The following is a 54583-nucleotide window of genomic DNA, read 5'->3' on the forward strand; positions in this document are numbered from 1 at the left end:
CCTGCTCGCGCAGGATCCCGATGATCTGCTCTTCCGTAAATCTCGATCGCTTCATTCTGTCCGTCCTTTCGAGGGGCGGACTCTAGCTATTCCTGGAGGAGTTTCAGGGGGTCACGTCAGTATTTTATGCCTTCCTTCTCGACGACGAGATCCGTGGAGACACTGGAATCGTCATCGTCAGCCGCGTCCATCTCTTCCTCGGCTGTGGCCAGAAGCGGGATGTGCTTCGAAAGCTTAAGCTTTTCGGGCGACTGGTTTACTAATGCTGCGGCGAAGGCCTCAAAGAATGTGCCCGGCGAATTACGGCTTCCTCTTTGCCACAAGTCGATGCAAGCAGCGAACGCCATCACTCCAGTGTAGACAATCATATTCAGATGGTCTTTGTCAGCCTGATCCCATTCACTAGGTTTCTTCTTGAAAACCTCTTGTGCCAACCCAATAGCTTCAGGCCACAAATCGGGGTCATCTAGAAAAAGATTGGACCTGATAGGACGAGATAGCGATACGCCATCGTCGAACACACTGTAAGAGACTCCCTTCGAAAACTCCCAATATTCCCTTAGTTCCGCCTTGGAATGCAGCAGCTCAAGGCAGGCGACAATGAGTTCATTGCAGTTTGTGAGATGAGGTTTTCCGCTATTGTAAGCGACTGAGGCGGCTTTAAAGAGCGCTTTGACTTTGTCCACGGTACCCTCACAACGGAAGAGTTGTGGCTACTTGTCCCAACCGCAGCGCGCAATGGACTTGTATGTCACCCGTGGTGCTAGCGCCCGTGGGTTCGTCAGATCGAGCCCCCCCTAACGGACCGCAAGCGCCCCCACTCCCCTCCCTCCGCAGCCTGTGTCAGTCTCCGACGATGTCCGGTCCTGCCCCTCACCCCTGATGTGTAACCGCTTCGTCCCGCCCCCGACGCTCGGCACGATCGATGACGAGATCCGCCAGCTGGGGCTGGTTCTGGCGTTTCCGGCCGGGCGGCCGAACCTGCCGCCCGAATACGCCATCGGCGACAGTCCGCCCGTGGTCCTGCGCGCCGGGGAGGGCCTGAGCCTCGCGCCCATGACCTGGGCGTGGAAGGGGCCGGGCGGGAAGCCGGTGTTCAACTTCCGCTCCGACGGGCGGACCTTCGGGTCGTCGGAACGCTGCCTGATCCCCGCCGCGGGCTTCTTCGAATTCACCGACGCCGAGCCGGGCCACAAGCGGAAGACCAAATGGCGGTTCGACCTGGTCGACGCGCCGTGGATGTGGATGGCGGGGGTGGTCAGACAGGGCGCCTTCGCCATCCTGACCACCGGGCCGGGGCCGGACATCGCGCCCTATCACGACCGGCAGGTCTGTGTTCTGGCGCCCGGTCAGGCGCTGGAGTGGCTGGACCTGACCCAGGCAGAGGGGGCGCTGTTGCGGCCCCTGCCGGCCGGGTCGCTTTCGGTGCGCAAGGTCTGTCCTGAACGGGCCTGATCCCGGGGGTCAGCCCCGTTCGCCGGGTTCCTGACGGTAGGTGTAGCCGTCGCCGGTGTCGCCGGGAGGCAGGTCGCCGTAATAGCCTTGCGGCGGCTGCACATAGACCGGGGCTGGCTGATAGACCTGCGGCGGGGCGTAGCCCTGGTCGTATCCGGCCTGATAGCCGCTGGAATAGCCGCCGCCGTAGCGGCTGCTTTCGCTGTAGCTTTCGCGCACGCTGTAGGACGCGCCGCCCCGGCCGCCGGAATAGCCCTGCTCATAGCCATGGCCGCCGTGACCCTGGCCGTGGCCGTCCCGGCAGTCGCAGGCCGGGGGCGGAGGGGGAGGCGGCGGAGGAGGCGGAGGAGGGGGCGAATAGCCGCCGCCGCAGTTGTCGTAGCAGGGCGCCGGGCGCAGGCCGCAGCAGCGGTCGGTGGTCACGTAACGGCGACCGAACCCCTGGGCGACATAGCCGAAGGGCCGGCTAGGACCATATCCGGGCCCGCGAACCACCACCGCATATCCGGCGCCGCCGTAGCCGTAACCGTAGTCGCCGCCATAGCCCCCGCCCGTCGAGATCACGCCGCCATGACCGCCGCGCCCGCTGATTGCGCCGACGTCATAGGCCCGGGCGTTGATGTAGGCGCCGGCTCCCGCGCCGGCGTAGGCGCTCGCATTGGCGTTGGCGTTGACGTTCACATTGATGTTGCCGCCGCCGTGGCCGCCGCCCCCGCAACCTCCGCCGCATCCGCCCCCATGGCCGCCCCCGTGGCCCCCGCCATAGCCGCCACCCCCGCCGTGCTGGCCGCCGCCGCCGCCTTCACTCGCCAGCGCCGGCGCGGCGCCGAGCAGCAGGAGGGCGGTGAGGATCGAGACAAGCGTTTTCACTGGGCGGCTCCGCGACGTTCGAGGCCACCCTAGGTCTTCTCGCGCGGAAGGGTTCCGGATGCTCCCCGGGCGGGAGCAATTCGTTCAAGACGGGGTTAAATCTCGCTCTTCTGGCGTGAAGCCGGCGTCTTCAGCCCGTCAGCGGTCGCTTCCTTTCTTTCGTCATCCTCCGGCAAGCCGCCTCCTGGCGGCGCAGACCGGGGGACCCAGCGGCGCCGAAGGCGATCTGTTCAGGCGCGATATCGAAAGCGGCGTGCCTGGCTACAGGTTCGCGCTCTCGCGCGCCGCTGGGTCCTCCGGTCTCCGCTGCGCTTCGCCGGAGGATGACGAACCGGGGAGGCCTCAGAAATCGACCGCGAGACCCTTCTTCTCCCAGTCGCCGTAGCGGGTCGGTTCGGGGCCGGTCGGGCCGCCGTGCTCGGTCGCCGGCGCCAGCGCCCCGGCCTTCGCGCGACGTTCGGCGGCCTCGGCCAGGGCGCGTTTGGCGGGCTCGCTGAGGACCCGTTCGGGCGGGACTTCGGACGGGGTTTCAGGCGTGTCGGTCATGCAGACGGACATAATGCGCGGCGACGCGATGCGATAGGCCGGCGTCCGCCACAGTCTCGCCCTTGCATCGCGGGGCGTCAGGCCGTTTAAGCGCCGCCAAATCCTCCCACGCCGTTCTGCGAAAGAGCCCTCATGGCCAAAGCCTCCGACAAGCCCGTCAAGAAGGTCGTCCTGGCCTATTCCGGCGGCCTGGACACCTCGATCATCCTCAAGTGGCTGCAGACGGAATACGGCGCCGAGGTCGTGACCTTCACCGCCGACCTCGGTCAGGGCGAAGAGCTCGCCCCCGCCCGCGAGAAGGCCCTGAAGATGGGCATCAAGCCCGAGAACATCTTCATCGACGACCTGCGCGAGGAGTTCGTGCGCGATTTCGTCTTCCCGATGTTCCGCGCCAACGCCCAGTACGAGGGCGACTATCTGCTCGGCACCTCGATCGCGCGGCCGCTGATCGCCAAGCGCCAGATCGAGATCGCCCGCATGGTCGGCGCCGACGCCGTCTGTCACGGCGCCACCGGCAAGGGCAACGACCAGGTCCGCTTCGAGCTGGGCTACTATGCGCTGGAGCCCGACATCCGGGTCATCGCTCCGTGGCGCGAGTGGGAGTACCGCAGCCGCGAGGCCCTGCTGGACTTCGCCGAGAAGAACCAGATCCCGATCGCCAAGGACAAGCGCGGCGAGGCCCCGTTCTCGGTCGACGCCAACCTTCTGCACTCCTCGTCGGAAGGCAAGGTCCTCGAGGACCCGGCCGTCGAGGCGCCCGAGTTCGTCCACCAGCGCACGATCAGCCCTGAGGACGCGCCCGACAAGGCGACCGTGATCACCATTGGCTTCGAAAAGGGCGACGCCGTCTCCATCGACGGCGTGGCCATGTCGCCGGCCACGATCCTGACCAGGCTGAACGAACTGGGCCACGACAACGGCATCGGCCGCCTCGACCTGGTCGAGAACCGCTATGTCGGCATGAAGTCGCGCGGTGTCTACGAGACGCCCGGCGGCACGATCCTGATCGCCGCCCACCGCGGCATCGAGTCGATCACCCTCGACGGGGGCGCCATGCACCTGAAGGACCAGCTGATGCCGAAATACGCGGAGCTGATCTACAACGGCTTCTGGTTCTCGCCCGAGCGCGAGATGCTGCAGGCCGCCATCGACCTGTCGCAGGCGAAGGTCTCGGGCACGGTTCGGATGAAGCTCTACAAGGGCAATGTCGCCGTCATCGGCCGCGAGAGCGCCAACAGCCTGTACGATCAGGATCTTGTGACCTTCGAAGAGGGCGTCCAGGCCTACGACCACAATGACGCGGCCGGCTTCATCAAGCTGAACGCCCTGCGTCTGCGGGTCCTGGCCAAGCGCGACCGCCGCACCTGAAACCCCGGAGGCGTCTGACGAAAGGCGCCTCTTGGGCCCGTTCAGCGAACGCGGTCTTGCGCAATGAAGGGTTAGGGGACATCGTCCGCCTGCCTTTCAGGGAGGGTCCCATGCGCAAGTTCGTGTTCCTGGCGGTCGCCGCCGTCCTCGTCGCCGCCACGTCTTCGCTGGCGCAGACCGCCATTCCGGCCGTGATCCCGGTGGCGTCGGCGTGGGTGGACATCCCCGCCCTCGCCCCGGCGGTCACCGACCGCGACACTCGCGTTCTGATGAACCAGGAGATCGTCCAGGCCATCATCCAGGCCGACGGCGATCAGGATCAGGCCCGCCGCGCCATCTCGGCCATCGTCGCCCGCTACCAGGAAAACGCCCAGGCCCAGGGCGCACGGACCCGGCCGAGCCCGAAGTAGGACGGCTTCACGCAATTTCGACTTGAGCCGGAGACGATTTCGCGACACGGGACGACGGTTGAACCCGAGAGAGTCTGAATGTCCTTCTTGTCCCTCCCCCTGTTCCTGCTGATCGGCGTCCTTTCATCTTCGCCCCAGACCGAAGCGACTGCCGTGAGCGCCCAGACGGCTCCTGCGACGCCGGGTGAGGCGGCGTTCGAGGCGACCGCCGAGGCCTTCGGAGTAAAGGTAGAGGCCATGCAGGCGGAGATGCAGACGGCCGTCGCCGAGGCGGACGCCACACGACGGGCCGCGTCGCTGGACGCCATCGAAGCGCGTTATCAGCCCGACGCCGACGCCTTCGCCACGGCGTTCGACACCTTCATGAATCAACAGATGGCTGCGGCGCCCGAGACCGAGCGCGCGGGCATGCTCGCAGGCCTGACCCAGGCCCTGCCGCAGCTGCGTTCGGTCCCGCGTCTGGTTCGGACCCAGATCGAACAGGCGGCGACGGCGGCCCCGGCGCCCTGAGCCCGCCTTACCGCGATTTCACTTGAGCTGACCGGCGGTCGGGCGGACCCTGAGTGCGAACTCAAGGAGCTGCCCGCCATGATCCGCGCCCTCTCGCTGTCCGCCGCCCTCGCCGTTCTGCCGCTGTCCGCCGCGCTCGCCGCCGAAGACCCTCAGACGGCGTCGGAAGCCGCCATCGAAGCCGCCGCCGGGGCCTTCGAAGCGCGGATGCAGGCGTTCGGCGAACGCGCCGAAGCGATCTCCGAGGATAAAAGTCTGACTGAGGCCCAGCGCGAGGCGCGGATCGCGGCCATCTGGACCGAATACCAGCCGGAGATCGCGGCCTTCACCGCCGAGGTCAGCCGCCACGCCGGCCAGATCGCCCAGGAAGCCCTGGCCAATATCGACGTCGAGGCGTTGGTCGCCGATGCGATGAACGACCCCGAGGTGCAGGAAGCGCTGCGTACCGCCCCGGTTCTCGCCCAGGGCCTGGTCACGAACGGCGCCTGGGCCGCGAACGACCCGGAACAGATGGTCACCTATGGCCTGATCGCCCAGTACGCCCTGGACCAGGCCTCCGACGTCGTGGTGGCCGAGGAAGCCGATGCCGCTGACGACAAGGCGAACGACGAAGCGGGCGAGGACTGACAGCCGCGCCTCCTCCCTGTCGCGTAGCGATGGGGAGGTGGATTCGTAGCGGAGCGAAGGAGACGGAGGGGTCTTGCCGCCTCCAGAGCCCCTCCGTCAGCTCGCTAGGGCTCGCCGCCACCTCCCCATTCGCCAGGAGGCGACCAGGGAGGAGACTTTGAAGCCCTACCGCAGCGCCGCGTTGTCGAGGTTCAGGGCCGAGATCGGGATGACCTCGACGTTGGGGTGTTTCGCGCGCAGGGCGTCGATGAACCGGGCCGCGTCGCCGACGATGACCAGGCTGGCCCGGTCGACCGGCAGGTGTGCGGCGAAGGCCTCCTGGACCGCCGCGCCGTCGATGGCCTCGACCTTGCCGACATAGGCCGCCAGCTCGCTCATCGGCAGGTCGTAGAGCGCCAGGTTGGCGACGAGGCCGCCCAGGCCATCCACGGTTTCCAGCGAGTCGCCGAAGGCGCCGGTCAGGATGGCCTGACGCGTGGTCAGTTCCGAGGTCGTCGGCCGGGTGGTCGACAGGCGGGTGATCTCGGCCAGGATCAGGTCGGACACCTCCACAGCCGCATCGTTGCGCGTCTGGGCGCTGGCGGTGAACAGGCCGTCCTCGCGGCGCACGCCCAGCGAAGAGCGTGTGCCGTAGCTGAGGCCGCGCTTGATGCGGATTTCCTGGTTCAGGCGCGAGGTAAAGCTGCCGCCCAGCAGGGTGTTGCCTAGCGTCAGGGGGAAGTAGTCGGCGTCGGTGCGGGAGACGCCGCGCAGGGCGACCGTCACCGCCGCCTGGCCGGCGCCGGGCTGGTCGATGACGACGACGCGGGGCGGCAGGGGTTGGCCGAGCGGGGCGACGCGCGCCTCGGCGGTGCTGTTCGTGTCGCGCCAGTCGCCGAAGGCCGATTGCGCCAGGGCGCGGGCGTCGGTCTCCGAGATCGCACCCGAGAACACCAGGGTCGCCTCCGAGGGGCGATAGCGGTGCCGGTGGAAGGCGGCCACGTCCTCTCGGGTGATGGCGGGGATGCTGGTCAGGGTGCCGGAGCCGGGGGCGCCGTAGGCCGCGTCGCCATAGATCACACGGGCGGCGGCCTGGGAGGCGACCGGACCGGGCGTGGCGAGGGCGACGCGCAGATTGTCCAGCGTCTGGTCCCGCTGGCGATCCAGTTCTTCCTGCGCGAAGGCCGGATTGCGCACCAGATCGGCCATCAGGGCGACCGTCTGAGGGAAGACATTGGCCGGGGCGTTGGCGTAGACGTTGGAGAAATCGGGACCCGAGCCGGCCCCGATGCTGGCCCCGAGCTGTTCGATCTCGGTGGCGATCTCGGGTGCACTGCGGGTGGCCGTTCCCTGGGTCAGCAGGGCGGCGGTCAGGGCGGCGACCCCGGCCTTGCCGGCCGCCTCGTCGCTGGAACCGGCGTCGAAGTTCAGTCGGGCGGAGACCAGCGGCAGGCCGTCCTTCTCCACGACCAGGACGCGCAGACCGTTGTCGAGGCGGAAGTCCGCGACGGGCGGGGTCGTCGGGGCGACCGGATCGGTCGTCGCCGGAAGGGCCGCGCGCTCGGCTTCCGGCAGCAGGGTGAAGACCTGACCCACGGGGGCGAGGTCGGCCAGGGTCACCGGGGCGGTGATCCCGGTCTGCTGCGCCGTCACCGGATTGGTCTCGTCGGCGTTGAGGTAGCGCAGGGTCACAGCCCGCTGGTCGGTCAGATAGCGGCGGGCGACGCGCTGGACCTCGGCGGCGGTGACGGCCTGGATCTCGGCGATCTCGCGGTCGGCGGTCGCCGCGTCATTGGTGTTGATCAGGGCCCAGCCGAGGGCGCTGGCGCGATCGTCGATGGTCTCGCGACCACGCAGGGCGTCGGCGACCAGCTCGTTCTTGGCCTCGTTCAGCTCGGCGTCGGTGACCGGCTGGTCGCGGAATTTCGTGATTTCGGCGTCAATGGCGGCGAGGCCCTCGTCGACCGTATGGCCGTCCGACATGATGACCTGGGCCATCAGATATCCGGCCTGCTGCGAGAAGTCGGGCGAGGACCCGGCCTGGGCGGCAATCTGCTGCTCATAGACCAGCGAGCGATACATCCGCGAGCTCTCGCCCGTGGACAGGATGCCGTCGAGCACGGTCAGGGCGGCGCGATCCGGGTGGCCGTAAGGCACGGTCGGCCAGGCGCGCACCACAGCGGGCAGCGGCACGTTCGGAGCGTGGACGGTCATCTCGCGCGGGCCGGCCGGCTCCGGCTCGGAGGCGTCGGTGACCTCCAGCGGCCGGTCCGGATTGGTGATCGGCGCCATATAGCGGTCGATCCAGCCGTCCAGCTCGGCCTGGTCGAAATTGCCGGCCACGATCAGGACGGCGTTGTCGGGGCGATAATAGGTGGCGTGGAAACGGCGCACGTCCTCGATGGTCGCGGCGTCGAGGTTCTCGATCGAGCCGATGGTCGAGCGGCGATAGGGGCTCTGCTGGAAGATCAGCATGGGCAGGAACAGGCGCATCCGGCCGTAGGGGTTGGCCAGCACGCCCTGGCGGTACTCTTCCTTGACCACGTCGCGCTCGCTCGCGAACACGCTCTCATCGACGACCAGCGAGCCCAGACGGCTGGCCTCGGCGAAGAGCAGACGCTCCAGGTGATTGGCCGGGATGGTCTCGTGATAGGCGGTGACATCGTCACTGGTGAAGGCGTTGTTGTTGCCCCCCACGTCCTCGGTCAGGCGGTCGAAGGTCTCGTCCGGGAAATCCTTGGTCGCCTTGAACATCAGGTGTTCGAACAGGTGGGCGAAACCGGAGCGGTCCTGCGGGTCGTCCTTGGAGCCGACCCGGTACCAGACCTGGACCGTGACGTTCGACGTCGTCGTGTCGCGCGCGGTGTAGACGTCCATGCCGTTCGGCAGTGTGCGTTTCACAAAGCCCAGCGGCGGCACCACGATGGCGGCGGACGGCGCCCCCGCAGCGTCCTGGGCCAGGACCGGCGAGAAGGTCCCGAGAGCGGTGACGAGGGCGAGGGCGGCGACGGCCGACTTCAGGCGGGATTTCATGAACGGACTCCGGAGTTGCGGAGCGACCGTATCAGGCTGGAACACCGGCGTAAGTTACGGCGCTGTAATGTGGGGCGTGCGTTTTCCCTCCCCCGAGGGGGAGGGAGAACGCCCGCGCTACTTCCCGAACACCTCGACCCCGACCTCGCCGTCCGGGGTCAGCCAGGCGCGCTTCATGCCCTGGGAGTTGAAGGGATCGGCGCGGTGGCCCAGCGCGTCGAGCGCGATCAGGCCGCCGTCGCCGCCCATCGCGCCGATGCCGGCGATGACCGCCTGTCCGGCCTCGATGATCGAGGCGCCCGCCTCGACCCGCCAGTCCATCTGGGCGGCAGCGGCGGTGCGGATGAAATACTCGCCCTGGCCCGTGCAGGAGACCGCGACCCGGTCCGTGGCCCAGACGCCCGCCGCCGGGATCGGCGTGTCGCCCACCCGCCCCGGCAGCTTGCCGAACACGCCGCCGGTCGAGGTGGCGGCCGCCAGACGACCCTGGGTGTCCAGCACGCAGCAGCCGACCGTCCCGTGGCTCAGCGCCGGTCCCACACCCGGACTTTGGCCCGGCGGATGGTTGTCCTCGCCCTGGCCGGCGCGGGTGAACCAGGCTTCGGGATCGTCGATCGGCTCCAGGCCGTGTTCGCCCGCGAACCGGGCCGCCCCCGACCCGGCCAGCAGCACGTGCGGGCTGTGATCCATCACGGCGCGGGCCGCGCGGATCGGGTTGCGATAGCCCTGGAACGCGGCGACGGCGCCCGCACGGCGGCTCGGCCCGTCCATCAGGCTGGCGTCCAGCTCGTATTCGCCGGCCAGATTGGGCGAGGCCCCGCGACCCGCGACATAGAGGCCGGAATCCTCCAGCAGGACCAGGGTCTCTACCGCCACGTCGAGCGCCGGGGCGCCGGCCTCCAGCCGCACCCGCATGGCCTCGACCACCTCGCGCATATGGGCGATCTCGGCGGTGTAGTCGCGGCTGCGACGCGCGCCGGCGCCGCCGTGCAGGATGAGGGCGGGTCGGGTCATGGCGTTTCTCCTTGGGCCGCTCGTCCGCCCTTCCATGGAGCGGTTCGACTGGCTAGCGTCGGGGGGCGATGACACGGGGCCCATCCTGTGACAACCGTCGCCGCACGACAGGCTGACCACAGGGCGACAAGACGTGGCGAAGATCGATCCGGAGCTGAAGGGGCGCGACATCCGCGCGGCGTTCAAATCGTTCAACCGCGTCCATATCCCGGGCTTCCTGACGCCGGACAGCGCCGCGACGCTGTACGAGACCCTGGTCCGCGAAAACCTGTGGGTCTGTTCGACGATGAGCGGCGGCAAGTATGCCGACATCCCGGTCGAGCAACTGGAGGCCCTGACGGCCGAACAGCACCGCGAGTTCATGGCCGTCGCGCACTCGGAGGCGACCCGGGGGCTGCACTTCATGTTCGACACGGTGCGCATCTCGACCGACATCGAGAACGGCAAGCCGGTGCGGCCCGCCTATCGCGCCCTTCACGACACGCTGAACTCCGAGGCCTTCCTCGGCTTCGTGCGAGAGGCCACCGGCGACGACCGGCCGCTCTATGTCGACAGCCGCGCGACCCGGTATCAGCCTGGCCACTATCTGAACCAGCACAACGACGACCACGACAAGCGCGAGCGGCTCTATGCCTATGTGCTGAGCCTGACGCCGGACTGGCGGGCGGACTGGGGCGGCCTCCTGGCCTTCATCGACGACGACGGCCATGTGCCCGAGGCCTATACGCCCAGGTTCAACGCCCTGAACCTGTTCACCGTCCCCTACGAACACGCCGTGACCTATGTAGCCCCGTTCGCCGGCGGCAACCGCCTGTCGGTCACCGGCTGGATCCGCCAGGACAAACCTGTTTCCGCGGCCTGAGCCGCTCTCTCCCCATCACCCCTGAAAGGCATTTCATGCGCGCAGTCCTGTCCAAGACCGTCGGCGGCCCCGACAGCCTCGTCGTCGAGGAGGTGCTGGATCCCACCCCCAAGGCGGGCGAGGTCATCATCGAGGTCAAGGCCGTGGGGGTGAACTTCCCCGACACCCTGATCATTGAGGACAGATACCAGTTCAAACCCCAGCGTCCCTTCTCGCCGGGCGGCGAGGTCTCCGGCGTGGTCGAGGCTGTGGGCGAGGGGGTCAAGGGCGTCTTCAAAGGCGACCGCGTCATCGCCATGCCCGGCTGGGGCGGCATGGTCGAGCGGCTGGCGGTGCGGGCCGAGGCCCTGATCAAGATGCCGGACGCCATGTCGTTCGAGGAGGCCGCCGCCCTGATCATGACCTACGGCACCTCCTACTATGCCCTCAAGGACCGGGCCCAGCTGAAGGCCGGCGAACGGCTGCTGGTGTTGGGCGCCGCGGGCGGGGTCGGCGCCGCCGCCGTCGAACTGGGCAAGGCCATGGGCGCCCTGGTCACCGCCGCCGCCTCGACCAATGACAAGGTCCAGTTCGCGCTCGAGCTTGGGGCCGACAACGGCCTGATCTATCCGTCGGGGCCGATGGACAAGGCGGCCCAGAAGGAGCTCTCGGGCGAGTTCAAGCTGGCCTCGGGGCGCGACGGCCCTGACGTGGTCTATGACGGCGTCGGCGGCGACTATGCCGAACCGGCCCTGCGCTCGATGGACTGGAACGGCCGCTATCTGGTGGTCGGCTTCCCGGCCGGCATCCCGGCCTTTCCGCTGAACCTGACGCTGCTGAAGTCGGTGTCGGTGGTCGGGGTCTTCTGGGGCGCCGCCGCCGCGCGCGATCCCGAGGGGCACAGGGCCAATGTCGCCGACCTGATGAAGTTCTGGGCCGAGGGCAAGATCAAGCCGCGCGTCAGCCGCACCTTCCCGCTGGAACGCGCCCACGAGGCTATCCAGGCCCTGTCCGACCGCACGGTCATGGGCAAGGTCGTGGTGACCGTCGAGAGCTAGAAATCCTCCCCCGATGGGGGAGGTGGCGCGGCGCGGCTTCGCGACGTGACGGAGGGGGCCACCCGCACACTGGGTGTCTGGGGCGGGCCCCCTCTACCGCGAAGACGCGGTCCCCCTCCCCCGGTGGGGGAGGATCAGCGCAGCTTGTCGAGAGCCTTCTCGGCCGCCTCGCGGTGCTTCTTGCGCACATTGGCCCCGAGCGTCGCGATGACCGCCGTGATCACCGCCGCGTCGTCGGTGAAGCCGATGCCGGCGAGCACGTCCGGGATGGCGTCGAGCGGCATGACGAAATAGGCCAGCGCCCCCAGCATGATCCCCTTGGCCGCCATCGGCGTCTCCGGGTCGCGCGCGGCGTAGTAGACGGCGACGACCTGGTCGGCGAACGGAATGCGCGAGGCGACCCGGCCCAGCTTGGGCCAGAAGCCGGTGCGCACCCGCACCTCGTTGACCTTCTGGACCGAAGGCACGAGCGCCCTGGCCGGATCAATGGCGTCTTCCGGGGTGATCGGCCCCGACGCGCGTTTGGCTTTGGTGGTCATGGCGGCTAAATCCCCGCGGCAATCAGAAGTTCAGATCAGAACATAGGGACGAATTCCATGAAACTCGACGGGTCGATCGCAGCAGTGGTGACAGGCGGGGCTTCGGGCCTGGGCGAGGGGACCGCGCGCGCCATCGCGGCCACAGGCGCCAGGGTCGCCCTGTTCGACCTCAACGCCGAAAAGGGCGAGGCCATCGCCAAAGAGATCGGCGGCATCTTCTGCTCCGTCGACGTCACCGACGACGCCTCGGTCGCCGCCGCCTTCGAAAAGGCCCGCGCCGCACACGGCCAGGAGCGGCTGACGGTCAACTGCGCCGGCATCGCCACCGGCATGAAGACGGCCTCACGCAAGAGGGACACGGGCGAGATCAAGGCCCACGACATGGCCCAGTTCGAACGCACCGTCCGGGTCAACCTGTTCGGCACCTTCCGCGTCCTGAGCCAATCGGCCGCAGGCATGCTCACCCTGGAGCCCGTGGAGGACGGCGAGCGCGGCCTGATCGTCAATACGGCCTCGGTGGCGGCCCAGGACGGTCAGGTCGGTCAGGCGGCCTATGCGGCCTCCAAGGGCGGTGTCTACGCCATGACCCTGCCGGTCGCCCGCGACCTCGCCCAGGAAGGCATCCGCTGCAACACCATCCTGCCCGGCATCATGTGGACCCCGATGATGGCCGGCATGGACCAGAAGATCCAGGACGCCCTGGCCGCCCAGATCCCCTTCCCCAGCCGCCTCGGCAAGCCCTCGGACTACGCCAGCCTCGTGCTGGAGCTGGCCCGCAACGTCTACATCAACGGCGAATGCATAAGGCTTGACGGAGCCATCAGGATGGCGCCCAGGTAATTTTCGAAAAAGGGGCCTTGCGACGGACCGTCCGCGTCCGCTATAGGCCCCGCTCTCGACGAGACGGATCGCCCAGCCGGGCCCCGTTACGGAGTGCGGGCGTAGCTCAGTGGTAGAGCACAACCTTGCCAAGGTTGGGGTCGAGAGTTCGAATCTCTTCGCCCGCTCCAGTCGATTGAAGAGACCCGGTCGCAAGATCGGGTCTTTTTCGTTTTCGCACCGGGCTGCGTGAGTTTGCCAGGATCGACGCCCGGCGCCCTCATCCGGCCTTGGGCGGCAGTTCGAAGAACTTCGCAAAGCGTTCGAACACACCGACGTCGCCGCTGACGCTGACCGTCGCCAGGCCCGCCCCGCCATAGACGATCGCCGCGACCGCCTCCGGCGTGCCGTCGATCTGCACCTGGGCCTGTCCATCGTCCTCGCGCGCTGCCGTCAGGACCCCGTCCCTGACGCGCACCACGAATTGCTCCGACCCGAAGCGGAAGCCCAGCGTCATCGCCGCCGCACCCGCCTTGCGCGCATCGAACATGGTCCGGAACGACAGCATCATCGACGTGGGACTCAGCGGCAGGGTGGGGTCATGCCCGGGCGACCGCGCCGCCCAGCGGCCCAGCGCGCTGATGATCGGCTCGGCCTCGCGGCCCCAGTCGGTCAGGTCATAGACCTGGACCGAGGCCGGCGGCGGCAGTTTGCGCCGCACGACGAGGCCGGCAACCTCCAGTCCCTCCAGCCGTTGAGTCAGCACATTGGCGCTCAAACCCGGCAGACCGGCGCGAAGATCGCCAAACCGCTTGGGCCCGAACATCAGCTCGCGCACGACCAGCAACGCCCACCGCTCGCCGATCAGCTCCAGCCCATGGGCCGTGCCGCACGCGTCGTCATAACGCCGTCCCGTTTTCTCGGTTATGTTTTCTAACTTCATAGTTGACATATATAATCTCATGGACCACAAAGCGCAACATCGGAGCCGGACGATACCCCGGCTCCGAACACCGCCCACCGCCCTCGTCCAGCCCGCCCCCGCGACACAATTTCAGGGCCCATACGCAAGGAAAATACCGATGTCCCGCATGATCTTCATCAATCTGCCCGTCGCCGACCTGAAGGCCTCGACCGCCTTCTACGAGGCCGCAGGCGCGACCCTGAACCCCACGTTCAGCGACGAGACCGCCGCCTGTATGGTGTTCTCGGAGACGATCTTCGTGATGCTGCTGACGCATGAAAAGTTCGCCAGCTTCACCTCGCGTCCGATCGGTGACCGCTCGACCGTCCACGCCCTGCTCTGCCTGTCTTGCGACAGCCGCGCCGACGTCGAGGCCCAGCTGGACGCCGCGGTCCGGGCCGGCGGCCGCCCCGACCCGACCCCGGTTCAGGATCATGGCTTCATGTACGGACGCAGCTTTGAGGACCTCGACGGCCACATCTGGGAAATCATGTGGATGGACCCCGCCGCCACCGGCGCTGACAGCGGTGTGAAAGCCGACGCCGCCTGACGCCCTTGGCCCATTGCCGGGCCGACACGCAAAGGAGACCTCGATGACCGACAAGATCACGCCCTGCCTCTGGTACGACACCGGCCAGGCCCGCGCCGCCGCCGAATTCTACGTCTCGCTGGGTCTGGCCGACAGCCGCATCAATGCGACCCACACCAGCCCCGCCGACAACCCGTCGGCCCCGGCCGGCGCGGAACTGATGGTCGAATTCACCCTCGCGGGCCGCGCCTACCTCGGTCTCAACGGTGGTTCAATCTTCCCCCAGACCGAGGCCGTCTCGTTCGTGATCCAGACCGGGGATCAGGCCGAGACCGACCGCCTCTGGAACGCCATCGTCGGCAACGGCGGCCAGGAGAGCATGTGCGGCTGGTGCAAGGACCGCTGGGGCGTCAGCTGGCAAATCACCCCGCGACGCCTGATGGAATTCTACCGCGATCCGAACCCCGCCGGCACCCGGGCCGCCTTCGAGGCCATGATGACGATGAAGAAGATAGACATCGCCACCCTCGAGGCCGCCGCCGACGCCGCCGGCCAGCCCTGACCCCGTAGGCGAGCGACCGTGTCGCCCGCGTCTGCCCCACCAAAAAGGAGACGTCTCATGCCCTTCCTCGACATCACCGTCATTCCCGTCCCCACCGCCAACAAGGCGGCGTATCTGGAGCATTCGCGCCAGACCACGCCCTTCTTCAAGGAACACGGCGCGACCGCCGTCACCGAGACCTGGGGCGAGGACGTCCCCGAGGGCAAGACCACCGACTTCAGAAAGGCCGTCCAGCTCCAGGACGGCGAGACCGTCGTCGTCGGCTGGATCACCTGGCCCGACAAGGCGACCCGCGCCGCCGCCTGGAAAACGATGATGCAGGACGACCCCATGAAGCACATCGACATGCCCTTCGACGGCAAACGCATGATCTTCGCCGGGTTCGAGGTCGTGCTGGAGGGTTAGCGCCGCTTCCTGAAGGCAGAAGGTGTGGTCGCTGCGGACCGCCCCCTTTTCGTATCGGCCGTCGAGGAAGCTCCTCAGTTTCCGCGACCGGCTCAGGTGCTTCAGCTTCCGCGCCGGCAACGGAAGTTCCCAACTGCCGCGATGAGTCGATTTGCGACCCTGGCCCACGGTCGAAGGGGACCTTCGGCCGCAAGACGGCCCGGCCGCCCTTGGCCGAATGGCGCGGAGATAGAATTTATTCCTATAACGTCCTTGTGCATGGGCGTATGGGCGCCCATGTCGTTGCCAGGGTCTTTGACACTACCAGGACGCGCCGCTCGCCGGCATTTCGCATAATCCCGCCACCGGACGAAGGCGGGCGGGTCAGGTGATTGATTTCATGAGGTCCGCGTGCGGTCTCGTCCGTTTCGTCAGGGTGTTTTCTGCGGACGAAGCCGGACCAGACCGCCGAAGGGAACGGTCGCCTTCAGTCCTCGTTCGCCGCGTTCGGGTCGATCGCCTCGTCCACCAGCCTTCGCCAGTGGGGATCGGTGTCGTCGACCAGGTCGACGTCATCCAGCAGGGCCACCACCGCGTCGCCGTCGGGCAGGATGAGGCCCAGGACTTCCATGGGTTCGCCGAAGGCGCCGGCATGGACCTCCGCCTGGACCGCGACCGCCCCCTGTTCGCCGTCGTCGTCCCACCAGATGACGGGCTGGGGCAGGTCCATGTCGATGACCTGCGGGTCTTCCGAGTCGCCCAGGGCGAAGACCGCGCGCCGCGCCTGGACGTCGTCGAGGGTGGCGACACGGCCGGTGAAGGGCTTCAGCCGCGACCAGTCGTCGGCGTCGAAGCCGCCCCCGTCTTCGCCAGGGCCTTCGGGCGAATCGTCGGTGTTGTGGTCGTCGGTCATCCGGCCAGACTAGCGACCGGACAGCCCCCGGATCAATCGAGGCCGAGCGCGGCCTTGATCACGCGCCAGTCGATGTATTTGAAGTTCTGGGTGCCGACGTCGTTGACGTCGTCCTGCACGACCACGACGCCCTCGGGGAAGCCGCCGACCGCCCCGCCCATGGCCGCCAGACCGTCGGTGCCGGTGACGCCGTCCACGACCCCGCCCTCGACCACGAACCGGCCCTTGTACTCGGGCGCGGCGCCGTCGATGCGCCAGACCGGGAAGGCGCTGTCGCCCTGGCTGGAGCCGATCAGATATCGGGCCGCGCCGTCGGCCAGGAGGGTCAGGCCCTCGGCATCCGCGACCAGTCTGTCGGTCTCGATGCCCTGGATCAGGGTGCGGGTGTCGCCCGAGGCCGGGTCGAGGCCGTAACGCCAGACGCCGACATTCTCCTCGGCCAGATACAGGGCGTTCGTCGCCTCGTCGGCGGCGCAGCCCTCGGAGATCGAGCCGATCTCGAAGCGACGGACCTCGCGTGACAGCGGCCGGCCGGCGGCGTCGGCGGTCAGGACGAACTGGCGCACCTCGCCCTCGTGGCCGACCAGGACCGCGTGGATCTCGCCGCCACGATGCGCGAAGCAGAAGCCGTAGGGCTCGACCACGTCGGTGCGGATGGCACCCCAGGGACGGACGCCGTTCTGGCCCGTCCCGGCGGGATCGAACAGATAGAGGGACACCCCCTCCCTGCCCGGTGTCCGGTCGCTGGCGCCCAGCACGACCTGAGGCCGGCCGGCCACGGTCAGGCCGTCGACGACGTCGACGTTGTTCAGCAGCCCCTCGGGCATGAACTGAAGCACGGCGCCGTCGAAGCCGTAGATGTAGAGGCCGGCCTTCTTGTCGGTGCCGGCGACGAAGCCGGGCGTGGTGGTTCCCATGACCTTGACCGGCTGCTGACCGACCCAGATGGCGGGATCGTCGGCCGCATCCTCGCCGCCGCCGGTGCCGACCGACGGCGTCTCCAGCGTCGCCTGGACGCGGACGCCGGCGCCGACCAGACCTTCGCCCTCGCCCTGATAGTCGACCTCGTGGGTGGCGCAACCGGCGAGGAGCAGTGAGGCGATGGCGGCGGTGCAGAGGCCGATCTGGCGCATGGCGGATCCTTGATGGAAGGGCGTGGCGGGGCGGCGCAGACCACGTGGCAAACCGCCGGTCAACCCCGGGCTCCGCCTTTCTCGGACGGCCGCAGCGGTCATTTCACCGTCTACGGAAGAACTGTCACATCCTGGCCAGCCAACCGCTACGACAGCGTCGCACAAGCGTCGCCGTGGCGTCGTCGCTGTGGCTTAGCAGCGGCCTCCAGAGCCGACGGCCGGGGGGTCGATCGGACCATCGGGGATGCTCAAAATGAAACTCGCACTTTTGCTGGGGGCTGCTGTCGCGCCCCTGCTCATCGGCAACGCCGCCTTCGCCCAGGTTCAGACCGCCGATCGGGTTGACGAAATCGTCGTCACCGGCCGCCGGCCGATCGCCGAATCCGAAGCCGCCGCGCTTCAGGTCCAGCGCAACTCCGACAGCCTGGTCAGCGTCATCGCTTCCGACGCCGTCGGCCGCCTGCCCGACCAGAACATCGCCCAGGCTGTCGCTCGCGTCCCGGGCGCCGCCGTCGAAAGCGATCAGGGCCAGGCCCGCTATGTCTCGCTGCGCGGTGCGCCGAACTACTGGACCACACTGTCGATCAACGGCATCGGCATCGTCAGCCCCGAGGGCCGCGACACCCGCTATGACTCCCTCCCGTCTGCCATCGCGTCGCAGATCGTGGTCAACAAGGCTGTGACGCCTGACCTGACCGGCGAGACCATCTCGGGCAACATCAACATCATCACCCGCTCGGCCTTCGACTATCCGGGCCTGAGCATCGCCGGCAAGCTGGGCGCGGGCCGCGCCGAGCTCGGCGACCGCGACACGTACGAAGGCCAGCTGGTCGTCTCGGATCGCTTCGATACCGGCTTCGGAGAGATCGGCCTCCTGGCGTCGGGCAGCTATTTCGAACGCAACATGGTCACCGACAACTATGAGATCGACTGGGAAATCGTGTCCCAGGACGTTCAGCCCAGCGGTGGCGGGAACCGCCTGTGGGCGCGCGAGACCGAGAACAAGCTCTATCGTCTGACCCGCAAGAACTACTCCTATTCGGGCCGGCTAGACTGGAGCCCGACCGATGGGCATCGCGTCTTCTTCGAGTCGATCTTCACGACCTTCACGGACGACGAAGCCCGCGACAACTACATCTTCGACATGGACGACCGCCAGGCTGATCCCTCGGTCCCGCCGCGCTCGGCCGCCGCGCCCTGCGTGGTCGTGCCCACGGGCATCGTGACCAACACCGGCTATGCCGACAGCTGCATCGGCAACACCTCGCTGCTCGGCACGGTCTACGGCATCGACATCAACCAGCGCGCCACCCTGCGCGCGTTCGAGCAGTCGATCTTCACCAACACCCTGGGCGGCGAACACGCGCTTGGTGACTGGGATCTGGACTGGCGTTTGAACTTCACCCGTTCGCGTGATGACCGCTCGGTGGTCGGCGAGGCCCGCTATGAGAGCCCGTCGACCCGCAACCTGCGTCCGACGATCTTCTACGACTTCACCAACGTCGACCGCCACAACATCGAGCTCTACAACACGATCACCACCGGCACCGGCGCGGCGACGACCTACAGCCGCGGCGCGCGTGTCACCGACATCGACGGTTTCCAGCGCAACCTGACCCAGCTCACGTCGCTGAAGGCCATCGACGAGACGGAGGCCTACACCGCCCGCTTCGATCTGACCCGCGAGCTGTCGCTGATGGGGGCCGACGCCCGCGTCACCTTCGGCGGCCAGTACGACACCCGCACCAAGGAATCCAACGAACGCCAGATGGTCCTGAACTCGGCCGCCCAGTTTGCCGCGGCCGGGACCTCGACGACCTTCGCGCCGGTCTCGCTGAGCACGCCGTTCGCGGGCGACATCTGGATGGGCTACACGTTCCGCTACTTCGACCTGGAGGCCATGCGCGCCCAGGTCGCCCGTGCGTCCGCTCTCAACGCCTACAACCCCATCGTCGGCAACTTCTACAACGTCGAGGAAGAGGTCTACGCCGGCTACGGAGCGATCCGCTTGGGCTATGACTGGGGTTCGGTGCTGGCCGGAGCCCGCGTCGAGCGCATCACCAACACCGGCCAGGCCTTCGTGCCGCTGGCGGGGCTGAACACGCTGATCACCACGGAAGGTGAGCAGACAATCGTCTATCCGAGCGTGCACGTGAACTATGACATCGACGAGGACCGCAAACTGCGCTTCTCGTTCTCGACCGGCGCCGCCCGTCCCGACTACGACCAGCTGCGTCCCAACTTCACCTTCAACGACGCCAACCAGACCGTCTCAGGCGGCAACCCCGACGCCCAGCCCGAGCGGGCCTACGGCGTCGACGCCTACTACGAGTGGTACATCCAGCCCCAGGGCTTCTTCTCGGCGGGCCTGTTCTACAAGCAGGTCGAGGACGTCCTGTTCAGCGACGCGCGGGTGTTCAACTCCACCGTCCTGAACACCACCGGTGTGGATCGGTCCCAGTATCGGCTGTCGACGCTGGTCAACGGCGGCGACGGCTACATCTGGGGCTTCGAAGGCGCTCTGCAGCTTCAGCTCGACCCCTATGTCGAACAGCTGGACCTGCCTGAGTGGATGGGCGGCTTCGGCATCAACGTGAACGTGACCGCCAACGAGTCCCAGGCCACGACGCCGGGCGGCACGCGCGTGACCCTGCCGGGCACCTCGGACCTGGTCTACAACCTGGCTGGCTACTACGAGAAGTATGGCCTTTCGGCGCGCCTGAACTATCGCAAGCGCACCGACTGGCTCGACGGCTACGGCCCCGTGGCCGACGGGGGCAACACCTACTGGGCGGCCGACGACGAACTGGACGCTTCGATCCGTTACGCCGTCAGCGACAACCTTGAAGTCTACGTCGACGGCTCCAACCTCATGAACAATCCGGGCCGTCGCTACTCTCGCGAGAGCCAGTACACGATCGAGTGGGAACGGTTCGGCCGTCGCTTCGACGCAGGCATTCGCTTCAACTTCTAAGGCGAATAGGACGTCTCAAGACGGGAAGGGCCGGGCGGCGACGCCCGGCCCTTTTGCCGTCTTCCGCCGTCGTTCACCGGGATCGCGCGAATGCGACTGGACCCGCGCCAGGACAGGCCGTAACCGGCTTGTCACGCCGGGCGGCGCCGGGCTTGCAGTCATCCGGTCGAACACCGCGCCGCGTGCCAAGACAGGAAGACCGAACATGTTCATGGAAGGCGACATCGACTGGGTCCTCGTGCTGGGAATCGTCGCCGCCGTGACCTCGGTCGTCGCCATTCTGGCGCTGGTGTTCGCGGTGACCAACCGCACCCGCCATGTCTCGACCTCGGATGAGCTGGGGGCGGTGTCCAGGGCCCGCGAGGCGGCCGAGACGCGGCTGTACGAGACTCTGAACGCCATTCCCGTCGCCCTGGTCCAGACGGATCGCGGCGGCAAATTCGTCTTCGCCAACCGGGCCGCCCACCAGCTGATGGGCCGGCGCGACGCCGAGCTGATCGGCCTGCGGTTCCACTCGGCGACCTGGGGAATCACCTATCCCGACGGCCGGCCCGTCCCGCCGGACCTGCTGCCCAGCGCGCGCGCCCTGCGCGGCCAGACGGTCAAAGGCTTCCAGCACATCATCGCCAACCCCTCGACGCGCCGGAAGATGCTGGTCTCGGTGACCGCCATGCCGATCGAGGATTCCCACGGCCAGATCATCGGCTCGACCGCCGCCCTCGTGGAGACCGAAGGCCTGACCACGCCCGAGGCCTTCCAGCCCGAAACTGTGCCTGTGTCGACCCACGACGACCTGACCCGCCGCGTGTTCGAAGCTGCGTCCAGCGCCCTGGTGGTGGTGTCCGCCCACGGCGTGGTGCGCGAAGCCAATCCGGTGGCCCTGGCCCTGTTCGGGCGCACGCTCGATGTCATCGGCGCCGATTTTGCCGACCAGTTCCTGGGCGAGACCGAGCGGGTCGAGGGTCGCCAGACCCTGCGCGCCGCGATCAACGCCCAGCCTGGCGAGGCCGATGGCATCGTCTCAATGATGGGCGGCGACAACGGCGTGGCCTGGCGCATCCTGCCGCTGAACGCGCCGGACGAGGCGGTCGACGCACTGTTGCTCGCCGGCGATCCCATCGTGCCGGAGACGGCGGTTGAGATCGACGTCGAGCCCGCCCCCGTCGTCGAGTTTGAACCCGCCACGACCCCCGCAGCCGTCGTCCTGGCCGAGCCGGTCGCCGACCTGGCGCCGCAACTGGAGGCCGCCGCGGCCCGCGAGGCGGAACTGCAGGCCGAGCTGGAAGCTGCTCGCGCCCAGATCGAAGCGGAACGGGCCGAGGCTCAACGGACGGCCGAAGAGGCGCGCGCGCAGGTCCTGTCCCAGGTCGAGACCGGAAACGAGGCCTCGCGTCGGCTGGAGAGCGTCGGCCGCCTGACCGGCGGCGTGGCCCAGGACTTCAACGCCCTGCTGGCCGTGATGACCAGCGCGCTCGACATGCTGTTGAAGACCGCCGACGACCCGGCCCGGGTGCGCCGTCTGGGCCAGGCGGCCCTGGCGGCCGGGCAGCGGGGAGAGGCCCTTACCCGTCGTCTGTCGGCCTTCTCGCAGGGCGAGGACGCCCATGCCCAGGTGCTGGATTCCGGCGTGTTGCTGCGCGCCATGGAGACCCGTCTGCGGGCCCTCGCCGGACCGGGCGTCGACCTGTTGATCGAGGGGCCTTCCCATGCGGCGCCGGTGCGCGTCGATCCGGTCGGTTTCGAAGGCGCGGTCCAGGCGCTGGTCCGCAATGCGGTCGAGGCTCTGGGCGGCGCGGGCTCCGTGGCCGTGCGGCTGGAAGCGCTCGCCGACGGCGGGGCGCGGCTGACGGTGCGCGACACCGGCCCGGGGCTGGATGCCGCGACTGCGGCCCGTGCGCTGGAACCCTTCTTCACCACCCGCGACGGCGCGGCGGGTCTGGGCCTGGCCCAGGTTCACGCCTTCGCCCGCCAGTCCGGCGGCGCCCTGACCCTGACCGGGGCCGAGGGCGAAGGGGCCGAGGCGACCGTGATCCTGCCGCCCGTCGAACCGGCGATCGCGGGCGCGGCCTGACGCTTCACGGCTTGGCTTGGCTGGGCGGCGTGTTAGATTAACGAACGTCGTTTGATCGCGTTCGGAGTCCGGCCATGAAGATCCTGCGGTTCATTCTGGTGCTGGCCGTGATCGGCTATGCGGGCTGGCTGGCCTGGCCCTTCCTCTCCCCCTTCTTCGAGGGCGCTCCCACGACGGTGGCGACCGAGCGCGCCTCCGCCGTCGTCGAGACCGGCGGCGGCATTCCCCAGGCGGCGCTGTGGATCGGAGCAGTGGCCCTGTATCTGGTTGCGGCCTTCATGCTCGGCGCCGGCAATCCGAAGGCGGCCGTGGCCTATTTTCTCGGCTTCCTCGCTGATGCGGTGCTGAGGCTGGCCATCGACCGATCGGGCGGCGGCGGTCCGGCCAGCACCTCGATCCAGGCGGACGCCTCCGTCGGCGGCGGCGAGATCGCCCGGCAGTCGGCCGAGGCGGTAGCCCCGATCGGCCTGCCGGTCGATCCGACCTGGCTGGTGCTGGGCATACTGCTGGTGGTCGGCCTCATCATCGTCGCCGTCTCGCGACGGAGGCGGCGACATCGTTCGCCCGGCCATCTCGCCGCCTGATCCACATTCTTCGTCGGCCTGTCGCCCCTTGGGCTACTTGAGGCCTGAAGGGACACCCATATCCCTGCCAGCGGTTGACCCGGAACGGTCAGGCGCTAGGACAGCGGCCGACCCCCCGACCGCGCCCGATACAGAGGTTCTCATGGCAGACGCCGCCCCCGCCGCTCCCGTTTCCTACGATGTCGTCGTGATTGGCGGCGGACCCGGCGGTTACAACGCCGCAATCCGGGCCGGGCAACTGGGGCTGAAGGTGGCCTGCGTCGAAAAGGGCGAGACCCTGGGCGGCACCTGCCTGAACGTCGGCTGCATGCCCTCCAAGGCCCTGCTGCACGCGTCGGAACTGTTCGAGATCGCCAACAAGGAGTTCCCGACTCTGGGCATCGATGTGGGCGCCCCCAAGGTCAACCTGCCGCAGATGATGAAGCAGAAGGCCGAAAGCGTGACGGCCCTGACCAAGGGGATCGAGTTCCTGTTCAAGAAGAACAAGGCCGACTGGGTCAAGGGCACGGGCAAGATCGTCGGAACCGGCAAGGTGGAAGTCACCGCCGCCGACGGAACCGTCACGACCCTGACCGCCAGGGACATCGTCATCGCCACCGGCTCCGAGCCCACCCCCTTGCCGGGCGTGGACTTCGTCGAGGGCAAGATCATCGATTCCACCGGCGCCCTGTCGCTGTCGGCGATTCCGAAGAAGCTGATCGTCATCGGCGCGGGCGTGATCGGGCTGGAGCTCGGTTCCGTCTGGCGTCGACTGGGGGCCGAGGTCACCGTCGTGGAGTTCCTCGACAAGGTCGGCGCCGGCATGGATGCCGAGGTCGCCACCGCCTTCCAGCGCGGCCTGACCAAACAGGGCATGATCTTCAAGATGGGGACCAAGGTCACCTCGGCGAAGGTGGCCAAGGACGGCGTGGTCCTGACGTTGGAGCCCGCCGCCGGCGGCGCCGCCGAAACCCTGACCGGCGACGTGGTCCTGGTCGCCATCGGTCGTCGTCCCTACACGGCCGGCCTGGGCCTGGAGAGCGTCGGCATCGAGACCGACAAGCGCGGCTTCCTCGTCAACGACCATCTGAAGACCCGCAAGGACGGCATCTGGGTCATCGGCGATGTGACCCACGGCCCGATGCTGGCGCACAAGGCGGAAGAAGACGCCGTCGCCGTCATCGAGTTCATCGCCGGCAAGGCGGGCCACGTCGACTATGACCTGGTCCCCAGCGTCATCTACACCGGGCCTGAAGTGGCCTGGGTCGGCAAGACCGAGGAACAGCTGACGGCCGCGGGCGTCGCGTTCAAGAAGGGCAAATTCCCCTTCACCGCCAACAGCCGCGCCAAGATCAACCACGAGACCGAGGGCTTCGTGAAGGTTCTGGCCGATGCGACGACGGACAAGGTGCTGGGCGTGCACATCTTCGGCCCGGCGGCCGGCGAACTGATCGCCGAGGCCTGCATCACGATGGCTTTCGGCGGTTCGTCGGAAGACATCGCCCGTACCTCCCACGCCCATCCGACCCGCTCGGAAGCCGTCAAACAGGCGGCCATGGGCGTCGAGGGCTGGACGATGCAGGCCTAGGGTGGACCTCCACCTTGCCGGCAAGCGCGCGCTCGTCTGCGGCGGATTCAGCGGTCTCGGTCGCGCCGTGGCCGAGGCGCTGGCGGCGGAGGGTGCGCATGTCGCCCTGCTGTCGCGGGACGCGGAAAAGCTGCAGGTCGTGGCCGACGGGATCAATGCGACATCGACCGGCCGGGCCGTGATCGTGACGGCCGATCTGGCGGATCACGCGGGCCTGCTGGCGGCGGTGGATGCGGCCGAGGGCCTGCTGGGCGGGCCGATCGAGATCCTGCTGAACAACACGGGCGGGCCGCCGCCGTCGGGTGTGGCGGGGCTGGATCCGGAGCTGTGGCGCGCCCAGTTCGACTCCATGGTGCTGTCGGTCTTCCGGTTGACCGACCGGGTCCTGCCGGCCATGCGCGCGGCGGGCTGGGGCCGCATCCTTAATGTCGCCTCGTCCTCGGCGGTCGAGCCCAATCCGATGCTGGGCGTGTCCAACACCCTGCGCGCCGGCATCACCGGCTGGGCCAAGAGCCTGGCGACCGAGGTCGCCGCCGACGGGGTGACCGTCAACACCCTCCTGCCCGGCCGTATCGACACCCCGCGCATCCAGCAGCTGGACAAAGCCGCTGCCGAACGCACGGGAGTCACGCCGGAACAGGCGCAGTCGAAGTCGGTCGAGAGTATTCCGGTCGGGCGGCTGGGCGATCCGGCCGAGTTCGGCGCGGTTGCAGCCTTCCTCGCCAGTCCGAGGGCGGCCTATGTCACGGGCTCCCTGATCCGCATTGATGGCGGTGCGATCCGAAGCATCTGAGCGCTTACCGCTCGATGGCGGACGGCGCTCGCGGCTGAAGGGCGCCGAAGCCCATGCGACGCGCGCCATAGTCGAGCTCGACCCGGCGGAAACGGTAGAGCACGTCGGCGCCGATCAGCAGCGCCGGCTGGTCGCCCAGCCCCAGGGTGTTGAAGGCGTGCAGGTCGGCGAACAGCAGGGGCGTGGCGCCCAGCTCATGCCGGCCGATCCGCAGGGTGTTCAGGCGACCGGCATAGGCGTCGATCGTCTGGCCGGTGACGCCGAAGAGCGGGATGGGCCGCGAACCCACCTGACCGCCGATGGCGCGCAGCAGGGCGGTGTTGCCGATCGAATACTGGCCGCCGCTGTCGACGAACGACTGGACCGGGACGCCGTCGGCCACGGCGTTGGTCAGGATCAACTGGCCCGAGGAATCCAGTCGCGCCCGCGCGCCGCCCGGCAGGCGTGTCGGGATGATGGAGGCGGAGCCCCACGTGTAGAAGGCGGGGCCCGAGGGCGTCAGGCTGACGGTCCGGTCCGCCAGGTTCATCGACAGCCGGAACTGGGACAGGATGTCCAGGCCCAGCAAGCCGTCGGCGGCCAGCAGCGACCGCTCGAACACCGGCATGACTACGTTGTTGAAACGTCGCCGCCCGAAGGTCACCCGCCCGACCACGGCCGTGGGCGTCTCCTGGGCCGAGGTGATGCCGTGGACGACCACGGTGGGACCGGCCGGCAGACCCAGGGCCTCGGCCAGATCGCGGGCGATCGAGGTGCGCTCGGCGCCCGTGTCCAGCACGAACAGGCGCGGGCTGCGACCGTTCAGCCGCACGGCGGCGGCCATCCGGGTCAGCAGGTTCGCCGACAGCGACAGGGCGTCAGGCGGCGGGACGGGCGGGGTGACGGCCTGTTGCGTAAAGCCGCCGAGACCGGTCAGCAGAAGGGCGCCGCCGCCCAGCACCTGCCGGCGGTCGAGGCCCTCGTGCCCGGGTTCGTCCCTGGTCTGCGTTGTCCGCTCGATCATGGCCGCCTCCCCGCGGCATTTGCCCGAGCCTAGGACGGCGGCCGGGGCGCGCCTAGCCGTTGCCGCGTTACCGTTTAGTCATGTCTGAGTGCAGCCGGAGGGTGTATACCGGGCGTTCAGAATGGAGATTCCGATGCTGTCGATCCTGCTCCTTCTCACCGCCGCGCCCCAGTCGGCCGAGGGTCCTGCCCCTTCCCTTCGGCCCGCGACAATTCAAGAGATGATCGTGCCGGAGCTTCCTGCGCGAGAGAGCGCCGCGCGGAGGCCGGTCTTGAGCGACACTGGTTTCGGCTGCGACAGCGATGTCAGGTTGGCCACGTATCCGAATGCCGGAAACAGCCTTCTGTGGCGCGACGGCGGCGACCCGGTCGGCCTCTATCGCCTGCTGGATCGCCGAGTGAATGGCTGTCCGGATCCGATCGTGGTCAACTACCGCGTGCCCGGATCGAATGCTCTTGGCCGCGAAGCCGTCGCGCCCGGACGCGGAGATCGTCTTCCGGCCGACTAGGCTCTCGGATGGGCCGCGGCATAGGCGCCCAGCAGATGGGCGGCGTCGACGGCGGTGTATTTCTGGGTCGTGGACAGGCTGGCGTGGCCCAGCAGTTCCTGAATGCTGCGCAGATCGGCGCCCGCGCCCAGCAGATGGGTGGCGAAGCTGTGCCTGAGTGCGTGGGGCGTGGCCGATGCGGGCAGGCCGAGGCGGCCGCGCAGTTTCTGCATCGTCGCCTGCACATGGCGGGCGCTGAGCGGGCCGCCGCGACGGGCCCGAAACAGGGCGTCCGACGGCTCGAGCGGGAAGGGCTGGGCGAGGACGGCGGCGTCCACCGCTGACCGCACGGCGGGCAGGACCGGGACGATCCGGGTCTTGCCGCCCTTGCCGGAGATGCGCAGGCTTTCCGGGAGCGGGGCGTCGGCGCGGGTCAGGCCGAGCGCCTCCGAGATTCGCAGGCCACAGCCGTAGAGCAGCGACAGGACGGCGGCGTCGCGCAACGCCTCCCACGGTTTGGCGTCGGGATCGAGAGCGGGCTCGGCGAGCATGCCCCGGGCCTGATCGGCGCTGACCGGGCGGGGCAGGGAGGGTGTCACCCGGGGCCCGCGCACCAGGGCCAGCTGGGGCGCGGGCGTGCCGCAGCGGCGGTCGAGGAAGACATGGAAGGTGCGGATCGCCGACAGGGTCTGGCTGAGCGAGCGGGCATTGAGTGGCCCATTCTTGCCGGAACTGGCGCCGGAGCGTCGCTCGGCGAGGTGGGCGCGCAGTTCGGCGGCGGTGACGGTCCCGAGGTCGCCGAGGCCCTGCGATCCGCCGCGGTGGCGCTCGAGGAAGGCGAGGTAGAGCCGGCCGATATGGCCATAGGCCTCCAGCGTGCGGGGCGACAGGCGGCGCTCGTGCGCCAGATGCTCGAGCCAGGCCGACAGGGCCTCATTTGCGCTGAGGCGCCTTGGGGCGGTCAGTTGAGGATCGGCCATCGCTCGGCCGTGCGTTCGACGACCCGGGCGATAAAGGCGACCAGTTCGCAGCCCATGCCGGGCGTGAAGCCTTCTTCCTCGGGCGAGGCGAAGGCGCAGAGGGCGGGGCGGGCCTCTTCGGGGCGCTCGCCGCCGAGGTGTGGCGCCATGCGGATCAGGGCCACGGACCTGGCCTGCTCCGTCGAAGGGCCGAACAGGTCGAGGCCGTCGAACATGGGCCCAAGCCAGGTCAGCCCGTGGTCGCCGAGCAGGGTGTCGACGGCGCCGACCTCCAGCCCGCGCCAGCCGAAAGGCACGCCGCCCGGCTTCTCGATGGCGATGGCGGCGCCGGCCAGACCGAATCGGCCCTGCGCCACCGCATCCAGTCGGCGGGCCAGATCGGAATGGTTGCGCGACTCCATCAGGTCCAGGGCCGCGACATGGGTCTGGGTCTGGGCGGCGAAATTGGCGCGGGCGACCGACTCGATGCGTTTCCTGGCGTCAGCCTCGCGCTCGGCGGCTTCCTCGAGCCGGGTCAGGGCGGCGCGGCCGAACTCGACGACGTTGCGGCCATGCGGCTTCAGACCGACCTCCGCCAGCAGGGAGCGGTCATCCAGCAGGGTCTGGGGGTGGGCCTGCAGCCAGGCGCGAACGTCGGGCCAGTGAAGCTCACTGGCGGCGAACAGGTCTGCGGTCTGGTCCCTGGACGTCACTTCGGCGCTCCTCCCGGAACGCCGGGCCGTATTTTTACAGGATCGACTGACCGGTCTTGCCCCAGTCCGCCAGGAAGGCATCAAGACCCTTGTCGGTTAACGGGTGCTTGATCAGGGCCTTGAAAGTGTCTGCGGGCAGGGTGGCGGCGTCCGATCCGGCGAGCGCGGCGGCCGTCACATGGGCCGGATGGCGCAGGGAGGCGGCCAGAATCCGGGTCTCGAAACCGTGGATGTCGTAGATCGCGCGGATCTCTTCCAGCAGCTCAATGCCCTGGGCGCCGTGGTCATCGAGGCGGCCGACGAAGGGCGAGACGTAGGTGGCGCCGGCCTTGGCGGCCAGCAGGGCCTGGGCGGCGGAGAAGCACAGGGTGACGTTGGTCTGGACGCCCTTGTCGGCGAAGGCGCGGGCCGCGCGCAGGCCGTCCCAGGTCAGGGGCAGCTTCACCACGACGTTCGGGGCGATGGCGGCCAGCTTGTCGCCTTCCTTGACCATGGTCTCGAAATCGGTCGCCACGGCCTCGGCCGAGATCGGGCCCTCGACCAGGGCGCAGATTTCGGCGATGACCTCGGCGATGTTGCGCCCGGACTTTGCGATCAGCGTGGGATTGGTGGTCACGCCGTCCACCATCCCGGTGGGCAGCATGTCCTTGATGACGGCGACGTCGGCGGTGTCGAGGAAGAGTTTCATGGGTCCGGGTTTTAACGGCGTAGGCAGGCGAGAGCGAGCCTCTAAATCCTCCCCAGTCGGGGGAGGTGGCTCGAAGCGAAGCGTAGAGACGGAGGGGGCTCGCCCCGGATGCCGGCATGTGCGTCTGGCCCCCTCCACCCCCGCGCAAGCGCGCGGCGGTCCCCCTCCCCCGACGGGGGAGGAAGGGTGAAAGTCGCCTCGGTTCTCATTCCCCTGCCGGTGCACGAGGCCTTCGACTACGAGGTGGTCGATGGGCTCGAGCTGGCGCGGGGCGACCAGGTCGCCGTGCCCCTGGGGCCGCGCCTGATGCGGGGCATCGTGGCCGAGGTGCGCGAGACGACGGGGTCGAACCGGCGGCTGAAGGCGGTCGAGCAGAAGCTGGACGATCCGAGCCTGCCGCCGGGGACGGTGGATTTCGTCGAATGGGCCGCGCGCTGGACCCTGAGCCCGCCAGGCGAGATGGCGGCGACGGCCCTGAAGGGGCTGCGGGCGCCGAGGCCCCGGCCGGAGCGGCGGCTCAGGCGCGTCGGCGACCGGGTCCCGGCGCGACCAACGGCCGGGCGGACGGCGGTGCTGGATGCGCTCGGCGAGACGGCGATGCCGGGGGCGGCGCTGGCCCGGGCGGCGGGGGTTTCCTCGGCCGTGGTCAAGGGGCTGGTCGACGAGGGGGTGCTGGAGGTCATCGAGATCGAGGCGGAGGCCGCCTTCGATGCCCCCGATCCCGACCATAACCCGGCGACGCTGAACGCGGACCAGGCGGCGGCGGCGGATGCGCTGTCGGCGGCCACCGAGGCCAGCGTCTTCAAGCCCTTTCTGCTGGACGGGGTCACTGGGTCGGGCAAGACCGAGGCCTATCTGGAGGCCGTGGCGCGGACGCTGAAGCGGGACCCTTCGGCCCAGATCCTGATCCTCCTGCCCGAGATAGCCCTGACCCAGGCGCTGATTGAGCGGATCACGAAGCGGTTCGGGGCGGCGCCGGCCGAGTGGCATTCGGGGGTCGCGCCGCCGCGTCGGCGGATGGTGTGGGAGGCGGTGGTCGCGGGGCGCTGCAACATCGTGGTCGGGGCGCGCTCGGCCCTGTTCCTGCCCTTCCCGAACCTGAAGCTGATCGTGGTCGATGAGGAGCATGACGGGTCGTTCAAGCAGGAGGAGGGGCTGGTCTATCACGGCCGCGACCTGGCCGTGGCGCGGGCGCGGATCGAGGGTGCGGTGGTGGTCCTGGCCTCGGCGACGCCGTCGCTGGAGACCCTGTGGAACGCCCATCACGGCCGCTACGGCTGGCTGAAGCTGTCGAGCCGGCACGGGGCGGCCGTGCTGCCGGCGATCAGCCTGCTGGACCTGAGGCAGAACCCACCCGACCCCCAGACCTGGCTGTCGCAGCCGCTGCGTGAGGCGATCGGCGAAACCCTGCTGGCGGGAGAGCAGACCCTGCTGTTCCTGAACCGGCGGGGCTATGCGCCGGTGGTGCTGTGCCGGGCCTGCGGGCATCGGATGACCTCGCCGGACACCGACAGCTGGCTGGTGGAGCACCGCTACACCGGGCGGCTGGTCTGTCACCTGACCGGGTTCTCGATGGTGCGGCCCAAGCTGTGTCCCTCCTGCGGGGCCGAGGACAGTCTGGTCTCGGTCGGGCCCGGCGTCGAACGGGTCGAGGAGGAGGTGCGCCAGCTGTTCCCTCAGGCCCGGACGGCGGTGTTCAGCTCCGACACCATTCCGGACCCCAAGGCGATGCGGGCTCTGATCCAGCGGATGACCGACGGAGAGATCGACATCCTGGTAGCGACCCAGGCCGCGGCCAAGGGGCATAACTTCCCGCACCTGACCCTGGTCGGGGTGGTGGACGCCGACCTGGGCCTGCGCGGCGGGGACCTGAGGGCGGCGGAGCGGACCTTCCAGCTTCTGACCCAGGCGACGGGCCGGGCAGGGCGGGCGGACAAGCCGGGGCGGGCGATCCTGCAGACCTGGACGCCCGAGCATCCGGTGTTGATGGCGCTGGCGGCCGGGGACCGGGACGCCTTCGTCGAGGCCGAGATGGCGGAGCGTGAGGCGGCCTCCCTGCCGCCGCACGGACGGCTGGCCGCGATCATCCTGTCGGGCATCGACGCGATGGCGGTCGAGAAGGTCGCCAACGCCCTGGCGGCGGCGATCCCCAACGCGGAGCGGCTGGAGGTCTATGGCCCTGCCGATGCGCCCCTGGGGCTGATCCGGGGACGGCGTCGCAAGAGACTGCTCGTGCGGGCGGATCGGGATGTCGACCTGCAGGGGTTCCTGCGGTCGTGGCTCAGCCGGGTGAAGGTGCCGGGGTCGGTTCGGCTGACGGTGGACGTGGATCCGTACAGCTTCCTGTAGGGCCAGTTTCGTCCGCGTGTTCGGACGTAAAACACCCTGACGAAACGGACGAAACGACTGGTCGGGTGAGGGAAAACAAGGACTTGTGCGTGGGCGGCTTGTTCAGCGGACGAAAATCGGGCGGGCGACGCGCTTCGCGGATCGAGATGTCAAAGACCTGACGGGGACGTGGGGTCGGCGGCTGGCGGGCGCAAGAGGCGCGAGAGAATAAATTCCTGCAACCTGTTTCCTCCCTGCGCCGCAGGCGTGGGGAGGTGGCTCGAAGCGTAGCGAAGAGACGGAGGGGTTCTCAGCGGCGGCAAGACCCCCTCCGTCAGCTCGCGAAGGGCTCGCTGCCACCTCCCCATGCGCAAGCGCGCACAGGGAGGAGACTTGTGACGTCAGCGCGGCCCGGTCAGGCGGATCTCGAACAGCTTGGGCCAGTTCTTGCCGGTAACGAACAGCCGCCGGTTCTCGGCGTCCCAGGCGATGCCGTTGAGGACGTCGTCGTTCGGATTGGCGACCGGGTCGGGCAGGATGCCGGTCAGGTCGATGACGCCGATGACCACGCCCGTGGCCGGGTCGATGCGGACGATAAAGCTGGTTTGCCAGACGTTGGCCCAGACCTCGCCCTCGATGAACTCCAGCTCGTTCAGCCGCTCCAGCGGACGGCCCATATAGGTGACCGGGACCGAGCCCGTCTGTTGCAGGGTGACGGGATCGAGGAAACGCAGCGACGGCGAGCCGTCCGACAGGATGACCCGCGTGTCGTCGTGGGTCAGGCCCCAGCCCTCGCCGGAATAGGAGAAGGTCCCGGCCGGCTCGAGGTCGTCGATGTCCCAGACGAAGCCGTGGCCGCCCTGCCAGGTCAGGGTCAGGATGCGGTCGCCGACGGCGGTCAGGCCTTCGCCGAAGAACTGCACGTCCAGATCGCGCTTCTGCAGGACCACGCCGTCCTCGAGGCGCACGCGGCGCACGCTGGACGGATGACGGCCCGTGCTTTCCAGCAGGATGCCGTCGTGGAACTCCAGCCCCTGGGTGAAGGCGGCGGGGTCGTGCGGATAGGTGGTGACGATCTCGTAGCCGTAGCGGGGCGGACGGGCGGGTTGGGTCGCGGGCGCGACGGCCTGGGCGACGGGGGCGGCGGGCGCCGACGTCTGTGCAACCCCGGCCGGGGCGAGGGCGAGGCCGATCAGCCCCGCGAACGCCGCGACCGGACGGAACGCCCGTCCACGCATCAGTGGGCCGGGTCGGCGGCGGCTTCCGCCTCCGCTTCCCTGGCGCGCACTTCCGCCTGATCGGCGACCTGACGCGCGAGTTTGGCCTTCTCCTGTTTGGAGGTGGCGGAGCGTCCCATCATGTTCAGCGCCTCCACGCCGGCCGAGAAGGCCATGGCAGCATAGATATAGCCCTTGGGTACATGGAAGCCGAAACCATCGGCGATCAGGACGAGGCCGATCATCAGCAGGAAGCCCAGGGCCAGCATGACCACGGTCGGGTTCTTGGCGATGAAGTTGGCCAGGGGGTCGGCGGCCAGCAGCATGACGGTCACGGCGGCGAGAACGGCGACCACCATGATCGGCAGGTGTTCGGTCATGCCGACGGCCGTCAGGATGGAGTCGATCGAGAAGACGAGGTCGAGGATGATGATCTGGACGATCGCCGAGCCGGCGTTGGAGATCATCACATCCTTCTTGTCGAGGACGTCGTGCGTCGGCGTCGGATCGACCGTGTGGTGGATTTCCTTGGTGGCCTTCCAGATCAGGAACAGGCCGCCCGCGATCAGGATCAGATCCTTCCAGGAAAATTCGTTGCCCATTACCGTGAAGACCGGCTGGATCAGGCCGACCAGCCAGGCGATGACCGACAGCAGGGCCAGGCGCATGATCAGGGCCAGGCCGATGCCGATGCGGCGCACGCGCTGGCGATGCTCGGGCGGCAGCTTGTTCGACAGGATCGAGATGAAGATCAGATTGTCGATGCCGAGCACGACCTCCATCACCACCAGGGTAACGAGGGCGGCCCATGCGGCCGGGTCGCTAAGCAGCGGGGTGATACTGTCGAACATCAAGGTCTCTCTGGCAGGAAGAATTTTCCCTGTAGCGCACGCCGCGCGGCGCAGTTCAAGCCCAGGCTAGGACGCAGGCCGCGTCGAAACGACTTCCGGGACCTGATCGACCAGGGCCCCCGCCCCGCCGCCAGCCATCACGGCGGCCCGGACAGCGGCATGGCTGGCCAGGCTCTGGGCCTCGACGTAGATGCGGCCGGCCTGGGGGTAGGCGGCGCGGATGCGGTGCTCCAGCCGGGCGACTGTGTCCTCGACCTCGGCGGCGGTAAGGTCGTCGCGGAAGTCGAGGCTGAGGCAGACGAGGATCTCGTTTGGACCGAAATGCATGGTGCGGGCGTCATTCAACCCCATGACGCCGGGCGCGGCGCGGGCGATGGCCTCGATGCCTTCGCGGGTCGCAGGATCGGCCGCCTCTCCGGTCAGCAGGCTCTGGCTCTCGACGGCGAGGAAGGCGGCGGTGATCGCCAGGATGAGGCCGATGACGACCGAGGCGACTCCGTCCAGCACCGGCAGATCGAACAGATGGCTGCAGACCACCCCGACCAGGGCGACGACGAGACCGGCCAGGGCGGCGGTATCCTCGAACAGGACGGTAAAAATGGTCGGGTCCTTGGATGAGCGGATGACGGCGAAGAAGGGCCGGCCCTCGCGTTGCTTGTTGAAAGCGTTCAGCGCCACCAGCCACGATGCGCCCTCGAACAGCACGGACAGGCCCAGCACGACATAGTTGACCCAGGCGTTCTCGATCGGCTCGGGCGACCGGATGCGCTCTATGCCGTGGGTGATGGAGAGGACCGCGCCGACGCCGAAGATCAGGACCGCGACCACGAAGGTATAGAAATAGAGCTGCAGCCCGTGGCCGAACGGGTGGCCGACGCTCGCCGGCCGGGCGGCGCGTCTGAGCCCGATCAGCAGGATGATCTGGTTGCCGGTGTCGACGCCCGAGTGGATCGCCTCCGACATCATGGCGGCCGAGCCGGTGAACAGGGCGGCGCCCAGCTTGGTCACTGCGATGGCCAGGTTCCCGGCCAGGGCGGCGAAAATGACGTTCTTTGAGGTTGAGGCAGCCATAATGTCGCAGTGGTGAGCGCGGGTGCGACCGTATCGTTCCCCGGCTTCGGTTGCGACAGCGAAAAGCCCATGCTATCAGGCGCCCGGCTTCCAGGGGGCGTTTCCAACGAGACGGCCCTTGGCGTGCTTTCCTTAAGCATTACAAGCCTTTGACCGGCGCGAGCTTCGCGGCCGGTCGTTTGAACAGATACGCACAGCGGACGGACAGGCCTTGGCTGACGATTTCAGAACGACGGAAGTCGGCGCGCGCTACGCACAGGCGCTGTTCGACCTGGCCCTGGAAACCGGCCGCCTGGAGGCCGTTCGCGCCGACCTGAAGTCGCTGAAGGCCGCCTGGATCGAGAGCGCCGACCTGCGCCGCCTCGCCACCTCGCCGGTCATCGCCGCCGAGGACCAGCAAAAGGGCCTCGCGGCTATTGCGACCAAGGCGAAGTTCGACGCCACCACGAAGAATTTCCTCGGCCTCCTGGCCCAGAACGGCCGCGCTCGCGACCTGGGCGCCGTCATCTCCGGCTTCGAGAGCCTGTATGCGGCGCACACCGGCGTCGTCGCGGCGGAAGTCGTCTCGGCCGTGCCGCTGTCGGCCGCCCAGACCACCCATATTCGCTCGGCCCTGTCGCAGGCGCTGGGCAAGGCTCCCGAGATGACCGCCCGCGTCGATCCGTCGATCCTGGGCGGACTGAAGGTCAAGGTCGGCTCGAAACTTTTCGACGCCTCGCTGAAGACCAAGCTCGACCAGATGAAGTTCGCACTGAAGCGGGCCTGACCTAGACTGCAATCCGCCGCTGGCGGGAAACGCCAACACTGCTGATCGGCTCTGCCGATAGCGCCAAGACAGCCGACGACGCCAACAGCGCCGAACGACAAGACAGAGAGACAGACATGGACATCCGCGCCGCCGAAATTTCGGCCATCCTCAAGTCCCAGATCGCCAACTTCGGCGTGGAAGCCGACGTCTCGGACGTCGGTCAGGTCCTGTCGGTCGGCGACGGCATCGCCCGCATCCACGGTCTGGACAATGTCCAGGCCGGCGAGATGATCGAATTCCCCAAGGCCGGCGTCAAAGGCATGGCCCTGAACCTCGAGCGCGACAACGTCGGCGCCGTGATCTTCGGCCAGGACAACCAGATCGCCGAGGGCGACGAAGTCCGCCGCCTGGGCGAGATCGTGGACGTTCCGGTCGGCAAGGGCCTGCTCGGCCGCGTCGTCAACCCGCTGGGCGAGCCGATCGACGGCAAGGGCCCGATCCAGTTCACCGAGCGTCGCCGCGTGGACGTGAAGGCTCCGGGCATCATCCCCCGCAAGTCGGTTCACGAGCCGATGCAGACCGGCCTGAAGGCCATCGACACCCTGATCCCCGTCGGCCGCGGCCAGCGCGAGCTGATCATCGGCGACCGTCAGGTCGGCAAGACCGCCGTGGCGATCGACACCATCCTGAACCAGAAGTCGATCAACGTCGAAGGCGCGTCGGAAGGCGAAAAACTCTACTGCATCTACGTCGCCATCGGCCAGAAGCGCTCGACCGTGGCCCAGATCGTCAAGACGCTCGAGGAGCGCGGCGCCCTGGAATACACCATCGTCGTCGCCGCCACGGCGTCCGAGCCGGCCCCGCTGCAGTTCCTGGCCCCGTTCTCGGGCACGGCCATGGGCGAGTTCTTCCGCGACAACGGCATGCACGCCCTGATCGTCTATGACGATCTGTCCAAACAGGCCGTCGCCTATCGCCAGATGTCCCTGCTGCTGCGCCGTCCGCCGGGCCGCGAAGCCTATCCGGGCGACGTCTTCTACCTGCACAGCCGCCTGCTGGAGCGTTCGGCCAAGCTGAACGAGGACAATGGTTCGGGCTCGATGACGGCCCTGCCGCTGATCGAGACCCAGGCCAACGACGTCTCGGCCTATATCCCGACCAACGTGATCTCGATCACCGACGGCCAGATCTTCCTGGAATCCGACCTGTTCTACCAGGGCATCCGCCCGGCCGTGAACGTCGGCATCTCGGTGTCGCGCGTGGGCTCCTCGGCCCAGATCAAGGCGATGAAACAGGTCGCCGGTTCGATCAAGGGCGAGCTGGCCCAGTATCGCGAGATGGCCGCCTTCGCCAAGTTCGGCTCGGACCTGGACGTCTCGACCCAGAACCTGCTGGCCCGCGGCGCGCGCCTGACGGAACTGCTGAAACAGCCCCAGTACTCGCCGCTGACGGTCGAGGAGCAGGTCGTGTCGATCTATGCCGGCACGCGCGGCTTCCTCGACAAGATCGCGGTGGCCGACATCGCCCGCTTCGAGTCCGAACTGCTGGCCCGCATGCACTCGGCCCACAAGTCGACGCTGGACGCCATCAAGACGACCAAGGCCCTGTCCAAGGAGCTGGAAGCCGAACTGAAGGCCGCCATCGAAGCCTTCGCCAAGACCTTCGCGTAAGACTGACCGGTAGGGATTAGAAGAGCACCACCCGATGGCCAGCCTCAAGGAAATGCGCAATCGGATCGGAAGCGTGAAGTCCACGCAGAAGATCACGAAAGCCCTGAACATGGTCGCCGCGGCCAAGCTGAAGCGCGCCCAGGATCAGGCCGTGGCGGCGCGTCCCTATGCCCTGAAGATGGCCGCCGTGATCGCCAACCTGGCGGCCGGCGTGTCCGGCGACGGCGCGCCCAAACTCCTGGCCGGCACCGGCTCGGACAAGAAGCACCTCGTCGTCGTGGCGACGGGCGACAAGGGTCTGGCCGGCGGTTTCAACACCAATGTGATCCGGGCCGCCAAGGAACGGATCAACACCCTGATCGCCGCCGGCAAGGACGTCCGGATCATCGCCGTGGGCCGCAAGGTCCGCGACGGCCTGACCCGCCAGTTCGGCGCCCGCATCGTGCGCACCTTCGAACTGAGCGAGCACAAGGTCATCGGCATGGCCGCCGCCGAGCCGATCGCCGCCCTGATCGCCGAGGAGTTCGAGGCCGGTAACGCCGACGTCGTGACCCTGTTCTACAGCCGCTTCCAGTCGGTCATCTCGCAGGTGCCGACGCCGAAACAGCTGATCCCGGCCGTCGTCGATGGCGACGCCCCGCCGATCGACCTGAACGGCGCCGTCTACGACTACGAGCCCTCGGAAGAGGAAATTCTCGACGTCGTCCTGCCGCGCAACATCACCACCCAGGTGCTGGCCGCCCTGTACGAGAACCAGGCCAGCTTCTTCGGGGCCCAGATGGGCGCCATGGACAACGCCACGCGCAATGCGGGCGACCTCATCAACGCCTTGACGCTAAGCTACAACCGCAAGCGCCAGGCCCAGATCACCACCGAACTGATCGAGATCATCGCCGGCGCGGAAGCGCTCTGATCCTCCGATCCTGACAGAACACACGATAAACGGACCGCACCCGATGACCGACACCGTCGCCAAGAAACCCGCCGCCCCCAAGAAGCCCGCTGCTTCCAAGGCTCCCAAGGCTGCCGCCGCCTCCGCGACCGGCAACGCCGTCGTCACCGCCGGAACGGGCGTGGGCAAGATCGCCCAGGTCATCGGCGCCGTCGTGGACGTCGAGTTCACCGGCCAGCTGCCGGCGATCCTGAACGCGCTTGAAACCCGGAACGTCGACCAGAAGACGGGCGAGCCCTTCACCCTGGTCCTGGAAGTCGCCCAGCACCTGGGTGAGAACATGGTCCGCACCATCGCCATGGACACGACCGAGGGCCTGACGCGCGGCCAGCCGGTGACCGACACGGGCACCTCGATCCTGGCCCCGGTCGGCCCGGGCACGCTCGGCCGCATCATGAATGTCGTCGGCCAGCCGATCGACGAAGCCGGTCCGATCCAGACCACGATGTACCGCCCGATCCACCGCGAGGCGCCGTCATTCGAAGAGCAGTCGACCTCGTCGGAAATCCTGGTCACCGGCATCAAGGTCATCGACCTGATCTGCCCCTACACCAAGGGCGGCAAGACCGGCCTGTTCGGCGGCGCCGGCGTCGGCAAGACCGTTACGATGCAGGAACTGATCAACAACATCGCCAAGGCCTACGGCGGTTATTCGGTTCTGGCCGGCGTGGGTGAGCGCACCCGCGAAGGCAACGACCTGTATCACGAGATGATCGAGTCCAACGTGAACGTCGCCGGCGGCGGCGAAGGCTCGAAATGCGCCTTGGTCTACGGCCAGATGAACGAGCCTCCCGGAGCCCGCGCCCGCGTGGCCCTGACCGGCCTGGCCCAGGCCGAGTATTTCCGCGACGAGGAGGGCAAGGACGTCCTGCTCTTCATCGACAACATCTTCCGCTTCACCCAGGCCGGTTCGGAAATGTCCGCCCTGCTGGGTCGTATCCCCTCGGCCGTGGGCTATCAGCCGACCCTCGCCACCGAGATGGGCAACCTGCAGGAACGCATTACCTCGACCAAGAAGGGCTCGATCACCTCGATCCAGGCCATCTACGTCCCCGCCGACGACCTGACCGATCCCGCGCCCGCCGCCTCGTTCGCCCACCTGGACGCGACGACCGTGCTGAACCGCGACATCGCCGCCCAGGCCATCTTCCCGGCCGTGGACCCGCTGGACTCGACCTCGCGCATCATGGACCCGCTGGTCATCGGCGAGGAACACTACCGCGTCGCCCGTTCGGTCCAGGAAGTCCTGCAGCAGTACAAGTCGCTCAAGGACATCATCGCCATCCTGGGCATGGACGAGCTGTCGGAAGAGGACAAGCTGGTCGTCTCGCGCGCCCGCAAGATCAGCCGCTTCCTGTCGCAGCCCTTCTTCGTGGCCGAGCAGTTCACCAACGCGCCGGGCAAGTTCGTGTCGCTGGAAGACACGATCCGCTCGTTCAAGGGCATCGTCGCCGGTGAATACGACCACCTGCCGGAAGCCGCCTTCTACATGGTCGGCGCGATCGAGGAGGCCGTCGAAAAGGCCGCCAAGCTCGCCGCGGACGCTGCATAAGCATGGCCGGGAAGCTTTCTTTCTCGCTGGTGTCGCCTGAGCGCGAGGTCTTCGCTGGCCTCGTCGATCAGGTCGATGCGCCGGGCGTCGAGGGCGACTTCGGCGTCCTGGCCGACCACGCGCCCTTCATGACCGCCCTGCGCGAAGGCGTGGTCACGGTGTTCGACGGCGGCACGCGTCGCAAGTTCGAGGTCCACGGCGGCTTCGCCGACGTGACCCCGGCCGGCCTGACCATCCTGGCCGAACAGGCCTCGGAAGTGACGGCGGCCTGAAGCCTTGTCATCCCCGAAGCCGCGCAGCGGCTATCGGGGACGGCTATGCTCCATGATTATCCCTCCCGGAAGGCGCAGCGCGCCTGTCAGGGAGAAGGGGTGAAGCGACCCGTCTCCCGGTTCAGCTCTTCGAGCTGTCCGGGAGTTTTCGTTTGAAGCCCGTCCCGTCCCGGCTCTACGCTTCGCTCCGGCCGGGATGACAAGGTGCGCCGTCCGCCGCCTCGGGCTAAGGACGGGGCATGACCCTCCCTGATTTTGTCGGCGTCGTCGGCGTGCTGTGCATCCTGACCGCTTACGCCGGTGCCACGGCGAAGAAGCTGGACCCGACGCAGGCACCCGCCCTGTTACTGAACCTGACCGGCGCGCTGCTGATCCTGGTGTCGCTGTATTTCGACTTCAACCTGTCGGCGGTGCTGATGGAGGGCGCGTGGGCGCTGGTGGCGCTGATCGGCCTGGCGCGGCGGGGTCTTTCGCGCAAAATCTAGAGTTCCGCTCATCCCGGCGAAAGCCGGGACCCAGTGCTTTCGTGAGACAGGTTACTTGGGATCGACGGCGCGACAAACCCGGTGATACCTTTCCCCCAAAGAACTGGGTCCCGGCTTTCGCCGGGATGAGCGGGGATAAAATGCTCGAACTGCGCCCCAACTGCGAATGCTGTGACCGCGACCTGCCGTTCGACAGCGCCGAGGCCCGTATCTGCACCTTCGAATGCACCTTTTGCGCCGACTGTGTGGCCGGGCCGCTGAAGGGCGTCTGCCCCAACTGCGGCGGCAATTTCGTCCCGCGTCCGATCCGGCCTGCGGGAAAGCTGGCGCGCTTTCCCGCGAGCGCCAGACGGGTCAGGCGCGCGACCTGTCCCTGACGGTTCCCCACGGAGGCATTGGTTGTCGTCCCGCCCTCTGGCTCCGCCTCGCTTCAATGGCTAGGCTTCCCGCATCTTCAAGGGATACGCCATGACGCGCCCTCGCCTGATCGCCTTTGCTCTCGCCCTGGCCTGCATGGCCGCTCCGCCCGCCGTCGCGCAGACGAACGACTCGCAGCCTGCCGACGCCCTGCTGCATGCGGTGCGCAATGTCTGCGGGCCCAATGTCGCCGGACGCCTGCCCTTCGACATCATGAACGCCGACCTGAACGGACCCCGGGTCGTCCTGACCGATGCTTCGGGCGATCCCGCCACGCTCGCCGCCTTCCACGACATGGAGGCGGACCGGATGGCCTTCGGCTTCGTCGTGTCGGACACCGGGCGGATCAATATCGGTGTCGATGAGACCCTGGCCTGGTGCCGTGTGGCGGCGCTGGATGTCACCCCCTCGGACGTCGAGGCCATGAAGGCCGGGCTCCAGACCCTCGACGACTGGGCCGAGACGGGTCAGGTCTCGCCGGGCGTAACCCAGTTTCTCGCGACCCTTGATGGAGACATCGTCTTCGTCCGCGTCGCCGATCCGGCTGTCACCTCTGGCTTCGGCCCTTCGGCCGGTCTGATCGTTACGGTCATGAATCCGGCAGCCCAGGAGGATTGAGGCGTACAGGCTTTTCGTCGAACAATGATTTTCGCCTCGCGGACCGGGTGGAAGCGGGCCTAGTCTGCGGCTATCAGGACAGGAGAATGAAATGACGAACCTTCGCCGTCTCGCCCTCGTGGCGGGCCTCAGCCTTTTCGGAGCTTCACACGCTCAAGCCCAGACGGCGACCGCGACGCCCGCCGAGGCGTTCCTCTATGCGGTTCAACATGTGTGCGCGAAGAACGCCATGGGCGAACTGCCGCTGAACCCGCCTTCGGCAGCGCTGACGGCCGCCCATGTCGATCTGGTCGACGGCGGCAGCGATCCGGACACGCGGGGGGCCTTCCACGACATGCCGGTGACCATCGACTACGGCGCGGTGGCCTCGGCCAGCGGTCAGATCCTGATCGGCGCCGACGAGGCGGGCAGCTGTCGCGTCGCCGCGATCAATGTCGCGACCGCCGACGTCACAGCCATCACCGCCGCCTTGCGCGACGCCGGGGGTGACTGGAACGAGATCGCGGCCGACGCTGCGGCCGGTTCGGCGACCTTCAGCGGCACGATCGGCTCGGAATCGGCGATGATCGAGATCGTCACCCCGCCGGCTGGCTCCCACTGGGGCAAGGCGGGCATCATGGCCACGGTGATGAACCCGGCGGCGGGATCTTGAGCGCGCGATCGCTCGAGGCGCGCGGCCTCGCTACCTGAGCGCAGACGCCGCGAACTTCGAGAAGGCTGCGACCACCTGTTCGTAGGCCTGCCGTTTGAACGGCACGATCAGGTCGCAGGCTTCCGACAGGTCGCCCCAGCGCCAGGCGTCGAACTCGATCTCGTCGTGCTGGTCGAGGCGGATTTCGGCCTCGTCGCCGGTGAAGCGGAAGGCGAACCAGACCTGTTTCTGGCCGTCCCACGGTTTGCGACCGTCGCGCCTGTGTTGCGCCTTCAGGGCCTCGGGGAAGTCGTAGACGATCCAGCTCTCGGTACGGCCGAGCAGCTCGACCGAGGTGACCCCGGTCTCCTCCTCCAGCTCGCGCCGGGCGGCGGCCTCGATGTCCTCGCCCCTGTCGACGCCGCCCTGCGGGAACTGCCAGGCGTGCGAGCCCCCCTGTCCGGCGCGACGGCCGAACCAGACCTTGCCGTCGGGGTTGAACAGGACGACGCCGACGTTGGGGCGGTGGGCTGGGAAGTCCATCTAGTGGCGAGTGACGAGTGGCGAGCGGCGGGTGTCCGTTGCGGAGATGTCAGGGCTCGGCGTCGAGACAGCGCGATTTACAAGGCGGAGCATCTCGCCCCTCGCCACCCGCCACTCGTCACTCATCTGCCCGGTCGCTGCGTCATCGACGAGGCCGGCGCCAGTTGCAGGCCGCGGGCGTCCAGACCGGCGGTCCAGCGGGCGGCGGCCTCGACCGTGACCGGATAGGCAAAGCCGGTCCCCAGGGCCGCGCCGCGCGACTTGGCGGCGGCCTCGAGCGCGTTCAGGCGGCCGATGATGGCGGCCGGGGTCTGGGTCTCGTCGATGATCGCGTCGGCGCTGGCGCGAGCCCAGGCGCCGGGCCTGCGGCGGGCCGAGCCGTCGTCAAGGAAGGCGACGCCGCGCTGGCGCAGGGTCCCGAGGAAGGCCGCCATGCCCGTGTCCGAGGTTATGAACCGGTCGCCCAGATAGTTGGTGACGCCGAAATAGCCGGTCGCCCGACCCAGCAGCCAGGCCATCCTGGCCTCGACATCGTTGGGCGTGGCGTTGGCCAGCAGGGTGTAGGGGCCGGGATCGTTGTTGGGGTAGCCGGTCGGCTCCATCGGGATCTCGATCATGACCTCATGGCCCTGGGCGCGCGCCAGGTCGATCCAGCCCTGCAGCCCCTGGGCGTAGGGGACGAAGCTGAGGGTCACCTCGGGGGGCAGGCGTTCGATGGCGGCGCGGGTCGTGACGGCGTTGAGGCCGAGGCCGCCGACGATCAGGGCGACGCGCGGCTTGCCGTTGGGCTGGAAGGGTCGGGCATAGGCTTGGGCCGGGACGCGTCCGTCGGCGGCGATGACAGGGAGCGCGCCTTGCGGGCCCGGCTGGCTGAGGCCGGCGATGGGGGCCGCCGGCAGGGGCGAGGGCGCGATCCGGGGCGCGGCGATGGCCGATCCGCCGGCGACGGTCGCACCGTCCGGCAGGGTTATCAGGGCGTCGCCGCCGGCCGCGCCGGTCGGATCCGCCAACGCGGGGTCCGCGCCCAGACCCTGCCAGGCGGCGAACCCGCCCATGGAGAAGGCTTCAAGGCCGGTCGGCGCCGGCGCCACGACCGGGGCCTCGCGCTTCAGGGCCACGCGGGCGGTCGGGGTTCCGGCGCGGGGGTCGCCGAGAACCGTCAGGAACAGGGCCACCGTGCCCATCAGAAGAAGACCGGCCGCGCCGACGGCGACCGGCGGCTTCCTGAACACGGCGAGGGCGGACTTGAGGTCAAGCTTCGGCAGCCGCCCCGTTGGCGGAGCGCCGGCCGTGGCGGCGAGGGCGGACTGACGCTTGGCGAACATGGACGAAGTACGCTCTGCAATCTGGCGGCCGGACGGATTCCGGACGGCGATCATCGCGCACGACTATGAACAGGCGGCGGTTAAGAAAGCCTAACGGGCTGTTAGCCATGTTTCAGTGTCTCCTCCCTGCGCCGCAGGCGTGGGGAGGTGGCTCGGAGCGAAGCGGAGAGACGGAGGGGTTCTGCGTGCGGCAAGAACGCCTCCGTCAGCTCGCGAAGAGGCTCGCCGCCACCTCCCCATTCGCCAAGCGGCGAACAGGGAGGAGACTTGAGGGCGCTACTCTTCTTCGGTCGTGTCGATCGCGGCGACCTGCACGGTCCCGTCGCTGGTCACGATGCCGTCCGGGGCGGCGGCCAGCCGAGTCAGGTCGCCGCCGGCGCGGAGCACGTCCAGCGCGCGCTGCAGCTGGTAGTCGGCGTCCTTGTCATAGTCCGCACCCGGCGCCTCGCGCGGGGTGTGGGCGCCCTTGCGCTCGGCGCCGATGGAGGCGTCCAGCGCGGTCGCATAGGCGGCCTCGGAGTAGATGAAGCTTGAGCGGGATACGATCCGGGCCTCGGCCTCGGTGCGGGCCACCTCAAGGTCGGGCTCGATGCCGATCTTCTGGATCGAGGCGCCGGACGGGGTGTAGTAGCGCGCCGTCGTGATCGACAGGGCCCCGTCGCGACCGCCGCCCAGCGGGATGACGGTCTGGACCGACCCCTTGCCGAAGCTGGTCAGGCCGACCAGCGTGGCCCGTTCCTGATCCTTCAGGGCGCCGGCGACGATCTCTGACGCCGAGGCCGAGCCATAGTTGATCAGCACTACCAGCGGCAGGCCGCCGGTCAGGTCGCCCGGGCGGGCGGCGTAGCGTTCGATCTGCTCGGGTTTGCGGCCCCGCTGGCTGACGATCTCGCCGCGTTCGAGGAAGGCGTCGGAGACGTCGATGGCCGCCGTCAGCAGGCCGCCGCCGTTGTTGCGCAGGTCGAGCACGAAGCCCTTCACCGCCGGGTTGTCGCGCCGGATCTTCCCGATCGCCTCGGTCAGCTCGCGGCCGGTGTTCTCGTTGAAGGTCGAGATGCGCAGATAGCCGAAGTCGCCCTCCATGCGGCTGGTGACCGATTCGACCTTGATGACCTCACGCACCAGGGTCACCTCGAGCGGCTCCTCGCCGTCACGCAGGAAGGTGACAGAGACCGAGGTGCCCAGGGCGCCGCGTAGTTTCTCCGAGACCTGGGTCACGGTCAGGCCCGAGGCGTTCTGGCCCTCGATGGCCGAGATGATGTCGCCGGCCTGGACACCGGCGCGGGCGGCGGGGCTGCCGTCCATCGGCGAGATGACCTTGACCAGGCCGCCCTCGGCCGTGATCGTCAGGCCGACGCCCGAATATTCGCCGGAGGTCCGCTCCTGCAGGTCCTCGAACCCCTGCGGGGGCAGATAGTTGGAGTGCGGATCGAGCGCGGTCATCATGCCCGCCAGGGCCGCCTCGATCAGCTTCTTGTTGTCGACCGGAACGACGTAGGCCTGTTCCACCACCGCCAGCACGTCGCCGAACAGCTGCAGCATGCGGAAGGTCTCGTTCCGTGGCGTCTGGCTGGCGACGGTCACGCCGCTGAGGCCAAGGGCCGCGACGGCGGCGCCGACGATGAGCAGTTTACGCATTCGGTCTCTTTCGGAGCCGCCGGAGCAGCAGAGGGCTTGGTGAGTAGGGCTTAGGGCCTAGGACCACACGACCAAATCGTGGCGGTCCCGCGTTCAGTGGATAAAATCAGCGTCATGTCGGCTTGGGAAGCGGTTTCGCCAAGTCGGGCGTGGTGACGAGGGCCTGGGCCTTGGCTTCCCACCATTCCGTGCATCCCCGCGAAGGCGGGGACCCAGCCCTTTGGGGCCTGGTGCCGTCGGGTGCGCGCCAGCTCTGATCCCACGCATGGTGCGCTCGGCTAAAACCTGGGTCCCCGCCTTCGCGGGGATGCACGGATATATCTTGCCCCTGAGCCCTGAGCCCTCCTTACAGATACGGCGCGGGATCCACGGCCCGATCCTCCCGGCGCAGCTCGAAATAGACCTCGCCGCCGCGCGCGGTCGAGCCCAGGGCCTGGCCGTCGGCGACCCGCTCGCCGGTTTCGACGCTGATCGTGTCCAGACCAGCGACCACGGCGCGCCAGCCGCCGCCGAGATCCAGGATGACCACCTCGCCCCAGCCGCTGAGCGGGCCGGCATGATCGACGCGGCCTGCGGCGGGGGAGGCGACCGCACCGGCGGGAGCGGCCCAGCGCAGGCCCTGTCCCGACTTGGCCAGAGGCGCGCCGCTGACCGGCGCGGTGAGGCGGGCGCGCCCGCCGGGCAGGCGGGTGGAGGGCGTGGGCGCGTCGGTCACGGTCGCGGGGCGGCCGCCGAGGTTGCGGATCCGGGTCTCCAGGGCGGCCGCGGCGCGCTCGGCCAGGGCGGCGTCGGCGCGCAGCACGGCCAGCAGGGCGGTGCGGCGGCCGGACAGGTCCTCGATCTCGGCGCGGCGGTCGCCCTGGGCGCTTTCGGTGGTCAGGAGGCGTTCGCTGGACAGGACGGCGAGGCGGCGGATGCGGACGACCTCGGCCTGACGCGTGGCGAAGGCGGCGGCGCGGCGCTGCATCTCCGGGGCCATGGCCCTCATCAGGATGGCGGCGCGGACGGTATCGACGGCGCGGTCGGCGGGGATCAGCAACGGCGGCGGCGGCTTGCGGCTCATCATCTGCAGGGCGGACAGGAGCCGGCCCTGACCGTCGCGGGCCTGGGCCAATTCGGCGACGATGGCGGCCTCGCGCCGGCCCAGGTCGCGCAGCCGCTGGCGCTGGGCGGACAACTGCATGTCATCGGCGGTCTGGTCGCTGCGCAGGGTCGCCAGTTCGCGGTCGAGGGCGTTGATCCCGGTCTGGGCGTCGCGGGCGTCGGCGCGCAGGCGCCGCGCGCGCACCTGTTCGTCGCGATACTGGGCCTGAAGCTGTTCGAGGTCGTCCTGGACCGAGGCTGCGGCGGGCAGGCCGGACAGGGCGATCAGGATAGAAAGGACGGCGGCGCGGTTCATCAGTCCCGATGATAGGGTGATCCGGCCAGGATCGTCACCGCGCGATAGAGCTGTTCGGCCAGCATGGCCCGGGCCAGGGCGTGGGGCCAGGTCTGGGGTCCGAAGGCCAGGGTCGATCCGGCGGCGGCGAGTACGCCGGCGTCCAGCCCGTCCGCCCCCCCGATGACGAAGACCAGCCGCCGCTCGCCCCGGTCGCGCAGGGTCGCGATATGGTCGGCGAAGGCGCGGCTGGAATACGTCTTGCCGCGCTCGTCGCAGGCGATCATGTGCGCGCCGTCGGCCGCCGCCAGCAGCAGTTCGGCTTCCGGCGCCTTGCCGGTCTTGCGCGGTTCGAGGTCGATCAGATCAAGCGGGCCGAGGCCCAGCACGCGGCCAGCCGCCGTCGCCCGGGCCGCATAGTCCGAGGCGAGCGTCGCCTCGGGCCCGCGACCCGGCTTGCCGATGGCGGCGATGGCGAGTTTCATCCCGGAGGATGCTTACGCGTTCGCCGTTCTATGGGCGCTGTCGACGGCCCAGATCTTTTCGATGTTGTAGAACATCCGCACTTCGGGCCGGAACAGGTGGACGATGACGTCGCCGGCATCGATCAGAACCCAGTCGCAGTGCGGCAGGCCCTCGACCTTGCCGCGGCCCAGCCCCTGTTCCTTCAGTGTGCGCAGAAGGTGGTCGGCGAGCGCGCCGACGTGGCGGTGCGACCGGCCCGAGGCCACGATCATGCTGTCGGCCATGGGCGACTTGCCCCTCAGGTCGATCAGGACGATGTCCTGGGCCTTGTCGTCGTCCAGCTTGGCCAGCAGGGCGATCTCAAGCGGGGTCGCGCCGGTCGGTACGACGCCCTGACGGTCGAAGTTCGAGGCGTCGTCGCCGCCGTCGTCCGCGCTGAACAGCGGGAAATCTTCGGCGGAATCGTCGGAGAGGTCTTCGTCGTGACCGTCTTCGGCCCGGTCTTCTGAGTGGATGGGCGCGATCGGCTCCATCTCATGGGCCGTGTTCGAAACGGCTTCTTCTTGCGCGTCGTGCGCGGGCGAGGGGGTCAGCGGAAGGCTCCGGGCGGGTTCACTAAAGAGGCTCTCTAGCATGAAAGCCCGAAAACGTCACCCGGACGGCTCAAGGTCATTTCTGGGCACGCAAGGCCGTGGACGAACTGGGGTTCAACGGCGCCGTCAGATAGGTCCAGGCCGGGGCCGCCATCGTGGGCAACAGGCGCGCCTCGTTGGATGAAACCCGGTGGCCGGCGAAGCGGCGGGCGGCGGGGGCGGCGCGGCTTTCCAGCAGGCTGCCCGGCCGGGCGATCACGGCCACCGGCATCATCCGCATGATGTCGGTCCAGCCCCGCCAGCAATGGAAATTCGCCAGATTGTCGGAGCCCATCAGCCAGACGAAATGCACGCCGGGGTGACGCAGTTTGAGCGCGCGCAGGGTGTCGATGGTCCAGGTCGTGCCGACGCGGGTCTCGAAGTCGGAGACCACCATGTGCGGGCCGCGCGCAAAGGTCTCGGCCGAGGCCATGCGATCGGCCAGGGGCGCGGTCTGGCGCCTGTCCTTCAGCGGGTTCTGGGGCGAGACTAGCCAGATCACGCGGTCGAGATCCATCCGCTGGACCGCCGTCTCCGCCACATGGGCATGCCCGTCGTGGGCCGGATTGAACGAGCCGCCGAACAGCCCGACCTTCATCCCGGCGGCCAGGCCCAGGCCGTCTCTCAGCGCCCCTGATCGGGGGCCGCTCGCCTGGGGCGCGGGACCGGCGTGAAAGAAGGACAAGGCGGGCGGGCTCGCGTCGGACTTATGCTCACGGATGAGCAAACGAAAGCGCAGCTAACACGACGTCGGCGCGCTTGTCCCGTTCGGCCGCCGGTCTTCTTGGACGTCTCGCCGATGACGCCCGCATCGGGGCCGTCGGGGCCGTCGGGGCCGGCGAGACAGACCCGGACCGTCGCCATGCGGCTCAGCCGCCCCCACCCGACTTCGCTGCTCTGAGCCACCCTCCGCCAGGTGGGAGGGAGGGGCTCTCTGCTAGGGCTTCCAGCCGTCGGCGAAGACCTCGATCTCGTCGCCCTCTTCGTCGATCTCGCCGCGCGTCTTGCGGACTTCGGCCCAGGCGGCGCGGAGGAGTTCGGGCACGCCTTCGCCGGAGACGCCGGAGACCAGCATCGGGCGGCGGCCCGCGACGGCCTCCAGCTCGGCGGCCTTTTCCTCGCGCGCCTCGGGGGTCAGGGCGTCGATCTTGTTGAGGGCCAGGATCTCCTGCTTGTCGCCCAGACCTTCGCCGTAGGCGTCGAGTTCGCCCCGGATGATGCGATAGGCCTCGGCCACATCGTCCTGGGTGCCGTCGATCAGGTGGATCAGCGAGGCGGAGCGCTCGACGTGGCCGAGGAAGCGGGTGCCGAGGCCGGCGCCTTCCGAGGCCCCTTCGATCAGGCCGGGGATGTCGGCGATGACGAACCGTTCGCCCGGCGACAGGTCAACCATGCCGAGGTTGGGCGCCAGGGTCGTGAACGGATAGTCGGCGATCTTGGGCCGCGCCGCCGAGGCGGCGGCGAGGAAGGTCGACTTGCCGGCGTTGGGCAGGCCGGCCAGACCGATGTCGGCGATCAGCTTCAGCCGCAGCCAGATCCACATCTCCTGGCCTTCCTGGCCGGGATTGGCGTGGCGCGGGGCCTGGTTCTGCGGGCCCTTGAAGCGGACATTGCCCCAGCCGCCGTTGCCGCCGGAGAGCAGCAGCTCCTTCTGGCCGACCTCGACCATGTCGAGCACGACGGTTTCCTTGTCCTCGCCCAGCACCTGGGTGCCGACGGGGACCTTGAGGACGACGTCTTCGCCCCGGGCACCGTGCATCTGGCGACCCATGCCGTGGGTGCCGGTCGGGGCCTTGAAATGCTGCTGGTAGCGGTAGTCGATCAGGGTGTTGAGCCCCTCGACCGCCTCGACCCAGACGTTGCCGCCATTGCCGCCGTCGCCGCCGTCGGGTCCGCCGTTGGGGATGAATTTCTCGCGCCGGAACGAGACGGAGCCCGCGCCGCCGTTGCCGGAACGAATGTAGATCTTGGCCTGGTCGAGAAACTTCATCGGGGATTTCTAAGTAGGGGCGCGGACGCGTGCGACGCGATCACGCGCGTCTTGAGGGCGGCCCATAGCCCAAGAGAGCGGCGATTTACAGGCGGGCCGCTTAAGCGGATCGAAAGCGGTCATCGTCCAGGATGATCGAGAACACAGAAGGAGAGATCAGAATGATCTCGCTGACGACCTCGGCGACCCAGCCGCTGCCGTTCTGGCGCACTCCCTTGCCGGGGCAGGCGAAAACGCCTCGGGACGCGTCGCCGGGCTTCGGCCTGCCGTCCCTCTCCGACATGCGCGACGCGCAGAAGTCGATGAAGAAGGAGATGGCGGCCAAAAAGGTCCAGGCCGTGCGTGAACGCCGCGACGCCCTGATGCTGATGGTCAAGATCGACCCCAGGGCGGGGCTGAAGATGACCGCCGAACTGGCGAAGGAGCTGAAATCGGCGGTGAAGGACTATGTCGAGGCCGGCGGCAGGAACGTGACCGACGGCGAGATGGCCATGATGCGCCGGGACGCGAAGGACGCCCGCGAGGCCGCCGACGCGGCGCTGAAGGGGCTGCCCCCGGAACCGAAGGATGCCGGGGTCGAGGCTCCGACGGTCGATGCGGAGATGAAGCGGGCGCAGGCCGCCTATGCCGCCGCCTTCGACATCGCCGACGGGCGCGACGAGAAGGCGGACCGGGCCGAAGCCGTGTTCGGCGCGGCCATGGTCGACCAGGGCTTCTTCCAGCAGGTGAAGATGGCGCTCGGTGAGCTCAAGGAGGCGCGAGAGAAGATCAAGGCCGACCGGGCCAACCCGAAATCGCCGGACAAGGACGACTGGAAGGCGGCCGACAAGGACATGGCTGAGCTGGAGAAGGCTCTGGATTTCGCTCCGACGGGGATGCCCGAGCTGGTTTCGGGCGGGGCGTCGGTCAAGGCCTGACTCTCTGCCCGTGCGGGGGCCCTTGCGCTACGAGAGCGCGTGACCTGCCCTGGGTCTCCAGGCGTGTCTGTGCCTCCGCGAGGGGACAGCCCCGACGCGCCAGACCGACTTCGCCAAAACCCAACGGCCCCGTCCGCTTCGCCGACAGCGCAAATCCTCCGTCAAGGACAGGGACTCCCAGACAGCGAATAACGCAGTGGCCGCATAGGGAGGGGGCCGCGGGTCAGATGTGGATGGCGTGGCCCAGCGCCCTCAGGCTCGCCTCGTGGAAGGCCTCGCCGAGAGTCGGGTGAACGTGGATGATCCCCGCGACATCCTCCAGCACGGCGCCCATCTCCAGCATCTGGGCGAAGCTGTTGGACAGTTCGGCGACGTGCTGGCCGACGGCCTGGACGCCGAGCAGGCGGTGGTCGGTCTTCGATGCGAGCACCCGCACGAAGCCGCCGTCCTCGGCCGCCTCGATGGCGAGCGCCCGGCCGATGGCGGCCAGCGGGAAGACAGCGGTGATCACGTCGTCGCGTCCTGCGACGTCGAGCGGCCCGAGGCCCGCCGAGACGATCTCCGGCTCGGTGAAACAGACGGCGGCGATGGTGACCGGGTCGAAGCGCCTGTCATGGCCGGCGATGATCTCGGCCACGACCTCGCCCTGGGCCGAGCCCTTGTGGGCCAGCATGGGTTCGCCGGTCAGGTCGCCGACGGCCCAGACGTTCCTCATCGAGGTGGCGCAACGGTCGTCGGTCTTCACGAACGGCCCGGCCATGGCGACACCCATATTTTCCAGACCCCAGCCGGCGGTGCGCGGACGACGCCCTACGGTGACCAGCACCTTGTCGGCGTCGAGCGACAGAGGCTCGCCCTCCTTCGTGGTGATCGACAGTTTCCCGTCCCCGAACCCGCCGGCGCGGGCGCCGAGGTGCATCTCGACCCCGTGGTCGGTCAGCCACTTCATGACCGGATCCGTCAGGGCCTTGTCGTAGAGCGGCAGGATGCGCTCGGCCATTTCGACGATGGCGACCTGGGCCCCCAGTTTGCGATAGGCGATGCCCAGCTCCAGCCCGATATAGCCGCCGCCGACCACGACCAGTTTCCCCGGCACGGCGTCCAGCGACAGGGCCTCGGTCGAGGAGATGACGTCGCCGCCGAACGGCAGGAAGGGCAGTTCGACCGGCTCGGACCCTGTCGCCAGGATGACGTGCTCGGCCGTGATCGTGATCGGACCTTCGGCGGTCTCGACGCGGCAGGTCTTGGCGTCCTCGAAGGTCGCCCAGCCCTTGATGACTTTCACCTTCGCCTTCTTCAGCAGGGCCGCGACACCGTTGTTCAGCTTACGGACGATGCCGTCCTTCCATTCGACCGTCTTGGACAGGTCGATCGCCGGCTCCGACGCCGTGATGCCGAGGGTCCCCTGTCCGGCGGCCTTCGACACAGTCTCGAACTTCGAGGCCGCGTGGATGATCGCCTTGGAGGGAATACAGCCGACGTTCAGGCAGGTGCCCCCCAGCCCGTCGCCGCCGTCGACCAGGACGGTGTCCAGCCCCAGCTGGCCGCAGCGGATGCCCGCGACATAGCCGCCGGTGCCCGCGCCGATGATCAGGACTTTGGTCTTCAGGGTCTGGGTCATGCGTCGTCGATACTCGGAAAAGTCAGGGCTGAATCTTTTCGACCAGCTCGAGGATGGTGCGGAACAGGGGATCGCCCTGCTGGATGGCGTCGACCGTGGCGGTCGCGCCGTCGCGCAGGGTGGTGGCATCGTCCGGGATCAGGGCGACGGCCAGTGCGCCGACCTCCGGGGTCCAGCCGATGGTGCAGAAGGGCGTCCGGTTCCAGGCGACGCGGAACGGGCCGGTAATGACGTCCTCGCCCTTGATGATCCAGGCGGGCTCCAGCGTCGCGAACCCGAAGGCCTCGCAGCCGCGCTCGCCGGGATCGCCCTGGAAGGACGGGCCCGCGGCCCGTGCGCGGGCGGCGCCCAGACAGTCCGCCGGATCGGTTCGTTCGACCGACACGACCCGACCGACGAAGGCGGCGCGCGCCATCGCGGTGTCGTAGGACGTGTTGGGTGGGGGCGGCAGGCAGGCCCAGGCGGGGGCGGCCCCCAGCAGGGCGAAGGCGGTCGCAGCGGCGGTCAGCAGGCGGGTCATGGCGCTCTCTCCTCGCGGATCAGAGGTCCATGAACGCCAGATGGCGACGGTTCGCAAACGACGGTCCCTGACGATCCGGCCACGGCCGTCCTCAGCCCATCCAGAGGGTCGCGGGATGCTCCAGCAGGCCCTTGATCCGCTGCACGAAGACCGCCGCGTCGTGGCCGTCGACGATGCGGTGATCGAAGCTGGACGACAGGTTCATCATCTTGCGCACGACCATCTGGCCGTTCCGCACCACGACCCGGTCCTCGATCTTGTTGGGGCCGACGATGGCGACCTCGGGGTGGTTGATGATCGGGGTGTGGACCAGGCCGCCGAGAGTTCCCAGCGAGGTGATGGTGATGGTCGAGCCGCTGAGCTCCTCACGCCTGGCCGAACCGTCCTTGGCCGCGCCGGAGACGCGGGCAATCTCGGCGGCGGTGGCGTAGGGGTCGAGCGATTCCGCGTGGCGGACGACCGGCACCATCAGGCCGTTCTGGGTCTGGGCGGCGATGCCCAGATGAACGGCGGCGTGGGTGGTCAGGACGCCGGCCTCGTCATCGTAATGGGAGTTGATCGTCGGCTGGTCGCGCAGGGCCACGACGATGGCGCGGGCGATGAAGGGCAGGACGTTGAGCTTGGCCTTGCCCGTCTGTTTCGCCTGGGCGTTCAGATGGGCCCGCAGCTCCTCCAGCGCCGTGACGTCGATCTCCTCCACATAGGTGATGTGGGGAATGCGCCGGACGCTCTCGGCCATCTTCTCCGCGATCTTGCGGCGCAGGCCGATGATGCGGACCTCGGTCGTGCCCTCGGCCTTCGCATAGGTCGAGGCGGACGCCGATGATCCGCGCTCGGACGGACCGCGTGCGCCGCCCGCGACGAAGGCGTCGAGGTCGCCGTGTTCGATGCGTCCGCCCGGGCCGGAGCCGGGCACGAACTGCAGTTCCAGACCCAGTTCACGGGCGCGCTTGCGCACAGCGGGCGAGGCCAGGGGGCGGACACCGGCGATCTGGGCCTGACGGGGGACGGGTGTGGACTTGCCCCCCTCCCCCGCTTGGCGGGTACTCCCCCCGACGGGGGGAGATTTGGCAGGGACAGCGGGGCGCGATCCTCCCCCGTCGGGGGAGGGGGACCGCGAGGCGGTGGAGGGGGCCGGGGCGGATGCCGCCGTGACCGGAGCAGCCGCGACATTGCCGGCGCCCTCGACGTTGAAGCTGACCAGGGCGCCGCCGACCGGAGAGGCCTTGCCGACTTCGCCGTGCAGGGCGGCGACAACGCCCGCGACCGGGGACGTCAGCTCGACGGTGGCCTTGTCGGTCATGATCTCGGCGAGGATCTGGTCCTCGGCGACGGTGTCGCCGACCGCG

55 protein-coding genes and 1 tRNA gene (1 of these 56 cut by a window edge) are annotated in these 54583 nt (G+C 68.5%); 29 read left to right on the forward strand and 27 right to left on the reverse strand.

Translation table 11 applies throughout. The annotated features are described in order from the left end of the window. Positions 1–116: 116 nt before the first annotated feature. Entirely contained in the window at positions 117–686 is a 570-nt protein-coding gene (locus ACP7AB_RS04820; protein WP_426046108.1) for a hypothetical protein, read from the reverse strand. Between the two features lie 196 nt (positions 687–882). Between ACP7AB_RS04820 and ACP7AB_RS04825 the strand changes: the two genes are divergently transcribed. Further along, the gene (locus tag ACP7AB_RS04825) at positions 883–1455 is read left to right on the forward strand and encodes an SOS response-associated peptidase family protein (protein ID WP_425989449.1); all 573 of its coding nucleotides are present in this window, start codon (positions 883–885) and stop codon (positions 1453–1455) included. Positions 1456–1464: 9 nt separating this feature from the next. Here ACP7AB_RS04825 and ACP7AB_RS04830 read toward each other — a convergent pair whose 3' ends face one another. Beyond that, positions 1465–2325, reverse strand: a complete 861-nt coding sequence (locus tag ACP7AB_RS04830) for a hypothetical protein (protein ID WP_425989447.1) — start codon at positions 2323–2325, stop codon at positions 1465–1467. Between the two features lie 342 nt (positions 2326–2667). Beyond that, positions 2668–2871 (reverse strand): DUF1674 domain-containing protein, encoded by a 204-nt coding sequence (locus ACP7AB_RS04835; RefSeq protein WP_425989445.1) that lies wholly within the window; start codon positions 2869–2871, stop codon positions 2668–2670. Positions 2872–3003: 132 nt separating this feature from the next. Between ACP7AB_RS04835 and ACP7AB_RS04840 the strand changes: the two genes are divergently transcribed. The 4 genes from ACP7AB_RS04840 (at position 3004) to ACP7AB_RS04855 (ending at position 5786) form a co-directional block, all read left to right on the forward strand. Next, complete coding sequence (locus ACP7AB_RS04840; RefSeq protein ID WP_425989444.1) at positions 3004–4239, forward strand: argininosuccinate synthase; 1236 nt, start codon at positions 3004–3006, stop codon at positions 4237–4239. Between the two features lie 110 nt (positions 4240–4349). Further along, complete coding sequence (locus ACP7AB_RS04845) at positions 4350–4649, forward strand: hypothetical protein (protein WP_425989442.1); 300 nt, start codon at positions 4350–4352, stop codon at positions 4647–4649. Positions 4650–4727: 78 nt separating this feature from the next. Beyond that, the gene (locus ACP7AB_RS04850; protein ID WP_425989440.1) at positions 4728–5159 is read left to right on the forward strand and encodes a hypothetical protein; all 432 of its coding nucleotides are present in this window, start codon (positions 4728–4730) and stop codon (positions 5157–5159) included. A gap of 78 nt (positions 5160–5237) precedes the next feature. Continuing rightward, positions 5238–5786 (forward strand): hypothetical protein, encoded by a 549-nt coding sequence (locus tag ACP7AB_RS04855; protein WP_425989438.1) that lies wholly within the window; start codon positions 5238–5240, stop codon positions 5784–5786. A 165-nt stretch (positions 5787–5951) separates the two neighbouring features. Here the strand turns inward: ACP7AB_RS04855 and ACP7AB_RS04860 are convergent, their stop codons facing one another. Together ACP7AB_RS04860 and ACP7AB_RS04865 are read right to left on the reverse strand one after the other, a co-directional pair. Then, positions 5952–8798 (reverse strand): M16 family metallopeptidase, encoded by a 2847-nt coding sequence (locus tag ACP7AB_RS04860; protein WP_425989437.1) that lies wholly within the window; start codon positions 8796–8798, stop codon positions 5952–5954. Positions 8799–8915: 117 nt separating this feature from the next. After that, entirely contained in the window at positions 8916–9812 is an 897-nt protein-coding gene (locus tag ACP7AB_RS04865; protein ID WP_425989435.1) for an isoaspartyl peptidase/L-asparaginase family protein, read from the reverse strand. A gap of 133 nt (positions 9813–9945) precedes the next feature. Between ACP7AB_RS04865 and ACP7AB_RS04870 the strand changes: the two genes are divergently transcribed. Together ACP7AB_RS04870 and ACP7AB_RS04875 are read left to right on the forward strand one after the other, a co-directional pair. Then, the gene (locus tag ACP7AB_RS04870; RefSeq protein ID WP_425989433.1) at positions 9946–10674 is read left to right on the forward strand and encodes a 2OG-Fe(II) oxygenase; all 729 of its coding nucleotides are present in this window, start codon (positions 9946–9948) and stop codon (positions 10672–10674) included. A 35-nt stretch (positions 10675–10709) separates the two neighbouring features. Next, the gene (locus tag ACP7AB_RS04875; RefSeq protein ID WP_425989431.1) at positions 10710–11711 is read left to right on the forward strand and encodes an NADPH:quinone oxidoreductase family protein; all 1002 of its coding nucleotides are present in this window, start codon (positions 10710–10712) and stop codon (positions 11709–11711) included. Between the two features lie 134 nt (positions 11712–11845). Here the strand turns inward: ACP7AB_RS04875 and ACP7AB_RS04880 are convergent, their stop codons facing one another. After that, complete coding sequence (locus ACP7AB_RS04880) at positions 11846–12250, reverse strand: YkvA family protein (protein WP_425989429.1); 405 nt, start codon at positions 12248–12250, stop codon at positions 11846–11848. A gap of 57 nt (positions 12251–12307) precedes the next feature. On the opposite strand from ACP7AB_RS04880, the gene ACP7AB_RS04885 reads away from it, so the two are divergent. Continuing rightward, entirely contained in the window at positions 12308–13090 is a 783-nt protein-coding gene (locus ACP7AB_RS04885; protein WP_425989427.1) for an SDR family oxidoreductase, read from the forward strand. A gap of 95 nt (positions 13091–13185) precedes the next feature. Beyond that, positions 13186–13260: transfer RNA gene (locus tag ACP7AB_RS04890), tRNA-Gly, on the forward strand. Between the two features lie 89 nt (positions 13261–13349). Here ACP7AB_RS04890 and ACP7AB_RS04895 read toward each other — a convergent pair. Continuing rightward, entirely contained in the window at positions 13350–14012 is a 663-nt protein-coding gene (locus tag ACP7AB_RS04895) for a winged helix-turn-helix transcriptional regulator (protein WP_425989425.1), read from the reverse strand. Between the two features lie 139 nt (positions 14013–14151). Here ACP7AB_RS04895 and ACP7AB_RS04900 point away from each other — a divergent pair, with 139 nt between their 5' ends. The 3 genes from ACP7AB_RS04900 to ACP7AB_RS04910 are packed head-to-tail and all read left to right on the forward strand — an operon-like array spanning position 14152 to position 15529. After that, positions 14152–14583: a VOC family protein gene (locus ACP7AB_RS04900; RefSeq protein WP_425989423.1), complete on the forward strand. Its 432-nt coding sequence runs from the start codon at positions 14152–14154 to the stop codon at positions 14581–14583. A 43-nt stretch (positions 14584–14626) separates the two neighbouring features. Then, positions 14627–15124 (forward strand): VOC family protein, encoded by a 498-nt coding sequence (locus ACP7AB_RS04905; protein ID WP_425989420.1) that lies wholly within the window; start codon positions 14627–14629, stop codon positions 15122–15124. Positions 15125–15181: 57 nt separating this feature from the next. Continuing rightward, positions 15182–15529, forward strand: a complete 348-nt coding sequence (locus tag ACP7AB_RS04910) for a DUF1428 domain-containing protein (protein WP_425989417.1) — start codon at positions 15182–15184, stop codon at positions 15527–15529. Positions 15530–15995: 466 nt separating this feature from the next. Here the strand turns inward: ACP7AB_RS04910 and ACP7AB_RS04915 are convergent, their stop codons facing one another. Together ACP7AB_RS04915 and ACP7AB_RS04920 are read right to left on the reverse strand one after the other, a co-directional pair. Then, complete coding sequence (locus ACP7AB_RS04915) at positions 15996–16421, reverse strand: hypothetical protein (protein WP_425989414.1); 426 nt, start codon at positions 16419–16421, stop codon at positions 15996–15998. Between the two features lie 32 nt (positions 16422–16453). After that, positions 16454–17554, reverse strand: coding sequence for a phytase (locus ACP7AB_RS04920; protein ID WP_425989411.1), 1101 nt, complete (start codon positions 17552–17554; stop codon positions 16454–16456). 253 nt (positions 17555–17807) lie between these two features. Here ACP7AB_RS04920 and ACP7AB_RS04925 point away from each other — a divergent pair, with 253 nt between their 5' ends. The 5 genes from ACP7AB_RS04925 to ACP7AB_RS04945 all read left to right on the forward strand — a co-directional run bounded on the left by ACP7AB_RS04925 (position 17808) and on the right by ACP7AB_RS04945 (position 25543). Beyond that, the gene (locus tag ACP7AB_RS04925) at positions 17808–20528 is read left to right on the forward strand and encodes a TonB-dependent receptor (RefSeq protein ID WP_425989409.1); all 2721 of its coding nucleotides are present in this window, start codon (positions 17808–17810) and stop codon (positions 20526–20528) included. A 205-nt stretch (positions 20529–20733) separates the two neighbouring features. Then, a complete protein-coding gene (locus ACP7AB_RS04930; RefSeq protein WP_425989406.1) occupies positions 20734–22599 on the forward strand; it encodes an ATP-binding protein in 1866 nt (621 codons plus the stop codon). Positions 22600–22673: 74 nt separating this feature from the next. After that, positions 22674–23183 (forward strand): hypothetical protein, encoded by a 510-nt coding sequence (locus tag ACP7AB_RS04935; RefSeq protein WP_425989403.1) that lies wholly within the window; start codon positions 22674–22676, stop codon positions 23181–23183. Positions 23184–23325: 142 nt separating this feature from the next. Beyond that, positions 23326–24750: a dihydrolipoyl dehydrogenase gene (gene lpdA / locus ACP7AB_RS04940; protein WP_425989402.1), complete on the forward strand. Its 1425-nt coding sequence runs from the start codon at positions 23326–23328 to the stop codon at positions 24748–24750. 1 nt (position 24751) lies between these two features. After that, entirely contained in the window at positions 24752–25543 is a 792-nt protein-coding gene (locus tag ACP7AB_RS04945) for an SDR family oxidoreductase (RefSeq protein ID WP_426046109.1), read from the forward strand. Between the two features lie 4 nt (positions 25544–25547). Here the strand turns inward: ACP7AB_RS04945 and ACP7AB_RS04950 are convergent, their stop codons facing one another. Continuing rightward, the gene (locus tag ACP7AB_RS04950) at positions 25548–26546 is read right to left on the reverse strand and encodes a retropepsin-like aspartic protease (protein ID WP_425989396.1); all 999 of its coding nucleotides are present in this window, start codon (positions 26544–26546) and stop codon (positions 25548–25550) included. A gap of 133 nt (positions 26547–26679) precedes the next feature. Here ACP7AB_RS04950 and ACP7AB_RS04955 point away from each other — a divergent pair, with 133 nt between their 5' ends. Further along, positions 26680–27054: a hypothetical protein gene (locus ACP7AB_RS04955; protein WP_425989393.1), complete on the forward strand. Its 375-nt coding sequence runs from the start codon at positions 26680–26682 to the stop codon at positions 27052–27054. On the opposite strand, the gene ACP7AB_RS04960 is transcribed toward ACP7AB_RS04955, so the two are convergent. The 3 genes from ACP7AB_RS04960 to fsa are packed head-to-tail and all read right to left on the reverse strand — an operon-like array spanning position 27051 to position 29393. Next, a complete protein-coding gene (locus tag ACP7AB_RS04960; RefSeq protein WP_425989390.1) occupies positions 27051–28013 on the reverse strand; it encodes a tyrosine recombinase XerC in 963 nt (320 codons plus the stop codon). The genes ACP7AB_RS04955 and ACP7AB_RS04960 overlap by 4 nt on opposite strands. Next, complete coding sequence (locus tag ACP7AB_RS04965) at positions 27995–28705, reverse strand: DUF484 family protein (RefSeq protein WP_425989389.1); 711 nt, start codon at positions 28703–28705, stop codon at positions 27995–27997. The genes ACP7AB_RS04960 and ACP7AB_RS04965 overlap by 19 nt, the downstream gene beginning before the upstream one ends. Before the next feature lie 34 nt (positions 28706–28739). Next, positions 28740–29393, reverse strand: coding sequence for a fructose-6-phosphate aldolase (gene fsa, locus ACP7AB_RS04970; protein ID WP_425989386.1), 654 nt, complete (start codon positions 29391–29393; stop codon positions 28740–28742). Between the two features lie 186 nt (positions 29394–29579). Here fsa and ACP7AB_RS04975 point away from each other — a divergent pair, with 186 nt between their 5' ends. Beyond that, positions 29580–31742 (forward strand): primosomal protein N', encoded by a 2163-nt coding sequence (locus ACP7AB_RS04975; RefSeq protein ID WP_425989383.1) that lies wholly within the window; start codon positions 29580–29582, stop codon positions 31740–31742. A gap of 380 nt (positions 31743–32122) precedes the next feature. Here the strand turns inward: ACP7AB_RS04975 and ACP7AB_RS04980 are convergent, their stop codons facing one another. From ACP7AB_RS04980 to ACP7AB_RS04990, 3 genes are all read right to left on the reverse strand, one after another. Then, entirely contained in the window at positions 32123–32959 is an 837-nt protein-coding gene (locus tag ACP7AB_RS04980; RefSeq protein ID WP_425989380.1) for a glutaminyl-peptide cyclotransferase, read from the reverse strand. Next, the gene (locus tag ACP7AB_RS04985) at positions 32959–33789 is read right to left on the reverse strand and encodes a TerC family protein (RefSeq protein ID WP_425989377.1); all 831 of its coding nucleotides are present in this window, start codon (positions 33787–33789) and stop codon (positions 32959–32961) included. The genes ACP7AB_RS04980 and ACP7AB_RS04985 overlap by 1 nt, the downstream gene beginning before the upstream one ends. Before the next feature lie 66 nt (positions 33790–33855). Next, a complete protein-coding gene (locus ACP7AB_RS04990; protein ID WP_425989374.1) occupies positions 33856–34860 on the reverse strand; it encodes a cation diffusion facilitator family transporter in 1005 nt (334 codons plus the stop codon). Between the two features lie 211 nt (positions 34861–35071). On the opposite strand from ACP7AB_RS04990, the gene ACP7AB_RS04995 reads away from it, so the two are divergent. From ACP7AB_RS04995 to ACP7AB_RS05035, 9 genes are all read left to right on the forward strand, one after another. Further along, positions 35072–35626, forward strand: coding sequence for a F0F1 ATP synthase subunit delta (locus ACP7AB_RS04995; RefSeq protein ID WP_425989371.1), 555 nt, complete (start codon positions 35072–35074; stop codon positions 35624–35626). A 116-nt stretch (positions 35627–35742) separates the two neighbouring features. Beyond that, entirely contained in the window at positions 35743–37278 is a 1536-nt protein-coding gene (gene atpA, locus ACP7AB_RS05000) for a F0F1 ATP synthase subunit alpha (protein ID WP_425989368.1), read from the forward strand. A gap of 34 nt (positions 37279–37312) precedes the next feature. Further along, the gene (locus ACP7AB_RS05005) at positions 37313–38191 is read left to right on the forward strand and encodes a F0F1 ATP synthase subunit gamma (protein ID WP_425989365.1); all 879 of its coding nucleotides are present in this window, start codon (positions 37313–37315) and stop codon (positions 38189–38191) included. A gap of 43 nt (positions 38192–38234) precedes the next feature. Beyond that, on the forward strand, positions 38235–39782 hold the full coding sequence (atpD, locus tag ACP7AB_RS05010) for a F0F1 ATP synthase subunit beta (protein WP_425989362.1): 1548 nt from the start codon (positions 38235–38237) through the stop codon (positions 39780–39782). Positions 39783–39784: 2 nt separating this feature from the next. Next, on the forward strand, positions 39785–40054 hold the full coding sequence (locus ACP7AB_RS05015; protein ID WP_425989359.1) for an ATP synthase F1 subunit epsilon: 270 nt from the start codon (positions 39785–39787) through the stop codon (positions 40052–40054). Positions 40055–40293: 239 nt separating this feature from the next. Further along, on the forward strand, positions 40294–40539 hold the full coding sequence (locus ACP7AB_RS05020) for a CBU_0592 family membrane protein (RefSeq protein WP_425989356.1): 246 nt from the start codon (positions 40294–40296) through the stop codon (positions 40537–40539). Positions 40540–40679: 140 nt separating this feature from the next. Continuing rightward, on the forward strand, positions 40680–40916 hold the full coding sequence (locus ACP7AB_RS05025; protein WP_425989353.1) for a DUF1272 domain-containing protein: 237 nt from the start codon (positions 40680–40682) through the stop codon (positions 40914–40916). A 91-nt stretch (positions 40917–41007) separates the two neighbouring features. After that, positions 41008–41574 carry a hypothetical protein gene (locus ACP7AB_RS05030; RefSeq protein WP_425989350.1) on the forward strand — a complete coding sequence of 189 codons (567 nt, stop codon included), beginning with the start codon at positions 41008–41010 and terminating at the stop codon, positions 41572–41574. Positions 41575–41665: 91 nt separating this feature from the next. Further along, positions 41666–42226: a hypothetical protein gene (locus tag ACP7AB_RS05035; protein WP_425989347.1), complete on the forward strand. Its 561-nt coding sequence runs from the start codon at positions 41666–41668 to the stop codon at positions 42224–42226. Positions 42227–42256: 30 nt separating this feature from the next. Here the strand turns inward: ACP7AB_RS05035 and ACP7AB_RS05040 are convergent, their stop codons facing one another. The 8 genes from ACP7AB_RS05040 to obgE all read right to left on the reverse strand — a co-directional run bounded on the left by ACP7AB_RS05040 (position 42257) and on the right by obgE (position 50176). Beyond that, positions 42257–42748, reverse strand: a complete 492-nt coding sequence (locus ACP7AB_RS05040; protein ID WP_425989345.1) for an RNA pyrophosphohydrolase — start codon at positions 42746–42748, stop codon at positions 42257–42259. A 122-nt stretch (positions 42749–42870) separates the two neighbouring features. Next, entirely contained in the window at positions 42871–44073 is a 1203-nt protein-coding gene (locus ACP7AB_RS05045; protein WP_425989342.1) for a divergent polysaccharide deacetylase family protein, read from the reverse strand. Positions 44074–44349: 276 nt separating this feature from the next. Then, complete coding sequence (locus tag ACP7AB_RS05050) at positions 44350–45711, reverse strand: S41 family peptidase (RefSeq protein ID WP_425989339.1); 1362 nt, start codon at positions 45709–45711, stop codon at positions 44350–44352. Between the two features lie 346 nt (positions 45712–46057). Next, positions 46058–47110: a murein hydrolase activator EnvC family protein gene (locus tag ACP7AB_RS05055; protein ID WP_425989337.1), complete on the reverse strand. Its 1053-nt coding sequence runs from the start codon at positions 47108–47110 to the stop codon at positions 46058–46060. Continuing rightward, a complete protein-coding gene (gene rlmH, locus ACP7AB_RS05060) occupies positions 47110–47574 on the reverse strand; it encodes a 23S rRNA (pseudouridine(1915)-N(3))-methyltransferase RlmH (RefSeq protein ID WP_425989334.1) in 465 nt (154 codons plus the stop codon). Before rlmH ends, ACP7AB_RS05055 begins: the two co-directional genes overlap by 1 nt. 12 nt (positions 47575–47586) lie before the next feature. Then, complete coding sequence (gene rsfS / locus ACP7AB_RS05065) at positions 47587–48087, reverse strand: ribosome silencing factor (RefSeq protein WP_425989331.1); 501 nt, start codon at positions 48085–48087, stop codon at positions 47587–47589. 136 nt (positions 48088–48223) lie between these two features. Then, on the reverse strand, positions 48224–48871 hold the full coding sequence (locus tag ACP7AB_RS05070; RefSeq protein WP_303697095.1) for a nicotinate-nucleotide adenylyltransferase: 648 nt from the start codon (positions 48869–48871) through the stop codon (positions 48224–48226). Positions 48872–49123: 252 nt separating this feature from the next. After that, entirely contained in the window at positions 49124–50176 is a 1053-nt protein-coding gene (gene obgE, locus ACP7AB_RS05075; protein ID WP_303697096.1) for a GTPase ObgE, read from the reverse strand. A 161-nt stretch (positions 50177–50337) separates the two neighbouring features. Here obgE and ACP7AB_RS05080 point away from each other — a divergent pair, with 161 nt between their 5' ends. Then, positions 50338–51093 (forward strand): hypothetical protein, encoded by a 756-nt coding sequence (locus ACP7AB_RS05080; RefSeq protein WP_425989328.1) that lies wholly within the window; start codon positions 50338–50340, stop codon positions 51091–51093. Between the two features lie 223 nt (positions 51094–51316). Here ACP7AB_RS05080 and lpdA (ACP7AB_RS05085) read toward each other — a convergent pair whose 3' ends face one another. The 3 genes from lpdA (ACP7AB_RS05085) to ACP7AB_RS05095 all read right to left on the reverse strand — a co-directional run. Beyond that, the gene (gene lpdA, locus ACP7AB_RS05085; RefSeq protein WP_425989325.1) at positions 51317–52714 is read right to left on the reverse strand and encodes a dihydrolipoyl dehydrogenase; all 1398 of its coding nucleotides are present in this window, start codon (positions 52712–52714) and stop codon (positions 51317–51319) included. Positions 52715–52736: 22 nt separating this feature from the next. Further along, entirely contained in the window at positions 52737–53234 is a 498-nt protein-coding gene (locus ACP7AB_RS05090; RefSeq protein WP_425989322.1) for a hypothetical protein, read from the reverse strand. A 91-nt stretch (positions 53235–53325) separates the two neighbouring features. Next, positions 53326–54583, reverse strand: partial view of a 2-oxo acid dehydrogenase subunit E2 gene (locus ACP7AB_RS05095; RefSeq protein ID WP_425989319.1) — the 3' portion only. It continues 449 nt past the right edge of the window; only the last 1258 of its 1707 coding nucleotides appear in the window; its start codon lies beyond the right edge, outside the window — the gene reads right to left on this strand; the stop codon is at positions 53326–53328.

The organism is Brevundimonas sp. TWP3-1-2b1 (assembly GCF_049896165.1).
GTDB classification, from domain to species: domain Bacteria; phylum Pseudomonadota; class Alphaproteobacteria; order Caulobacterales; family Caulobacteraceae; genus Brevundimonas; species Brevundimonas subvibrioides_B.

Excerpts from the sequence above, each read along its gene's own strand:
- ACP7AB_RS04825 (WP_425989449.1), top strand. The coding sequence starts at position 883 with ATGTGTAACCGCTTCGTCCCGCCCCCGACGCTCGGCACGATCGATGAC.
- ACP7AB_RS04835 (WP_425989445.1), bottom strand. The coding sequence starts at position 2,871 with ATGACCGACACGCCTGAAACCCCGTCCGAAGTCCCGCCCGAACGGGTC.
- ACP7AB_RS04840 (WP_425989444.1), top strand. The coding sequence starts at position 3,004 with ATGGCCAAAGCCTCCGACAAGCCCGTCAAGAAGGTCGTCCTGGCCTAT.
- ACP7AB_RS04845 (WP_425989442.1), top strand. The coding sequence starts at position 4,350 with ATGCGCAAGTTCGTGTTCCTGGCGGTCGCCGCCGTCCTCGTCGCCGCC.
- ACP7AB_RS04850 (WP_425989440.1), top strand. The coding sequence starts at position 4,728 with ATGTCCTTCTTGTCCCTCCCCCTGTTCCTGCTGATCGGCGTCCTTTCA.
- ACP7AB_RS04855 (WP_425989438.1), top strand. The coding sequence starts at position 5,238 with ATGATCCGCGCCCTCTCGCTGTCCGCCGCCCTCGCCGTTCTGCCGCTG.
- ACP7AB_RS04860 (WP_425989437.1), bottom strand. The coding sequence starts at position 8,798 with ATGAAATCCCGCCTGAAGTCGGCCGTCGCCGCCCTCGCCCTCGTCACC.
- ACP7AB_RS04865 (WP_425989435.1), bottom strand. The coding sequence starts at position 9,812 with ATGACCCGACCCGCCCTCATCCTGCACGGCGGCGCCGGCGCGCGTCGC.
- ACP7AB_RS04875 (WP_425989431.1), top strand. The coding sequence starts at position 10,710 with ATGCGCGCAGTCCTGTCCAAGACCGTCGGCGGCCCCGACAGCCTCGTC.
- ACP7AB_RS04880 (WP_425989429.1), bottom strand. The coding sequence starts at position 12,250 with ATGACCACCAAAGCCAAACGCGCGTCGGGGCCGATCACCCCGGAAGAC.
- ACP7AB_RS04885 (WP_425989427.1), top strand. The coding sequence starts at position 12,308 with ATGAAACTCGACGGGTCGATCGCAGCAGTGGTGACAGGCGGGGCTTCG.
- ACP7AB_RS04895 (WP_425989425.1), bottom strand. The coding sequence starts at position 14,012 with ATGAAGTTAGAAAACATAACCGAGAAAACGGGACGGCGTTATGACGAC.
- ACP7AB_RS04900 (WP_425989423.1), top strand. The coding sequence starts at position 14,152 with ATGTCCCGCATGATCTTCATCAATCTGCCCGTCGCCGACCTGAAGGCC.
- ACP7AB_RS04905 (WP_425989420.1), top strand. The coding sequence starts at position 14,627 with ATGACCGACAAGATCACGCCCTGCCTCTGGTACGACACCGGCCAGGCC.
- ACP7AB_RS04910 (WP_425989417.1), top strand. The coding sequence starts at position 15,182 with ATGCCCTTCCTCGACATCACCGTCATTCCCGTCCCCACCGCCAACAAG.
- ACP7AB_RS04915 (WP_425989414.1), bottom strand. The coding sequence starts at position 16,421 with ATGACCGACGACCACAACACCGACGATTCGCCCGAAGGCCCTGGCGAA.
- ACP7AB_RS04920 (WP_425989411.1), bottom strand. The coding sequence starts at position 17,554 with ATGCGCCAGATCGGCCTCTGCACCGCCGCCATCGCCTCACTGCTCCTC.
- ACP7AB_RS04925 (WP_425989409.1), top strand. The coding sequence starts at position 17,808 with ATGAAACTCGCACTTTTGCTGGGGGCTGCTGTCGCGCCCCTGCTCATC.
- ACP7AB_RS04930 (WP_425989406.1), top strand. The coding sequence starts at position 20,734 with ATGTTCATGGAAGGCGACATCGACTGGGTCCTCGTGCTGGGAATCGTC.
- ACP7AB_RS04935 (WP_425989403.1), top strand. The coding sequence starts at position 22,674 with ATGAAGATCCTGCGGTTCATTCTGGTGCTGGCCGTGATCGGCTATGCG.
- lpdA (WP_425989402.1), top strand. The coding sequence starts at position 23,326 with ATGGCAGACGCCGCCCCCGCCGCTCCCGTTTCCTACGATGTCGTCGTG.
- ACP7AB_RS04950 (WP_425989396.1), bottom strand. The coding sequence starts at position 26,546 with ATGATCGAGCGGACAACGCAGACCAGGGACGAACCCGGGCACGAGGGC.
- ACP7AB_RS04955 (WP_425989393.1), top strand. The coding sequence starts at position 26,680 with ATGCTGTCGATCCTGCTCCTTCTCACCGCCGCGCCCCAGTCGGCCGAG.
- ACP7AB_RS04960 (WP_425989390.1), bottom strand. The coding sequence starts at position 28,013 with ATGGCCGATCCTCAACTGACCGCCCCAAGGCGCCTCAGCGCAAATGAG.
- fsa (WP_425989386.1), bottom strand. The coding sequence starts at position 29,393 with ATGAAACTCTTCCTCGACACCGCCGACGTCGCCGTCATCAAGGACATG.
- ACP7AB_RS04980 (WP_425989380.1), bottom strand. The coding sequence starts at position 32,959 with ATGCGTGGACGGGCGTTCCGTCCGGTCGCGGCGTTCGCGGGGCTGATC.
- ACP7AB_RS04985 (WP_425989377.1), bottom strand. The coding sequence starts at position 33,789 with ATGTTCGACAGTATCACCCCGCTGCTTAGCGACCCGGCCGCATGGGCC.
- ACP7AB_RS04990 (WP_425989374.1), bottom strand. The coding sequence starts at position 34,860 with ATGGCTGCCTCAACCTCAAAGAACGTCATTTTCGCCGCCCTGGCCGGG.
- atpA (WP_425989368.1), top strand. The coding sequence starts at position 35,743 with ATGGACATCCGCGCCGCCGAAATTTCGGCCATCCTCAAGTCCCAGATC.
- ACP7AB_RS05005 (WP_425989365.1), top strand. The coding sequence starts at position 37,313 with ATGGCCAGCCTCAAGGAAATGCGCAATCGGATCGGAAGCGTGAAGTCC.
- atpD (WP_425989362.1), top strand. The coding sequence starts at position 38,235 with ATGACCGACACCGTCGCCAAGAAACCCGCCGCCCCCAAGAAGCCCGCT.
- ACP7AB_RS05015 (WP_425989359.1), top strand. The coding sequence starts at position 39,785 with ATGGCCGGGAAGCTTTCTTTCTCGCTGGTGTCGCCTGAGCGCGAGGTC.
- ACP7AB_RS05020 (WP_425989356.1), top strand. The coding sequence starts at position 40,294 with ATGACCCTCCCTGATTTTGTCGGCGTCGTCGGCGTGCTGTGCATCCTG.
- ACP7AB_RS05025 (WP_425989353.1), top strand. The coding sequence starts at position 40,680 with ATGCTCGAACTGCGCCCCAACTGCGAATGCTGTGACCGCGACCTGCCG.
- ACP7AB_RS05030 (WP_425989350.1), top strand. The coding sequence starts at position 41,008 with ATGACGCGCCCTCGCCTGATCGCCTTTGCTCTCGCCCTGGCCTGCATG.
- ACP7AB_RS05035 (WP_425989347.1), top strand. The coding sequence starts at position 41,666 with ATGACGAACCTTCGCCGTCTCGCCCTCGTGGCGGGCCTCAGCCTTTTC.
- ACP7AB_RS05040 (WP_425989345.1), bottom strand. The coding sequence starts at position 42,748 with ATGGACTTCCCAGCCCACCGCCCCAACGTCGGCGTCGTCCTGTTCAAC.
- ACP7AB_RS05045 (WP_425989342.1), bottom strand. The coding sequence starts at position 44,073 with ATGTTCGCCAAGCGTCAGTCCGCCCTCGCCGCCACGGCCGGCGCTCCG.
- ACP7AB_RS05050 (WP_425989339.1), bottom strand. The coding sequence starts at position 45,711 with ATGCGTAAACTGCTCATCGTCGGCGCCGCCGTCGCGGCCCTTGGCCTC.
- ACP7AB_RS05055 (WP_425989337.1), bottom strand. The coding sequence starts at position 47,110 with ATGAACCGCGCCGCCGTCCTTTCTATCCTGATCGCCCTGTCCGGCCTG.
- rlmH (WP_425989334.1), bottom strand. The coding sequence starts at position 47,574 with ATGAAACTCGCCATCGCCGCCATCGGCAAGCCGGGTCGCGGGCCCGAG.
- rsfS (WP_425989331.1), bottom strand. The coding sequence starts at position 48,087 with ATGGAGCCGATCGCGCCCATCCACTCAGAAGACCGGGCCGAAGACGGT.
- obgE (WP_303697096.1), bottom strand. The coding sequence starts at position 50,176 with ATGAAGTTTCTCGACCAGGCCAAGATCTACATTCGTTCCGGCAACGGC.
- ACP7AB_RS05080 (WP_425989328.1), top strand. The coding sequence starts at position 50,338 with ATGATCTCGCTGACGACCTCGGCGACCCAGCCGCTGCCGTTCTGGCGC.
- lpdA (WP_425989325.1), bottom strand. The coding sequence starts at position 52,714 with ATGACCCAGACCCTGAAGACCAAAGTCCTGATCATCGGCGCGGGCACC.
- ACP7AB_RS05090 (WP_425989322.1), bottom strand. The coding sequence starts at position 53,234 with ATGACCCGCCTGCTGACCGCCGCTGCGACCGCCTTCGCCCTGCTGGGG.